This is a genomic window from Pseudomonas sp. B10 (assembly GCF_900156235.1).
Classification (GTDB): Bacteria; Pseudomonadota; Gammaproteobacteria; order Pseudomonadales; family Pseudomonadaceae; genus Aquipseudomonas; species Aquipseudomonas siliginis.
Genome location: NZ_LT707063.1, coordinates 2,259,967 through 2,317,637, shown reverse-complemented (window position 1 = coordinate 2,317,637; position 57,671 = coordinate 2,259,967). Strand labels below are relative to the sequence as shown.

Below are 57,671 nucleotides of genomic sequence, written 5' to 3'. Positions count from 1 at the left end.
CATCGTTCGCGTCTCGGTGCCGGACATGGACGCCGCCGAGGCGTTCGGCAAGATCAAGCAACTGGTCAAAGTGCCGTTGGTGGCTGACATCCACTTCGACTACAAAATCGCCTTGCGCGTGGCCGAACTGGGTGTGGACTGCCTGCGTATCAACCCGGGCAACATCGGTCGCGAAGACCGCGTGCGTGCCGTGGTCGATGCCGCCCGTGATCGCGGCATTCCGATCCGCATCGGCGTCAACGCCGGTTCCCTGGAAAAAGACCTGCAGAAGAAATACGGCGAGCCGACCCCGGCCGCATTGGTCGAATCCGCGCTGCGCCACGTTGAACACCTCGAACGCCTGAATTTCCAGGACTTCAAGGTCAGCGTGAAAGCCTCCGACGTGTTCATGGCCGTCGAAGCCTACCGTTTGCTGGCGAAAGAAATCGTCCAGCCGCTGCACCTCGGCATCACTGAAGCTGGCGGTTTGCGCTCGGGCACGGTGAAATCCGCCGTGGGCCTAGGTATGCTGCTCGCCGAAGGGATTGGCGATACTATCCGCATCTCGCTGGCGGCCGACCCGGTCGAGGAAGTGAAGGTCGGTTACGACATTCTCAAGTCTTTGCATCTGCGTTCCCGTGGCATCAACTTCATCGCCTGCCCGAGCTGCTCGCGGCAGAACTTCGATGTGGTCAAGACCATGAACGAGCTGGAAGGGCGCCTTGAAGACCTGCTGGTGCCGCTGGATGTCGCGGTCATCGGTTGCGTGGTCAACGGCCCCGGCGAAGCCAAGGAAGCCCATATCGGCTTGACCGGCGGCACGCCAAACCTGATTTACATCGACGGCAAGCCGTCGCAGAAGCTGACGAATGACAATCTGGTGGACGAGCTGGAAAAGCTGATCCGCCAGAAAGCGGCCGAAAAGGTCGAAGCTGACGCTGCCGTTATCGCGCGCGGCTGATCGAATGAATTAAGGAAATTTTGTGAGCAAGTCTCTGCAAGCCATTCGTGGCATGAACGACATCCTGCCCGAACAGACCCCGCTGTGGCGTTATTTCGAAGGCACTGTGGCGCGTCTGCTGGATAACTACGGTTACAAGCAGATCCGCATGCCGATCGTCGAGTTCACCGAGCTGTTCAAGCGCTCGATCGGCGAAGTGACCGACATCGTCGAAAAAGAGATGTACACCTTCGAAGACCGCAACGGCGACTCCCTGACCTTGCGTCCGGAAGGTACCGCGGCGTGCGTGCGTGCCGTACTCGAGCACGGCATCACCGGCGGTGGTCAGGTGCAGAAACTCTGGTACATCGGCCCGATGTTCCGCCACGAGCGTCCGCAGAAAGGCCGTTATCGTCAGTTTCACCAGATCGGTCTGGAGGTGTTCAACCTCGACGGTCCGGACATCGACGCCGAGCTGATCATCATGACCTGGCGCCTGTGGGGCGAGCTGGGCATTCGTGATGCGGTCAAGCTCGAACTCAACAGCCTTGGCACCAGCGAATCCCGTGGTCGCTATCGTGAAGCGCTGGTCGAGTACCTCTCGGCGCACCACGACAAGCTCGACGAAGACAGCCAGCGTCGCCTGAAAACCAACCCGCTGCGCGTGCTCGACACGAAAAATGCCGACACCCAGGCCGTGCTGGTCGATGCGCCGAAAATGGCCGACTACCTCGACGACGAGTCCCGCGCTCACTTCGAAGGCCTGAAGGCGCGTCTGGATGCCGTCGGCATTCCTTACGTGCTCAATCCGAAACTGGTGCGTGGCCTCGATTACTACAGCAAAACCGTTTTCGAATGGGTCACCGACAAGCTCGGCGCCCAGGGCACCGTGTGCGCGGGCGGCCGTTACGACGGTCTGGTCGAGCAGATGGGCGGCAAGCCAACCCCGGGCGTCGGTTTCGCCATGGGCATCGAGCGTCTGGTATTGATGCTCGAAACCCTTGAGCAGATTCCGCAGGAAATTGCCCGTCAGGTCGACGTCTACCTCTGCGCCTTCGGTGAAGAGGCCGAGCTGGCCGGTCTGGCCCTGGCCGAACGGGTTCGCGATGAACTTCCAAACCTGCGCCTGCAAGTCAATGCCGGCGCCGGCAGTTTCAAAAGCCAGTTCAAGAAGGCCGACAAGAGCGGTGCGCTGTACGCATTGATCCTCGGTGACGACGAAATGGCCCAGCAAGTGGTAGGTTTCAAACCCCTGCGTGGCCAGGGCGAACAACAAAGCATTGCCTGGGATGCGCTTGCCGCTCACCTGGCCACCTGCGTCGTGCAGGGTTGAAGCTGTCTTAACAGCCGATTTAGCGATTAAGGAGTATTGGGGTGTCGAGTACCGAAGACGAACAGTTGGCGGATTTGAAGGACTGGTGGACACGCAACGGCAAACCTCTGGTCACCGGCGGCCTGTTGGCGCTGGTCATCGTGTTCGGCTGGCAGGCCTGGCACAAATATCAGAGCAACCAGTCGCAAGGCGCCTCGGTGCTCTATCAGCAATTGCTGGAAACCACGCTGACGCCTGACGGCAAGCCTGATGCCGCCCGCGTTGCGGATCTGGCCGGCAAGCTCAACAGCGAATACGGCGGTTCTGCCTATGCGCAATACGGCAGCCTGTTCGTCGCCAAAGTGGCGGTTGACAGCGGCAAGCTGGACGACGCGGCAACCGAACTCAAAGCCATCGTCGACAAACCGGCCAACCCGGCGCTGGGCGAAATCGCCCGTCAGCGTCTGGCGCAGGTGCTGGGCGCGCAGGACAAGGCCGAAGACGCCCTGAAACTGCTCGACGGCGATGCCGACAAAGCGTTCCTGGCCACTCGCGAAGAACTCAAGGGCGACCTGCTGGTGCGCTTGGGCCGTACCGATGACGCGAACAAGGCGTATCAAAAAGCCAAGGCGGCACTGTCGGATGAAGCGGCGGTCGGTGGCCTTCAAATCAAGCTCGACGACCTGGCCAAAGGGGATGCGTGACGTGATCCGTTGGAAGCATGCAGCATTGCTGGCTCTGGCCCTTCTGGCCGCGGGTTGCAGCAGCAACAGCAAGAAAGAATTGCCACCGGCCGAGCTGACCGACTTCAAAGAAGAAGTGGTTCTGCAGAAGCAATGGAGCCGCTCGATCGGTGACGGTCAGGGCGAGACCTACAACATGCTGGTGCCGGCGATCGACGGTGACACCATCTACGCCGCCGATGTTACCGGTGTCGTAATGGCCATGGATCGCAGCAATGGCGACGTGAAGTGGGACCAGGATCTGGAACTGCCTGTCTCCGGCGCCGTTGGCGTGGGTTACGGTCTGGTACTGATCGGTACCCTGCGTGGCGAAGTCGTCGCTCTGGACACCAGCAACGGTGAAGAGAAGTGGCGTGCCCGCGTCAACAGTGAAGTCCTCGCGCCGCCGGCCAACAATGGCGACGTGGTCGTTGTGCAGACCCAGGACGATCGTCTGATCGGTCTGGACGCTGCCACCGGCAACCAGCGCTGGGTGTATGACAGCACCCCGGCGGTCCTGACCCTGCGTGGCACCAGTGCTCCGCTGGTGACCAACCGTCTGGCGGTAGCTGGCCTGTCGACCGGTAAAGTGGTCGCGCTGGACATCTCCAACGGCGTGCCGGTGTGGGAACAACGCATCGCCATTCCACAGGGTCGTTCGGAACTGGAGCGCGTGGTCGACATCGACGGCGGTCTGCTGCTGTCCGGCGGCACGCTGTACGTGGCCAGCTATCAGGGTCGCGTTGCGGCACTGGACCTGGAAAGCGGTCGTCAACTGTGGCAGCGCGATGCGTCGAGCTACGCCGGTATCGCTCAGGGTTTCGGCAGCGTCTACGTGAGCCTGTCCTCGGGCACCGTTGAAGGCGTCGACGAGCGTTCGACCACCGCACTGTGGAGCAACGACTCGCTGGCTCGCCGTCAACTGTCGGCACCGGAAGTGTTCTCCAGCTACGTAGCTGTGGGTGACCTGGAAGGTTATCTGCATCTGCTGAGTCAGGTCGACGGTCGTTTCGTCGGCCGTGAGCGCATCGACAGCGACGGCCTGCGTGCCCGTCCGTTGGTGGTGGGCGACACGATTTATGTGTATGGCAACAGCGGCAAACTGGAAGCCCTGACCATCAAGTAACAACTATGCTTGGGGTTCATCCCCAAGCGGCCCTGCATCAGCAGGGTTTGCAGCGCCCCCGGGTGTTGCCCCGAGCACCAGCCGCTGCCTCGCAGCGGCTTTTGTATTTTCTGAAATAACGAAGTGGAGAGCCGCATGGTTCCCGTAATCGCCCTGGTGGGCCGACCGAACGTCGGCAAGTCCACCTTGTTCAACCGCCTGACCAGGACGCGTGACGCCATCGTCGGCGACCTGTCCGGTCTGACCCGTGATCGCCAGTACGGTGAGGCCAAGTGGCAAGGGCGTTCCTACATTCTGATCGACACCGGCGGTATCTCCGGTGACGAACATGGTATGGACGAAAAAATGGCCGAGCAGTCGCTGCTGGCCATCGAAGAAGCCGATGTGGTGCTGTTTCTGGTAGATGCCAAGGCCGGTTTTACCGCTGCCGACCAGATGATCGCCGAGCATTTGCGCAAACGTAACAAGCGTTCCCACGTGGTGGCCAACAAGGTCGACAACATCGACCCGGAAATGGCCCGCGCCGAATTCGCCCCGCTGGGCATGGGCCACGCGATCCCGATCGCCGGCGCCCACGGCCGTGGCATCACGCAACTGCTGGAAGCCGCCCTGAGCGAATTCCCGCGCGATGATGACGAGCCGGCTGAAGGCGAAGAGGAAGAAGTCGTTGCCGAAGGCGAGGAAGCCAAGCGCATTCCTGGTCCGAGCGAAAAAGACGGGATCAAGATCGCCATCATCGGTCGTCCGAACGTCGGCAAATCGACCCTGGTCAATCGCATGCTTGGTGAAGACCGGGTCATCGTGTACGACCAGCCGGGCACCACCCGCGACAGCATCTACATTCCGTTCGAGCGCAATGAAGAGAAGTACACGCTGATCGACACCGCCGGTGTGCGCAAGCGCGGCAAGATCCACGAAGAAGTCGAAAAGTTCTCCGTGGTCAAAACCCTGCAGGCGATCAAAGACGCCAACGTGGTGATCTTCGTGATGGACGCCCGCGAGGGTGTGGTCGATCACGACCTGAACCTGCTGGGCTTCGCGATCGAATCCGGTCGCGCGCTGGTCATCGCGATCAACAAGTGGGACGGCATGACGCCGAGCGAGCGCGACTTCGTGAAAGTCGAGCTGCAACGTCGTCTGTTCTTCGTCGACTACGCCGACATTCACTTCATCTCGGCGTTGCACGGCACGGGCGTGGGCAACCTCTACGCTTCGGTGCAGAACTCGTTCAAGTCCGCTGTTACCCGCTGGCCGACCAACCGTCTGACCCAGATTCTCGAAGATGCTGTGGGCGAGCACGCGCCGCCGATGGTCAACAACCGCCGGATCAAGCTGCGTTACGCTCACCTCGGTGGTGCGAACCCGCCGATCATCGTGATCCACGGTAACCAGATCGAGAAAGTGCCGAAGTCGTACGTGCGCTATCTGGAGAACACTTACCGTCGTGTACTCAAGCTGGTCGGTACGCCGATCCGCATCGAGTTCAAGGGCGGCGAGAACCCGTACGAAGGCAACAAGAACACGCTGACCGACCGCCAGGTCAACAAGAAGCGTCGCTTGATGTCGCACAACAAGAAAGCCAGCAAGAAGCGCCGCGACAAGAAGTAGAAGCAGCTGCGAGTTTCAAGCTGCAAGCTGCAAGTAAAAGCGGTAAAGCAGAGAGGGCTTCGTATGAAGCCCTTTTTTGTGGGCGCGGGTTTTTGCTTGCAGCTTGCAGCTTGACGCTTGAAACTTGCAGCTCACCTGCAAGGGGCCTCCGATGATCACCAGCAAGCTGCCGAATGTCGGCATCACTATTTTCACGCAGATGTCTCAGCTCGCGGCGCAGACCGGCGCGATCAACCTGTCCCAGGGGTTCCCGGATTTCGACGGCCCGCAGTCGTTGCGTGATGCGGTCGGGCGGCATATCGCCAGTGGCCATAACCAGTATTCGCCGATGACCGGTTTGCCGGCGTTGCGTCAGCAGATCGCGGCCAAGATCGCGCGCAGCTATGGCGTGACTGTCGATGCCGATCATGAAGTGACGGTAACGCCCGGTGCGACTCAGGCAATCTTCTGCGCGATTCAGACAGTGATTCACAGCGGCGATGAAGTCATCGTCTTCGATCCGTGCTACGACAGCTACGCACCGGCAACGGAGCTGGCGGGCGGTCGTTGCGTGCATGTGCAGCTGAATCCGGACGATTTCTCCATCGACTTCGACCAGCTCGCTGCGGCCCTGAGCCCGCGGACGAAAATGATCGTCATCAACACCCCGCACAACCCTAGCGGCGCGTTGATCAGCCGCGACGAGCTCGATCAACTGGCGGCGTTGATCCGCGATCGCGACATCTATCTGATCAGCGACGAAGTCTACGAGCACTTGGTTTTCGACGGCGTGCCGCATGTCAGCGTGCTGGCCCATGAAGAGCTGTATCAGCGCGCGTTCGTGGTCAGCTCGTTCGGCAAGACGTACCACGTCACCGGCTGGAAAACCGGCTACGTCGTCGCCCCGCCAGCGCTGACAGCCGAATTGCGCAAGGTGCATCAGTACGTCAGTTTCTGTGGCGTCACGCCGCTGCAATACGCGCTGGCCGATTACATGGCCGAGCACCCGGAACACGTTGAAGAGCTGCCGGGTTTCTATCAGGCCAAGCGCGATCTGTTCTGCGATCTGCTTGCGCCGTCGCGCTTCAGCTTTACCCGAGTCACCGGCACCTATTTCCAGTTGGTCGATTATTCGCAGATTCGTCCTGATCTGAATGATGTCGACATGGCCATGTGGATGACTCGCGAGCACGGTGTCGCGAGCATTCCGGTGTCGGTGTTCTACCAGAATCCACCGCAAGGCCAGCGCCTGATACGCCTGTGCTTTGCCAAACGCGAGGAGACGCTGCGTGAAGCGGCGGCGAAACTATGCGTGATCTGAGTGCATTGCCAGACCTGACCCTGGCGCTGATCCAGACCAGCCTGGCCTGGCACGATCGCCAGGCCAACCTCGAGCATTTCGAGCTGCTGCTGGAGCAGGCCCGGGGAGCCGATCTGATCATCCTGCCGGAGATGTTCACCACCGGATTCTCGATGGAATCAGAAACCCTCGCCGAAGCCGAAAACGGCCCGAGCAGCAAATGGCTGCGGGCGCAGGCAGCGAAGTTCGATGCGGTCATCACTGGCAGCGTGATCATCCAGGCGGCTGACGGCAGCCATCGCAACCGCTTGCTGTGGGCGCGGCCGGACGGTGAAGTGCTGCATTACGACAAGCGTCACCTGTTTCGTATGGCCGGCGAGCACAACCATTACACGCCCGGCGAGCGTCAGGTGCAGTTCGAGCTCAAGGGCTGGCGGATTCGTCCGCTGATCTGCTACGACCTGCGTTTCCCGGTGTGGAGCCGCGACGCGCAGGACACCGATCTGCTGCTGTACACCGCCAACTGGCCGGGCGCACGGCGTCTGCACTGGAATCGCCTGCTGCCGGCACGAGCGATTGAAAATCTCTGCTACGTGGCAGCGGTAAATCGGGTGGGCAGCGATGGCAAAGGCTTCGCGTATACCGGTGACAGTCAGGTGCTGGATTTTCAGGGCGAGACGTTGCTGGCGGCGGGGGAGGCGGATGGTGTGTTCAAGGTGATTCTGGAAGCGGCGCCGTTGGCGGCGTATCGCGAGCGCTTTCCGGCGAACCTGGATGCCGACACTTTCGAGTTCACCTAACGCAGCCGATCGTTCCCACGCTCTGCGTGGGAATGCAGCCCGTGACGCTCCGCGTCACTGGACGCGGAGCGTCCCTTGAGGCATTCCCACGCGGAGCATGGGAACGATCGCAAAAAGAAAGGCCCCGGAGCTCACACTCCGGGGCCTTTCGCATTTCAGCGGTCGATTACGCCGCTTTCGCCTCTGGCTGGCTCAGCGAGCGGTTCAGTGCGCTGAACAATGCCTTGAAGCTGGCGGTGGTGATGTTTTCATCGATACCCACGCCGTGCACCGCACGTTCACCGTTCACTCGCAGTTCGATATAGGCCGCTGCTTTGGCATTGGTGCCCGCGCCGATCGCGTGTTCGTTGTAGTCCATGATTTCCACCGGAATCGGCAGGCCGGCGACCAGTGCTTCCAGCGCACCGTTGCCCTTGCCGCGCCAGTGCAGGTTGGTTTCGCCCTGACCTTTGCTGGCCACTTCGACTTCGACGGCGCTGTTGCCGTTTTCTTCCTGCAAACGATGGCTGACCAGCGCATACGGAGTGTTGGCCTGCAGGTATTCGCTGATCAACAGCGAGTGAATCTGCTTGGCGGTCATCTCCAGGCCCAAACGGTCGGTCTCACGCTGCACGACCTGGCTGAACTCGATCTGCATGCGACGTGGCAGGCTGATGCCGTATTCCTGCTCCAGCAAGTACGCGATGCCGCCCTTGCCCGACTGGCTGTTGACGCGAATCACCGCCTCGTAGCTGCGGCCAATGTCGGCCGGGTCGATCGGCAGGTACGGCACTTCCCACAGGGTGTCCGGTTTCTGCTGGGCGAAGCCCTTGCGGATTGCGTCCTGGTGCGAGCCGGAGAACGCGGTGTGCACCAGGTCGCCAACGTACGGATGACGCGGGTGCACCTGGATCTGGTTGCACTCTTCGACGACCTTGCGCACGCCGTCGATGTCGGAGAAGTCCAGCTCAGGGTCGACGCCCTGGGTGTACATGTTCAGCGCGACGGTGACGAGGTCGACGTTACCGGTGCGCTCGCCGTTGCCGAACAGGCAGCCTTCGACGCGATCGGCGCCGGCCATCAGGCCCAGCTCGGTGGCGGCCACGCCGGTGCCCCGGTCGTTGTGGGTGTGCAGGCTGATGATCACGCTGTCACGACGGTTGATGTTGCGACCGAACCATTCGATCTGGTCGGCGTAGACGTTCGGCGTCGCGCATTCAACCGTGGCCGGCAGGTTGAGGATCATCTTGTGCTCAGGCGTCGGGTTCCACACCTCGATCACTGCATCGCAGACTTCCTTGGCGAATTCCAGCTCGGTAGCGCTGAAGGTTTCCGGCGAGTATTCGAAGGTCCACTCGGTTTCCGGCTGCATGGCTGCATATTTGACGAACAGCTTGGCAGCGTTGACCGCGATGGCCTTGATACCGTCCTTGTCCTGGTTGAAGACGATGCGACGGAAAGAAGGCGAAGTGGCGTTGTACAGGTGAACGATGGCTTTCTTCGCCCCGCGCAGGGATTCGAAGGTGCGCTCGATCAGGTCTTCACGGCCCTGGGTGAGTACCTGAATGGTGGTGTCGTCCGGGATGTGGCCTTCTTCGATCAGGGTACGCACGAAGTCGAAGTCGGTTTGCGACGCGGCGGGGAACGACGCTTCGATTTCCTTCACACCGACCTGCACCAGGGTTTTCCAGAAGCGCAGCTTCTTCGCCGCGTCCATTGGCTCGATCAGCGACTGGTTGCCGTCACGCAGGTCGGAGCTGCACCAGATCGGCGCGGCATCGATGGTCTTCGACGGCCAAGTGCGATCCGGCAGGTTGATGACGGGAAACGCGCGGTATTTCGAAGACGGGTCTTTGAGCATGCTCATCGGGAAATTCCTTGTTGTCTGGGCCGAAAAGAGGCGGCCTGCCGGTTGAACGAATGTTCTTGGAAAAGCGTGGGACGAGGCGCAGCGATTCAGCCTGGCAGTCGTGCGCTGACGAGGCACAGGCTGCGGTGCTGGCGAAGCTGAATGAGGGTGTGAGAGGTTTTCATGGCTTCAACCCTAACCGCGAGGTGAAAGGATGGCAAGCAGTCGGAAAAAATTGAGAGGAATACCCGGAAAGCGGGATTTTGCAGGAGTTTATTGCGCTTAAGGCGGTGGAAGTTGTTGATGTTTGCGTAAGCCTAGATTGGGGCGCAATTGAGTTTTTGGAGATTCATTGAGTATGGCGGTGTGTTATAGGCCGCCTTCGCGAGCAGGCTCGCTCCCACAGGGGATCTTTGTTGTGAATACCAGTGTGGGAGCGAGCCTGCTCGCGAAGAGGCCGGTCGCCTCAACCCATATTCAAGGTTGAAAGGCACCAATGAAAATCGCCGGATCCACCCGCGCATCATTCAGGCTGACGTTCCAGTGCATATGCGGCCCGGTTGCCCGGCCGGTCGCGCCGACTTTGCCGACCACCGCGCCGCGCGCCAGCTGCTGGCCGTTTTTCACGTCGATCTTCGACATGTGGCAGAACATGCTGATAAAGCCCTGGCCGTGGTCAACAAACACCGTGTTGCCGTTGAAGAAGTAATTGCCGATCAGAATCACCTTGCCCGCGGCCGGGGTCTTGATCGGCGTGCCCGCGGGCACTGCGAAATCGAGACCGGCATGAGGATTACGTTCTTCGCCATTGAAGAAACGACGCACGCCGAACTTGCTCGACAGCGGCCCGTTGACCGGTTTGTCCAGCAGCAGATTGCTCGGCGTGTTCGGGCTGAAACTGCGGTAAGCCGCGATCTGTTCCGCCAGTTCACTTTCAATGCGCTTAAGGTTGTCGGCGTTCGGATTGACCTGCTGTTTGTTCTTCAGGGTGATGTGCTGTTCCGGGTATTTCTTGCTGCCCACGGTAAACGGCAAGTTGCGCCCGCCACTGCTGATCTGCTGCGCGCCAGGCTTGACCGTCAGCGGCACGCCGACGATCGCCAGCCAATTGTTCTGCTCTTTGACCACCAGCACCGGTTTGCCCTGATAAGTGGCTTTCGGCGCCTGCGCGGCAGTGCCCAGATCCACCACGGCGACGCCGCCCGGCACCGGTTTGTTCAGCAGCCGAGTGATGTAGCTGTCGGCGTGGGCGTTGAAGGTCAGGCAGAGCAACAGCAGCGGAGCGAGAAAACGCGGCATGGATCAGTCCAGTAAAGAGAGGGTGACGGGCGTCAAGTGATTGTCCTCGACGCGCACTTGCAGTTCGCCTTCGCCGAGTTTGGCTTTCAGGCGCTGGCCAGTGTGGGTCTGCGCAGCGTTGCGGATCGCGTGGCCACGCTCGTCGAGCAGAATGCTGTAACCCCGGCCGAGAGTCGCCAACGGGCTGACCACGTGCAGCGTCTGCATCTGACTGTGCAATTGCTGCCGACGCTGTTTCAGAGCATCGCGCATGGCCCGGGGCAGACGTTCGGCGAGGCTGTCGAGGCGCTGACGAAGCATCGCCAATTGGCGTCCCGGATGTTGCCCGGCGAGACGGGTTTCCAGACGGATCAGGCGTTCTCGACGCGTATTGAGGCTGCGCTCGAAAGCGCGGCGCATGCGCATGTCCAGATCGTCCAGACGTTGCGCCTGCTGGCGCAGACGTTCGCCGGGATGGCGCAGCCGTCGCGCCATGCCTTCCAGGCGCAGACGATCACGCATCAAGCGGTCACGCATGCGCATCACCAGACGCCGGTGCAGGCTCTCGACCTGACGGATCAGATGGCTGGAATCCGGGGCGAGCAGTTCGGCGGCGGCCGAGGGTGTTGGTGCGCGGACGTCGGCGACAAAATCGCTGATCGAAACATCGGTTTCATGACCGACGGCGCTGACGATCGGCGTGACACAGGCATCGACCGCGCGCGCCACCGCTTCCTCGTTGAAGCACCAGAGGTCTTCCAGCGAGCCGCCGCCACGGGCGAGGATCAGCGCGTCGAAGCCACGGGCATCGGCCATTTTCAGCGCGCGGACAATCTGCGCGGTGGCTTCGCGGCCCTGCACGGCGGTTGGAATCAGGGTCAGTTGCACCTGCGGCGCACGGCGGCGGAATACGCTGATGATGTCGCGAATTACCGCGCCGGTCGGCGAGCTGATGATGCCGATGCGCTGCGGATGCGCGGGCAGCGGCACTTTGCGTTCGGCACTGAACAGGCCTTCGGCGCTGAGCTTTTCCTTCAGCGCATCGAAGGCCAGACGCAGCGCGCCGTCACCGGCCGGCTCCACGGTGTCGAGGATCAGCTGATAGTCGCCACGGCCTTCGAACAGCGAAACCTTGCCGCGCACCTTGACCGCCAGACCGTCCTTCAACGCTTGGCGCACGCGGGCGGCGTTCTGCCGGAACAATGCGCAACGCACCTGCGCGCCGCTGTCCTTGAGGGTGAAATAGACGTGGCCGGACGCCGGGCGCGCGAGGTTGGAGATTTCGCCTTCGACCCAGATGTTGCTGAACACGTCTTCAAGCAACACCCGCGCGCGGCCGTTGAGCTGGCTGACGGTCAGGACTTCACGGTCCAGGCCAAGTCTTGCAAAGGGATCTTTAATCATGGGGCGCAGTTTAAAGGCATTTGCCCGCCAATCACCATGACACCCACACAAAACCCTGTGGGAGCGAGCCTGCTCGCGAAAGCATTGTGTCAGCGGACAACAACGGGGCATGACACTCCGCCTTCGTGAGCAGGCTCGCTCCCACATGGGATCAGTTTGATATCTGGTCGTGCTGCCCGCTACTGGCTACAGTCAGCGCGGTCTTATAAAGGATGCGGACGATGAGCATGATGGAGCTGTTGGGGGCGTGGTCGTGGGGTGCTGGCGGTTGGGCGTTCATCGGGCTGGCCATTGCCCTGGCCTACATCGTCTTCGGCATCGCCGGTTTCGGCACTGCGCTGGTCGCGGGGCCGATGCTGATTCTGTTCATGCCACTGTCGAAAATCGTGCCGTTGCTGGTGCTGCTGGATTTCGTCGCGGCATTCGGCAATCTGCTGCCCTCGCGCCGGGACGTCGCCAAGCCGGAATTGCTCAGGCTGCTGCCGTGCATGGCGATCGGCTGCACGCTGGGGGTGATCTTCCTGCTGAATCTGAAATCCGATCTGTTACTGCTTTTGATGGGGCTGTTTATCAGCGCCTATGCGGTTTACAGCCTGTGGGTCAAAGCGCGGCCCGCGCAGTTGTCAGCGGCGTGGGCGGTGCCGATGGGCACAGTGGGCGGTTTGTTCGGCGCGTTGTTTGGCAGTGGCGGCTTTCTTTACGCGATCTATCTGAACAGCCGCCTGCCCAAGGACGCGGCGCGGGCCACGCAAAGTGCCTTGATCAGTTGCAGCACCGTGGTGCGCTTGAGTCTGTTTGTTATCGCTGGTGTGTATGCCGAGCTACCCTTGTTGATGCTGGCGCTGTGTCTGTTGCCGGCCATGGCGCTGGGCTTGTGGATCGGCAGGCGGCTGACCATGAGGTTGTCGCGCGAGGCGTTTGTGCGGCTGGTGACGTGGCTGGTGCTGGCCAGCGGCATCGCGTTGATCGTGCGCTATTTCAGCACTTGACCGGATTTCTTCAGGGATTAAGCTGCCGGCCGCAGTTCCTTGTGGGAGCGAGCCTGCTCGCGAATGCGGTGGGTCAGCAACAAAAATCAGCCTGACACTGCGCTTTCGCGAGCAGGCTCGCTCCCACATTGGAAATCTTAAATACTGGCAGCAGGCTCCACCATGAACTCGCAAAGCATTATCGTCCCGAAAATCTCCACCCTGCCGGTGCACGAGCCCCGGGCGCGGGCGATCGTGCGCTGGCTGGTGCGCAAGAACATCATCGAAGAACAGCTGACCACCTGCGGCCGCACCGGCAACCGTATGGCCCACGCCATCGCTGATGGTGCTCGCGCCGTGGTGCTGCACCCGCAAGCGCTGCCGTTCGGCGAGCCGGTCAATGGCCTGGAGATCGTCACCAAACGCTGCATCTACACCCCGGCCAAAGGCTTTCTCGAAGAGGCTGGTTGCGCCGAGTGCCGCCGCGAAGTGGGTGAGGCGCTGTTCGAGAGTCTTGAAGACTGGTTTCCAGGGCGCACCGACAATTTCACCTGCCCGGAATGCGGGCACGAGGACGACATCAACGGCTTCCTGTTTTTGCAGGAATGCGCGTTTTCCAACCTCGGCTTCATTTTCAATAATTGGCTGGAGGCGGGGTTCAAGCAGAGCTTTATCGACGAGTTCGCCGATTGGCTCGATCAACCTGTCTCTTGGGTCAAGGTGGAGCTGTAGGGCCGGGCTTTTCCATCTATCAATTAGGCTGAGTTTTACATTGAACAGCAGGGGGTGTCTGACTATAATGGCGCGCTTCCATTTTCCCGCTCGGGAGCCCCCGCGATGCTGCGTATCAGCCAAGAAGCTCTGACATTCGACGACATTCTCCTAGTGCCCGGTTATTCCGAGGTGCTTCCCAACGAAGTCAGTCTCAAGACCCGTCTTACCCGTGGCATCGAACTGAATATTCCTCTGGTTTCTGCCGCCATGGACACCGTTACTGAAGCCCGTCTGGCAATCGCCATGGCTCAGGAAGGTGGCATCGGCATTATCCACAAGAACATGACCATCGAGCAGCAAGCTGCCGAAGTGCGCAAGGTCAAGAAGTTCGAAGCCGGTGTGGTCAAGGATCCCATCACCATCGAGGCCGATGCCACGGTGCGTGATCTGTTCGAACTGACCCGTCTGCACAACATTTCCGGCGTTCCGGTCCTGCACGATGGCGACCTGGTCGGCATCGTCACCTCCCGCGACGTACGTTTCGAAAACCGTCTGGAAGCCACTGTCCGCGAAGTGATGACGCCTAAAGAGCGTCTGGTCACGGTCAAGGAAGGCGCCGACAAGAACGACGTCCGTGAACTGCTGCACAAGCACCGCATCGAGCGCGTGCTGATCGTCGACGACAAATTCGCCCTCAAAGGCATGATGACCGTCAACGACATCGAAAAAGCCAAAGCCTACCCGCTGGCCAGCAAGGACGATCAAGGTCGTCTGCGCGTTGGCGCTGCGGTCGGCACCGGTAAAGACACCGGTGATCGCGTCACTGCACTGGTCAACGCCGGCGTGGACGTAGTGGTGGTCGACACCGCACACGGTCACTCCAAAGGCGTGATCGACCGCGTACGCTGGGTCAAAGAGAACTTCCCTGAAGTGCAGGTGATCGGCGGCAACATCGCCACCGGCGCTGCCGCCAAGGCCCTGGCCGAAGCGGGCGCCGACGCAGTCAAGGTCGGTATCGGCCCTGGCTCGATCTGCACCACCCGTATCGTCGCCGGTGTCGGCGTGCCGCAAATCAGCGCCATCGCCAACGTCGCCGCTGCCCTTGAAGGCACCGGCGTGCCGTTGATCGCCGACGGCGGTATCCGTTTCTCCGGTGACCTGTCCAAGGCCATCGTCGCCGGTGCGTCCTGCGTGATGATGGGCTCGATGTTCGCCGGTACCGAAGAGGCCCCGGGCGAGATCGAACTGTTCCAGGGTCGTTCGTACAAGGCTTATCGCGGCATGGGTTCGCTGGGCGCCATGTCCCAGGCTCAAGGCTCGTCCGACCGTTACTTCCAGGACTCCTCGGCAGGCGCCGAGAAACTGGTTCCGGAAGGCATCGAAGGCCGTGTGCCGTACAAAGGCACCCTGAGCGCGATCATTCACCAGTTGATGGGCGGCCTGCGTTCCTCGATGGGTTACACCGGCAGCGCCAACATCGAAGAAATGCGTACCAAGCCCGAGTTCGTGCGGATCACCGGTGCCGGCATGGCCGAGTCCCACGTTCACGACGTGCAGATCACCAAGGAAGCGCCGAACTACCGGGTCGGCTGACGCCGACAGCTCTAAGCCACAAGTTACAAGCTGCAAGCGGTGCTGCGTCAGAGCAGTGCCGCTCGGCTTCCGATTACTTGCAGCTTGCAGCTTGAAGCTTGCAACTGCTTTTCAGAGTTTCTTTCATGGCCCTCGACATTCACGCTCACCGCATCCTGATCCTCGACTTCGGTTCGCAATACACCCAACTGATTGCCCGCCGCGTGCGCGAGATCGGCGTGTACTGCGAACTGCACCCGTTCGACATGGACGAAGATGCGATCCGCGAATTCGCCCCTAAAGGCGTCATCCTCGCCGGCGGCCCCGAGTCCGTGCACGAAGCCAACAGCCCGCGCTGCCCGCAGGCGGTGTTCGACCTGGGCGTTCCGGTATTCGGCATCTGCTACGGCATGCAGACCATGGCCGAGCAACTGGGCGGCAAGGTTGAAGGTTCCGAACTGCGTGAGTTCGGTTACGCCCGCGTTGACGTGGTCGGCAAGAGCCGCCTGCTCGACGGCATCGAAGACCACATCGACGCCGACGGCCTGTTCGGCCTCGACGTGTGGATGAGCCACGGTGACAAAGTCACGAAGATGCCGGAAGACTTCCACATCCTCGCCAGCACCCCGAGCTGCCCGATCGCCGGTATGTTCAACGACGACCGCGCTTACTACGGCGTGCAGTTCCACCCGGAAGTGACCCACACCAAGCAGGGCGGGCGCATCCTGTCGCGCTTCGTCCTCGACATCTGCGGCTGTGAAGCCTTGTGGACGCCGTCGAAGATCGCTGAAGACGCCATCGCCAGCATCCGCGCCCAGGTCGGCACCGACAACGTGCTGCTGGGCCTGTCCGGTGGCGTTGACTCCTCGGTGGTTGCCGCGCTGCTGCACAAGGCCATCGGCGATCAGCTGACCTGCGTCTTCGTCGACAACGGCTTGTTGCGTCTGCACGAAGGCGAGCAAGTGATGGCCATGTTCGCCGAGAATATGGGCGTCAAGGTAATCCGCGCCAACGCTGAGGAGCAGTTCCTCAACAACCTGGCCGGCGAAGCCGACCCGGAGAAGAAGCGCAAGATCATCGGCCGCACCTTCATCGACGTGTTCGATGCCGAATCGTGCAAGCTGGACAACATCAAGTACTTGGCTCAGGGCACCATTTACCCGGACGTGATCGAGTCGGCTGGCGCGAAAAGCGGCAAGGCCCACGTGATCAAGTCGCACCACAACGTGGGCGGCCTGCCGGAAGAAATGAACCTGAAACTGGTCGAGCCCCTGCGCGAACTGTTCAAGGACGAAGTCCGTCGTCTCGGCCTGGAACTGGGCCTGCCGTACGACATGGTCTACCGTCACCCGTTCCCGGGCCCGGGCCTGGGCGTGCGCATCCTTGGTGAAGTGAAGAAGGAATACGCCGACCTGCTGCGTCGCGCCGACCACATCTTCATCGAAGAACTGCGCAAGGCCGACTGGTACCACAAGGTCAGCCAGGCGTTCGTAGTGTTCCAGCCAGTGAAATCGGTCGGCGTGGTCGGTGACGGCCGTCGTTACGCCTGGGTCGTGGCCCTGCGTGCCGTGGAAACCATCGACTTCATGACCGCGCGTTGGGCACACCTGCCTTACGAACTGCTGGAAACCGTTTCCGGCCGCATCATCAACGAAATCGAAGGCATCTCCCGCGTCACTTACGACGTGTCGAGCAAGCCGCCGGCGACGATTGAGTGGGAATGATCCTGCTGCGGTTCGAATAACGAAAAACCCTTGGCCTCGAGCCAAGGGTTTTTTCGTTTCAGGACCCTGAAAACAGGTCAGGCGGGTAAGCGACTTTGCAGGGTCATGCCGAGCTCGATCAGGCGCTCGGCTACTGCGGCGATGTCGCGGAAGACCATGCCGGTGATGCGACGCATCGACGGGTCCCAGATATAAAACCGGCCATCTGCGGTGCAATGCACCCTTGTTTGCACGATGTTGCTGGCGCTGTTGCGCCGCACGAGTGTGTATGTGCTTGGTTCTGTTTTCCGTATCACGAACATGCCATTGCGAGGCAGAAGCTTTTCCAGCGTTGCATCATTCCATGGCGGCATGGGGGCCTTGACCTGCAATCGCAGGTCAGCGAACAGAGGGTCGAACGCGCTGTTTGTCGTCGCCCCGTTGTAAAACGGGCCGCGAGCGACTTCCACTCCCGGGTCGATCCTGAGGTCGGCCACCTCGTCGGGCCAGACGTCTTCGATGCGTAAACCGATGCCGCCCCGAAGTTCGCTTATGCCTGCCAGATCTCTGAAGGTATTGGTATTCGTGGCATCGACCAGAGCCACCCACTTGCCGGGTCTGTTGAGCAGCTTGTCACGCTCCATGATCTGCGTTGCGAGGCGCGCCTTGATCATCTGCTCTTCGATCGACGTGAGCGGGACTTTCAGCGTGCAGGTTTCTGCTGCATCCAGTCCATGAACCCGGATGCCATTGGCTTGGGCAGCCCGGATCAATTCGAGCATGTTGAACCGGTTCTCAGGGTCGGTACCCAGGCTGGACAAATAGGTACTGAGGTCCTCTGACATGTCTCCCGACAGGTAGAAATGGTTGATGTCATCCTGGGCGAAATCACTCAGCAACCCACGCACGTAGAGGGTTTTGATATGCCGCGCGAACGTTGGCATGTTCTCGATCATGAAGCGCGTGCTGGCGATGCGATCGAGGGTTTCACCGACGGCCAGTCCATCGGTATTGGCAAAGATGAGGTCAATCAACTCATCGATCTCCATCTGCAGACTGACGGGCGGAATGACCGGGCGCTGGGGCAGGTTGATCCATTTCAACTCCCGGTAGAATGCTTCGGCGTCGTTCAGCAGAGCCGTGCGTTGTTCGCCGAAATGGGCCACGTAGCGGTCGGTCGCCAGCAGATAGCGGCGCCCGGCGCTTGTGGTCTCGGCGGAGGCGTTGGGCAAGTTCATTGCCCATCTTCTCATTCCGGGTATTTCCGTCTCTGAGATACCCTTGAGCTTCGTAACCGGGCGTAGCGGACACGGAACGCCTGGAAGCGGTTCGACGCGTGGCAGGTCCACCGACGGTGTTGCCTCGGTTGAGCTCACATCAGTCTCCGGCAAACATGCTTTGCCCACGCATTGACCGCCTCCGCGCAGCCGCAGCGCTGGCATGCGCTCCCACTTGCCGGCGCTTCCCAGGCGGACCGGCAACGAATAAGCGAACTGATTGGGACGCTCGGGATTGATGATTGCCCAGTTGCCACCGTCTTGCGAGTCGGCGAAGTAGCGCACGTAATAGGCGGCGCCATCCATTTCGATGGCATGACCGGGTTCTTTGTCGAGGCGGTAGACGCCTTCGTATTTCCCCGGCGCCGCCTCTACGGAATGTTGCGCCAGTAACTCGTTGCATCGATAGCTGGCAGGTACTTGTGGAAATGTTGAACCTCGCCGTGTAGCAGGCGTATTCAAGGGCTCAGTGGCGTCGCCGAATGTCGCCCCGCTGGGTATCTCGTTTGCCAGCTCGCTGCTTGCTTCTTCAGCCGCTGTGACGGGCGGCGGATTCACAGGTGGCAATAATCGCGTGTCAGCCGAGGCAAGCTCGACCAGACCACGCATCTCTTCAGCCTCGGCATACTCAATCTGTGGCCCAACTTCCAACTGCGCGTCAGTGCCAATCAGGAACGGAACATTGAATACGGTTTCGATAGCGCTGAGCACTGCACCGATAACCCCGGCTCTACGCTCGGTCGCCGTAACGCCGTTGATCGCCTGATCGATGTTCAGCCCAGTGTTGACGACGCCCGCCCCAATCAACGGCAAAGCTGCAGGCCAGCCCACGGCCGCCATCGGGCCGAACACTTTCAGCCCGGCGCTCAGATAGCCGGTCCAGAGTTTCTTGCACAGGTCACTGTTGGACGTGAGCACCAGATGCGCCTCGGCAGCCATGCCCGAGCGAGTCGAATCGCTTAACCACGTGAAGGCGTCGCCGCTGATTGCAACGTTGCTGCGGTTGATCATCCGATGATCGCTGTGACCCCAGGTGCTCACCAAACGGTTCATCAAATCAGTGAGGTTCTCGGTGATGTGATTGCTGTCAGCCAGCGAGAAGTGCTTCAGAAACAAAGGGCGTTTCGGCTCTGAATTCATCTGCTCAAGCAGCCACCAATGCAGATCCGCTGCAGAGTCCATCAGCCGAAAGGCCTGGGCTTGTCCCGGCAGGTAAAGGGTCTGCCGGCCACTGTCTTCGACCAGACGCAGCACGTTGGTGGCGACGTGACCGTCCAGATCCAGCGTGCGCACCTGCGCGCCGACCGGGTACGTCGATCGGAGCATTTGCAGGGTTACCGGCCAGCTCACGGGGCCGATCAGCGAGGTGACGATGCGTTGAAAGTCATTGCCGTCAACGTCCCCCTGTTGCAGCGCCTGCACCGCCTGACTGAGGAAATTGCACTTGGCCAGGGCGCGGAAATCGTCCGACGAGGTTTGCCAGAATTTGGTCAATTGACCGCTGTAGCGTGTGCTGAAATCGATGGCCCAGAATGCCTTCAGCACATCGCTGCCAAGCAGTCGCACTTCGTTGCTCTGATTGAAATTCTCCGCGTCCGGGCCATCCGAGTAGAAGCCGCAGTAAAGGCCCAGCAAATCTGCGTTGTCTTGGTCGGTGGCGCGAAATCGATGGACGACCAGTTGCGTGAGGGTGAGCGTTTCACAAGGCTTTTCCAGCAAGTGCTCCCAACCGGTAAAGGTCAGCGTGCTGCTTTGCGCCGTTTTGAAACGATGGAAATAAACCTGGTCGGGATCAAGGCCGGATAGGCACTTGGCGGTCAGCAGTTCGATCGCGACTAGCCGGGCCTCATCGAGCAGGCTTGGGCAGTTCTGCACAATGGTCGTGGCGATGGCTTTGAGGGCGGTTTTGTCCGCTGCGTTTGGCAGCAGACGACGTTCGGCAGTGGTCATGCGGGTGTTCATCCTTGAGACACAAAGGCCGAAGATGGCCCATGCGCTCAAGGGGAGGGTGTTACTCGGCTATTGCGTGTTGTCCTTTTGAAAGGGAGCCAATGCTTTCGCAGATATCAAAGATATTCAGACCGAATCAGATCCGTATCGAATGGAGTCAGCCCTTGTTCAGGTGCGAACACCCTCTGCGCCTGCTCTGCAGAGGCCACTCGTTCGCCTCGTGCCCGCACATGTAAATCGAAAAGCGTGTGCAGGTCCGGCCTTGGTGTATGCACCAGGGCGCGCAGCATCAACGAAACTCCGCTGAGGTTGTTGTCGACGTTGTTCCAGCGGGGCGATGAAGTCAGCCCCAGATCGGCCCAGATCATGCGACGTTCCTCCAGGTCCATCACGAATGGCAGGCAGATACTGGTGTCGGAGGCGATATCGATGCGGTCGACTACGGTGCGCGGCTCGAACACTTCGCCAGATGCAGTGTCGGCGCGGGCCATCCAGCCTGCGAAGCATTCCGGAAGATCACAATATGGCTGCGAGGTAAATGAGTTGAGGGACGTAACGACATAGCGGACGCCCTTTTTGACGAGAGCATCAAGGTCGAGGTCGATGAACTCGGAAGCGCCATTAGGCGCGTCGACGATGTCGCCGCTGTGGTAACCGCCATAACCTTTGAGGTTGTAATAGGCGACCGCTTCCTTGAAGACGAAGTCGGTGTCGAAGAAGGCGGCCGACAAGTCGATGTCCGTGCGGTCACGACCGTTCTTCCACCACAGAAACAGGCGAATGAATCGCGTATCGGGCATTGGCAAGCGACTGCCGCGTACCAGTGTTCGCAGTGACTTCGCTGCGGCGCGCTGTGCCAATGGCACCCGGTATTCGCGCAATGCCGGATCGACAAAGCAGCGGCCCAGCGGTGGCAGCGACGCGAAACGTGCGATCAGGGCGTTCTCGCAGATTTGTGCTGCACGCGCCAACACCGGCGGGGCGATCGGTTCTCGACGATCTTCAGTGCCGAAGACTTTCGCCATTGCCCCTTTAGGTATGAACGCCCGCAAGGGCAGGGGACGTGGGGCAGTTAACTGGGCCAGCAATTGCAGCAGCACAGGTGAGGACACTTGTGCGGCGACAGCCGCAAAGGCGTCGAGCACCGCGTCCGGTTCTGTGGCACGCCGTAACATCACGTCCAGACGGCGCGCGAATTCTCCGGGACGATCCTGCAGCACCGACGTAAGCGCGGCGATCTGGCGTTGGGCAAGCATGGTTTCGACACGCGACCCGAACGAGGCCGGCGGATCATTGCGTCGCGCTGCGGTGATGGCCGCAAATGCTCGCGGATACTTCTCAGCGTAATCGCCCGGATGCAGGACTTCGGCCAGACGTTTCCAGCGTTCGGCCTGGCGCATCAAATCCTCGGTAGCGTTGGGCATGCGGTCGAGCAGGCGCAACAGCTTGCGACGCATCGAACGTTTCATTTTGCTAAAGCGCGTCAACGCTGTCGCCAGCGACACGTCTCCACCATGCAGTGCGATCGCCACGCGCAGCACGTCCGTCGCCGTTTCGACATTTTGCTCAAGGAAAGCCTCAACCTGTGCATCGTCGCCGATATGCAGGATTAGCGCGCCGCCAACCAGCGCGCGAATCTCGCGAAACGGAACGGTCTCGGGCAGTAGACGGAACACATCGCTTTTGTACGTTCGGATAAACCAGCTGACATCCGCCGCTTCCTCTTCGGACAGCGAGGTGCGCGATGAGACCAGCGGCTCGAGCAATGCCTCGAACTCGCTGACACTTCCCGGTTCGATGACCCAATGGATGAAGTTGCCTTCAAGCATGGCTGGCCGAACCTGTTCGCTGGGTGGCAGGCGCCGAAGTGTGTGGTAGTGAATGACGGCGTTGAGATACAACTGCGCCTCTGTCGCTTCGAGGACTTGATTGGGGAAGTCAGGATAAAACGGTCGGTGATGTACATGAGCACCGCTGCGCCGCCGCAGGACTCGAATGACTTCACGCAGCCAGTTTTTGAGTTCGACCGCAGAGAGCATGCTGATTCGCTCGATCAGCGGCTCGGAGAGAACGCATCGAAACGCTGTAACTTCTTTGACAGCTGATGCGACCTGCGCGCGTGTGGCTCCGCCAGAGCCGGCAGGGACGTGAAGTTTTGTACGGCGCCGCAGGAACAGCTCCTGATTGATCATGATTTCTTCCTTGGTCGCCGTTTCCAGTGAGCTGAAGCTCACCTGTGCAATCGATACGAAAACGCCTGCAATAAGCAGGCGCGGTGTGGAGAGCGGAACCCCTAGTTCATGGAGGATAGAAGGAAGGTGTTCCATAGCCACGGCGGCATACTACCGGAGGTCATCGCGGCTTGTCAGCCAATCACATATTTTGAAATGGGCTCGCCTGTTGGCGAACGTCAGCGCCGCGCCACATCGGAAAAATAGAACTTGTCCAGCGTATGCCGCGATTCGGTGTACTCGAACTGGCGGCCGTCCTGCAGGAAGGTCTGGTTGCTGACCACGATGACGTGGCTCTGGCCGTCGAGGTCCAGATGGTGGTGGTCGTCCTTGCTGCACGGCACGGCTTCGATGGTGCGCTGGGCGTAGGCGATCTGCAGTTGCAGGGTCTGTTCGATGTGGGCGTAGATCGAATGTTCGGCAATGTCTGCTGACAGGTCGGGAATCACCTCGCTGACGAAGTGGTTGATGTCGAGGATGACGCGTTTGCCGTCGATGCGCCGTACCCGCTTGATCCGGGTGATCGGGCTGCCGGGTTCGGCATTGATGTGTTCGAGCAGCGCACCTTCCAGCGGCACCTGACACATCTCGACCACTTCGGTGCTGACGTCGTTGCCCAGTCGCGGGTGGGTCTCCTAGAAGCTGACGATGCCGCCGAGCTGGAATTCGATCGGGTTGGTCGACAGCACGAACGCGCCTTTGCCGTGAATCTTCTGAGCGAAACCGCGTTCCTGCAACTGGTCGATGGCCTTGCGCACCGTGCCACGGCTGGCCTGATAGGTGTCCATCAGTTCGGTTTCGGAAGGCAGCCGGGCGCCGCGCTCCAGGCGCTGCGTGGTGATGCTGGCAAGCAAATCGCTGTAGATCTGGTTGTATTTGCTCATGGCTGGACTCTGTGCCGACGGTGCTCAAAACCCCGAACCTTAAGGGCAGGGTAGGGGTTTGTCCATGCGGACGAAGGAAAACATCTTAGGTCAGAGTAGGAAGAATCCGCGTTTTTCTGACGTTCATCCACGGATGCAAACTCGTACAGACGAGTTGTTGCATTAACTCGTACAGACGAGTATTTTTCCTCTCGGCGTGCTGCCAATAACAACAATCCACGACGGAAGAACAAGCATGAGCCATGACTATCCGAACATCGCCCGGGAGCTGCTGGAAAGCCTCGGTGGCCGTGACAACATCGAGCAGGCGGCGCATTGCGTGACGCGTTTGCGCCTGGCGCTGAAGAACCCCGCGCTGGTGAATGTGGCCGCGCTCAATGGCGTCGATCTGGTCAAGGGTTCGTTCTTCACCGGCGGGTTGTATCAGGTGGTCATTGGGCCGGGCGATGTTGAAAAGGTTTATGCCGAACTGCGCCAGCAGACGGGCCTGGCGGCATCGACCATCGCCGACGTTAAACAGAAAAGCGCAGAGAAGATAAACGCCATGCAGCGGCTGGTGCGGGTGTTTTCCGATGTGTTCATGCCGATCCTGCCGGCGCTGATCATTGCCGGCCTGTTGATGGGCATCAACAACCTGCTCGGCGCCAAGGGCATGTTCATCGAGGGCCAGACCCTGCTGGATGCCTATCCCAACCTGGACGGGTTGTGGAGTCTGATCAACCTGATGGCCAATACCTCGTTCGTGTTCCTGCCGGCGCTGGTGGGCTGGTCGGCGGCCAAGCGTTTCGGCGGCAGCGAAATCCTCGGCATTGTCCTCGGTCTGATGCTGGTACACCCGGACCTGCTCAATGCCTGGAATTACGGCAAGGCCGTGGCCGGGCTGGATGGGCAGCAACTGCCGTACTTCGACATCCTCGGCCTGTTCCAGGTGGAAAAGGTCGGCTACCAGGGGCAGATCCTGCCGATCCTGCTGGCGGCGTACGTGATGAGCGTCATCGAAAAATGGTTGCGGGCGCGAGTGCCCAACGCCGTGCAGTTGCTGGTGGTGCCGATCACCACCATCGTTGTCACTGGCGTGCTGGCGCTGGCAATCATCGGCCCGGTGACCCGGCATATCGGCATCTACATCACCGAAGGGCTGGTGATGCTGTTCGATCTGGCGCCGTTGGTGGGCGGTCTGATTTTCGGTTTGCTGTATGCGCCGCTGGTAATCACCGGCATGCACCACATGTTCCTCGCCGTGGACCTACAATTGATTTCGAGTCAGGGCGGCACCTTCATCTGGCCGATGATCGTCATGTCCAATCTGGCGCAGGGCAGTGCGGCCCTGGCGGTGTTCTGGATGACGCGTAATGCGCGGGACAAGAGCATGGCCTCGACCTCGGCGATTTCTGCGTATTTCGGCATCACCGAGCCGGCGATGTTCGGTGTCAACCTGCGCTACAAGTTCCCGTTTTACGCCGCGCTGGCCGGTTCGGCGCTGGGTTGCATGTTCCTCTCGCTGAACAAGATCCAGGCCTCGGCCATCGGCGTCGGTGGCCTGCCCGGTTTCATCTCGATCATTCCGCAGTTCATCCCGATGTTCGTCATCGGGATGCTGATCGCCATGCTCGTGCCGTTTGCCCTGACCTGCGTGCTGAGCATGAAGATCGTCCGTCCGGGTTACCGGGTTGCCTGAAATTAATAAAGGAGTCCCGCCATGCAAGACTGGCAACGTTCGGTGATCTACCAGATCTACCCGAAGAGCTTTCACAGCCATGCCGGCAACGCCACCGGCGATCTGCTCGGCATCGTCGCCAAGCTCGATTACCTGCAATGGCTGGGGGTCGATTACCTGTGGATCACGCCGTTCCTGCGCTCGCCGCAGCGCGATAACGGCTACGACATCAGCGACTACTACGCGGTCGATCCGAGCTACGGCAGCATGGCCGACTGTGAACTGCTGATCGCCGAAGCGGGCAAACGCGGGATCAAGCTGATGCTCGACATCGTGGTCAACCACACCTCGATTGAGCATGTGTGGTTCCAGCAGGCGCGCAGCAGCCTCGACAACCCTTACCGCGACTTCTATATCTGGCGCGACCAGCCGAACAACTGGGAATCCAAATTCGGCGGCTCGGCCTGGGAGTACGAAGCGCAGACCGGCCAGTATTACCTGCACCTGTTCGACCACACCCAGGCCGACCTCAATTGGGACAACCCCAAGGTCCGCGACGAAGTGTTCAGGATGATGCGTTTCTGGCGCGACAAGGGTGTCGGTGGCTTTCGTCTGGACGTGATCAATCTGATCTCGAAACCGGCGGACTTCCCCGAGGACGACAGCGATGGTCGGCGCTTCTACACCGACGGGCCGAACGTGCATGCGTACTTGCAGGAAATGCACCGTGAGGTCTTCGAAGGGCATGAGCTGATCAACGTCGGCGAAATGTCTTCGACACGTCTGGAACACTGCATTCGTTACTCCAATCCGCAGTCGAAAGAACTGTCGATGACCTTCAACTTTCATCACCTGAAGGTCGATTACCCGAATCTGCAGAAATGGGTGCGCGCCGATTTCGATTTCCTCCAGCTCAAGCAGATTCTGTCCGACTGGCAGACCGGCATGCAGGCGGGTGGCGGCTGGAATGCGCTGTTCTGGTGTAACCACGATCAGCCACGGGTGGTCTCGCGGTTCGGCAATGATGGGGAATACCGCGAGCTGTCGGCGAAGATGCTCGGCACTGCGCTGCACTTTCTGCAGGGCACGCCCTTCGTCTATCAGGGCGAAGAATTGGGCATGACCAATCCGGGGTTCGAGAGCATCGAGCAATACCGTGACGTCGAGACCCTGAATATCTTTCGCCTCAAGCGTGAAGCCGGGGCAAGCGACCTCGACAACATGGCGGCGATCATGCAGAAGTCCCGCGACAACGGGCGCACGCCGATGCACTGGCACGCCGGGCACAACGCCGGCTTCACTCGCAGCGAACCATGGATCGGTGTGCCGGCCAATGCTGCACAGATCAATGTCGCGCATCAACTGCACGACCCGGAATCGGTGCTGCATCACTATCGGCGCCTGATCAACTTGCGCCGCACTGAAGCGTTGATCTCCGATGGCATCTATCGGCAGTTGTTGCCGGAGCATCCACAGGTCTGGGCGTACCTGCGCGAGGGGAAGGGAGAGCGCTTGTTAGTGGTGAACAATTTCTATGGCACCGCATGTGAGGTCGAGCTACCGGCACTGATCGACGAAGCCCAGGAGCAGCGCCTGCTGATCAGCAACTACCCGGACTGCCCGCAACGCACGAGTTTGCTGCAGTTGCGACCTTACGAATCCTTCGTGCTGCACCTGACCGACCCCTGATTTTTAACTGAATAACAACCTTTGAAAAAACACGCAGAACGCTGCGCGGGGGATTTGTGCGCGCTGAATTCCTGCAACCACACAATAAAAACAATGGGTGGCATATATGAGAGCAACCATAAATTACAGTCTGGCAGTCGCGGGGATTTGTCTGGCAATGCCCACGTCATCACAGGCGCTGGAGTTCGGCGGCTATCTGCGCAGCGGTGTCGGTACTTCGGTCAACAGCAGCAGCCAGTCGTGTTTCCAGTTGCCCGGCGCGCAGACCAAATATCGCCTCGGTAACGAGTGCGAGCAGTACGGTGAGCTCGAGCTGCGCCAGGATCTGTACACCCTCGACGACGGCTCGGTGCTGAGCGTCGACGGCATGGCATCGCTGTACAACCGTTACGACCGTAGCCTGACGTTCAAGGAAGAAAACGGCTCGATTCGTTTGCCGCAGGCGTATGCGCAGTGGTCGGCGATGCCCGCGCTCAACGGCGGCTCGCTGTGGGCCGGGCGGCGTTACTACAAACGTAACGACATCCATATTTCCGATTTCTATTACTGGAACCAGAGCGCCACCGGTGCAGGCATTGAAGACGTGTTGCTCGGTGGCCTGAAATACAGCTACGCCTTTTCGCGCAAGGACAACCTTTACCAAAAGGATTACATCAACCGCCACGACTTCAACGTCGGCGGTTTCAACAGTAACCCGGGCGGTGAACTTGAGTTCGGCCTCAGCTACATCGACAAGCCCGACAGCCGCGACGCCCACCGTGGCTGGGCGATTACCACTCAGCACGTGCAGCAGGACTTCCTCGGCGGCAAGAACAAACTGGCGCTGCAATACGGTGAAGGGCCGGGCACCGGATTGGGCTATACCGGTAACGTCAGGCTCGATGACCGCAACAAGAGTTATCGGATCGTCGAGTTCTTCGACTGGCAACTGACGCCACGTTTTGGCGGACAATTCCAGGCGGTGTATCAGAAAGATATTCGTCAGGGCGGCGCCGATCAGAACTGGCTGTCACTCGGTGTGCGCCCGGCCTATGCGCTGAGCGAGCAGTTCAAACTGGTGACCGAACTGGGGCACGATCAGGTCGAGGCGGCGGACGGCACGCGCAAGCTGAGCAAGTTCACCTTTGCACCGACCTGGTCACCGAAAGGCCCGGAATTCTGGGCGCGGCCCGAGGTGCGTCTGTATTACACCTATGCCAGCTGGAACCAGGCAGCCAAGCGTGCCGCCAACCTGTTGGCCAAAGGTTCGGCGCTGTCCGACACCGGCGCGTTCGGCAACGCACGGCACGGGGCCAATGTCGGGCTGCAGGTTGAATACTGGTGGAAATAAGCAAAGCGGCTGCGACCGCTCATTCAATGAATACAAGCTCAGGTGATGTCATGGCCACACCCCAACAATTGCAGCTGCTGGCTCCTTTATCCGGCGTGCTGATGGCGCTGGACCAGGTGCCTGACCCGGTATTTGCCGGGCGGATCATCGGCGACGGTTTGTGCATCGACCCGACTTCGTCAACGCTCTGCGCACCGTTGGCCGGTGTGGTCAGCGATGTGCAGACCAGCGGGCATGCGCTCACCATCACCAGTGATGCGGGTGTGCAGGTGTTGATGCACATCGGCCTGGACACGGTGAATCTCGCCGGCGAAGGATTCACCCGCCGCGTTGAAGCGGGGCAGCGGGTCGAAGCAGGGCAGGCGCTGATCGACTTCGACGCTGACTATATTGCCCTGCACGCGCGCAGTTTGTTGACCTTGATGCTGGTGGTCAGCGGCGAGCCGTTCGATTCACTCGTTGGCTCAACCGGGTTGGTCGAGGTGGGCCAGCCAGTGCTGGACGTCGTGGTCGGCGCAGCCGTCGGCGAACATCCAGCGCCGATGCCGGGCGACGCGGTGTTCTCGCAGCCGATCAACCTGCCCAATCCCAATGGCCTGCACGCGCGGCCGGCGGCAGTATTCGCCCAAGCGGCCAAAGCATTTTCAGCGACCATCCATCTGCACAAGCTGCAAGCGCAAGCCAACGGCAAATCCCTGGTGGCGATCATGGCGTTGCAGACGGCCCATGGCGACAGCGTGCAGGTCAGCGCCGAAGGTGAAGATGCCGAGGCAGCGGTCGCGGCGCTGACACGCTTGCTGAGCGAAGGCTGCGGCGAAGCGGTCACAGCGCCCGCGCCGGTCGAAGTCGATGCAGCAGAAATGCCGAACATCCTGCGCGGTGTCTGCGCCTCGCCCGGTTCGGCGTTGGGACAAGTCATGCAGATCGTCGAAGCGTCGCTCATGGTCAACGAGTTCGGCGCCGAGCCGCCAGTTGAACTGGAGGCGTTGAGCCAAGCCCTGATCGAAGCCGACATGGCCCTGCAACATCTGCGCGACACCGCCAGCGGCCAGGCGCAGGCGGAGATTTTCAAGGCGCATCAGGAACTGCTGGCCGATCCGAGCCTGCTGGATCAGGCCAGGGCACTGATCGACGCGGGCAACAGCGCGGCGTTTGCCTGGAAGACCAGCACCGACGCAACGGCGGCGATGTTTCGCTCGCTGGGCAATGCCTTGCTGGCCGAGCGCGCGGCGGATCTGGATGATGTCGGCCAGCGCGTGCTGAAGCTGATCCTTGGTGTTCACGAACAAGCGCTGGAGTTGCCGGACGACACCATTCTGATCGCCGATCAGTTGACCCCGTCCCAGACCGCCGGGCTCGATACGCGCAAAGTGCTCGGGTTTGCCACCGTCGGCGGTGGCGCCACCAGCCATGTCGCGATCCTCGCGCGAGCCTGCGGTTTACCGGCGATCTGCGGCATGCCGGCGCAAATGCTCGGGCTCGGCAACGGCACGCGGGTGCTGCTCGATGCCGACAAAGGCGAATTGCAGTTGCACCCGGACGCCGAGTCCATTGACCAATTGCGCACGCGTCATGAGCGCCAGCGCCAGCGTCATCAGCAGGAACTGGCGCAGGCCAGCGAGGCGGCCTGCACCCGTGACGGTCAGCACATCGAAGTCACCGCCAACGTTGCCTCGCAGGAAGAAACCGCCCAGGCCATGGAGCTGGGCGCGAATGGCGTGGGGCTGCTGCGTTCGGAGTTTCTCTACCTGGGCCGTCAGCAATCGCCGAGCCATGACGAACAGGTGGCCACTTATAGCGCCATCGCGCGCACCATCGGGCCGGCACACAATTTGGTGGTGCGCACCCTTGATGTCGGTGGCGACAAACCGCTGGCCTACGTGCCGATGGACAGCGAAACCAATCCCTTCCTTGGTTTGCGCGGCATTCGACTGTGCCTTGAGCGACCGCAACTGTTGCGTGAGCAGTTCCGTGCAATCCTCGCCTGCTGTGAACTGACGCGTCTGCACATCATGTTGCCGATGGTCACGAATTTGGCCGAACTGCGTCTGGCGCGGCAGATTCTCGAGCAAGAAGCGCGGGTGCTGGGCCTGGCGCATTTGCCAAAGCTGGGAATCATGATCGAAGTGCCTGCCGCTGCGCTGATGGCCGATGTGCTGGCGCCGCACGTGGATTTCTTTTCAATCGGCACCAACGATCTCACCCAATACACGCTGGCCATGGATCGCGATCATCCGCGTCTGGCCAGTCAGGCGGACAGCTTTCACCCTTCGGTGCTGCGCCTGATCGCGATGACGGTTAAGGCTGCGCATGCCCACGGCAAATGGGTCGGCGTCTGCGGTGCGATGGCGTCTGAACGCCTTGCCGTGCCGCTGCTGCTGGGGCTGGGTGTGGATGAGCTGTCGGTGAGCGTGCCGTTGATTCCGGCGATCAAGTCGGCGGTCCGCGAAGTGGATCTGGCCGACTGTCGAATCATCGCCGAACAGGTTTCGAACCTGGAAAGCGCCGCCGACGTGCGCGCAGCCTTGCAGCAGTTTCATGGGGCGAAAGTCGATGCCTCGCCGGTTATGGAGAATTGAACATGTTCGACAAATTGCAGCAGGCATTCTGGAAAGCACTGACGCCGGATCTGGTCCCGGATGAGGTGAAAGCCGTCGCCGAACCGATTGCCGGCCTGAGCGCCGAGATTGTTGCGGCGCTGGGCGGTGTGGATAACCTCAAGTCGCAGCAACCGGTGGCGCTGACTCGGGTGCGCGTGGCGCTGCACGACGAGGCCCGTGTCGACCGTCAGGCCCTGAGTGTGGCCGGTGTGGCGGGCGTCATGCCGCTTGAGGGCGGCGTGCTGCACCTCATTACCGGGCTGCGCGCATAAGGCCGACAAGACGTGCGGCCGCAGGTCGCCCTTACTGTTTCTCAACTGCGGGTGTATCGTATTCGCCTTTTTGCGGATCCCTCGGGGTCTGTCGCTGATACGTGAGGTAGTTGAGTTCATGTCCTTTACCCGTCGCCAAATCCTCGGTGGCCTGGCCGGTCTTGTTGTCGTTGGCGTGGGCGCGGGAGGCGCGTCGCGTTACTGGCTGGGCAAGATGGCCGACGCCGAGGCCGGCCACGACTATGAACTGATCGCCGCGCCGCTCGATGTCGAACTGGTGCCGGGGCACAAGACCGAAGCCTGGGCGTTCGGCCCGTCGGCGCCGGGCACCGAGTTGCGTGTGCGTCAGGGTGAATGGCTGCGGGTGCGCTTCATCAATCACCTGCCGGTGGCGACTACCATTCACTGGCACGGTATCCGCCTGCCGCTGGAGATGGACGGCGTGCCCTACGTATCGCAGTTGCCGGTGCTGCCGGGCGAATACTTCGACTATAAATTCCGCGTGCCGGACGCTGGCAGCTATTGGTATCACCCGCATGTCAGCAGCAGCGAAGAACTCGGGCGCGGGCTGGTCGGGCCGCTGATCATCGAAGAACGCGAGCCGACCGGCTTCAAGTACGAGAAAACGTTGAGCCTGAAGAACTGGCATGTCGACGAGCAAGGTCAGTTCGTCGAATTCAGCATCCCCCGCGAAGCGGCCCGTGGCGGTACCGCCGGGCGCTTGTCGACGATCAATGGTGTGCCGCTGCCGGTGATTGATCTGCCGGCCGGGCAGGTCACTCGGGTGCGTCTGCTTAACCTCGACAACACCCTGACCTATCGCATCAACATTCCCGGTGTCGAAGCGAAGATCTACGCGCTGGATGGCAACCCGGTCGAGCCCCGCCCGTTGGGCAAGGAATACTGGCTCGGCCCCGGCATGCGCATTTGCCTGGCGATCAAGGCACCGGCAGCCGGTGAAGAGTTGTCGCTGCGCAACGGCCCGGTGCGTCTGGGCACGCTGCGTTCAGTCGCCAACACCGATGCGCCGACCGACTGGCCGAAAGCCCTGCCGGCCAACCCGGTGGCCGAGCCGGACCTGGCCAATGCCGAGAAACTCAACTTCAATTTCGAATGGGTCGGCTCGGTCTCGGTGAACACCGAAAACGGCAAGCCGCCGAGCCTCTGGCAGATCAACGGCAAGGCCTGGGACATCACCGACAAGACCTGTGCTGACCGACCGATTGCCAGCCTGAAACTGGGCCAGAGCTATATTTTCGAATTGAAGAACATGACCCAGTACCAGCACCCGATCCACCTGCACGGCATGAGCTTCAAGGTGATCGCGTCGAACCGGCACAAAGTCATTCCGTATTTCACCGACACCTATCTGCTGGGCAAGAACGAGCGTGCGCAAGTGGCGCTGGTGGCGGATAACCCGGGGGTGTGGATGTTCCACTGCCATGTCATCGACCACATGGAAACCGGCCTGATGGCCGCGATCGAGGTGAAGTGATGCGCCAGATCCGCCCGGCGGCGATCATCGACCGCAGCCGCGACCGCGACTTCATGCGCGAAGCCCTGACCCTCGCCGCACAGGGCGTCGCCCTCGGTGAGGTGCCGGTGGGCGCGGTGCTGGTGCAGGATGGCGCGATCATCGGTCGCGGCTTTAATTGCCCGATCAGCACCAGCGACCCGAGTGCCCACGCCGAAATGGTCGCGATCCGCGCCGCCGCGCAGGCAGTGGATAACTATCGCCTGCCGGGCAGCACGCTGTATGTGACGCTGGAGCCTTGCAGCATGTGCGCCGGGCTGATCGTGCATTCGCGGGTGGCGCGGGTGGTGTACGGCGCGCTGGAACCCAAGGCCGGGATTGTGCAAAGTCAGGGACAGTTTTTTACCCAGGGTTTTTTGAATCACCGGGTGTTGTATGAGGGCGGGGTGCTGGCTGAAGAATGTGGCGCAGTGTTGACCGAGTTTTTCCGCGCCAGACGCACCAAACCTGCTGAATAAACACAGGTTAAATGTGGGAGCGAGCCTGCTCGCGAAAGCGTCGGTACATTCAAAATGAATGGTGACTGACACACCGCTATCGCGAGCAGGCTCGCTCCCACAGGTGGATCTCCGTTGGTGGGGAGATTGGGTTATTTCTTCGCAACAATCACCGCACGCATCGGCGCCGGCAGCCCTTCAATGGTTTTGCTGTGATCCTCAGGATCCAGAAAATCACTCAGCGACTGATACTTCATCCACTCCGTCCCGCGTTGCTCTTCCACCGTCGTGGTACTGACATCCACGCAACGAATATCGCTGAATCCGGCTCTGCGCAGCCACAATTCCAGCGCCGGCACCGACGGCAAAAACCACACGTTGCGCATCTGCGCGTAGCGATCTTCCGGCACCAGCACCTGATGCTTGTCGCCTTCGACCACGAGGGTTTCCAGCACCAGCTCGCCGCCCTTGACCAGGCAATCCTTCAGCGCCAGCAAATGCTCGATCGGCGAGCGACGGTGATAGAACACGCCCATGGAAAATACTGTGTCGAAGCCTTCCAGATTCGGCGGCAGGTCTTCGAACGGGAACGGCAGGTGCCAGGCATTCGGCTCGGACAAGTAACGCTGCACAGCCTGGAACTGGCAGAAGAACAGCCAGTTCGGGTCGACACCGATCACGCTGTCGGCGCCGGCGCCGAGCATGCGCCACATGTAGTAGCCGTTGCCGCAACCGACATCAAGGATGCGTTTGCCCTTCAGGTCGAGGTGCGGGGAGACCCGCGACCACTTCCAGTCCGAGCGCCATTCGGTATCGACATGCACACCGAACAGATCGAACGGCCCTTTGCGCCACGGCGACAGACCCATCAGCGCGGTGCGCATCTGCGCGCGGGTGTCGTCGTCGCAATCGGTGTCGAGTTTCAGGCCGTTGAGCAGGTCGACTTCGCTTGGCTGGATTTTCGGCAAGGCGTCCAGCGCACTTTGCCAGCGCTCCAGATCGCCGTGGCCCTTCTCCATTTTCTTGTCGAGTTGCGCTTGCAGCGTGCTGGCCCATTCGGCCAGCGGTGTACCGGCCAGACGGCGGGCGAGGGGGGACAGATCAATCATGGCAAGGCAATCAACGAGGCAAAGTTAAGACACTGGAACCACGGCACGACTTTCGAGAACCCGGCGGCCAGCAGGCGTTCGCGGTGTTCTTCGAGGCTGTCGGGCTTCATGACGTTTTCGATGGCGCTGCGCTTCTGGGCGATTTCCAGTTCGCTGTAGCCGTTGGCGCGTTTGAACGCTACGTGCAGGTCGGTGAGCAGGGCGTGTTCTTCGGCATCGTTGAAGCGCAGCTTTTCCGAGAGAATCAGCGCGCCGCCGGGCAACAACGATTGGCGAATCCGCGAGAGCAACGCGGTGCGCTGGTCCGGGGCGATGAATTGCAGGGTGAAGTTCAGCGCCACCACCGAGGCTGGTTGAAACTCCAGCGCGAGGATATCGCCTTCGATCACCTCGACCGGCAGCAATTCCTGAAACATCGAATCCTGACCGTTGAGGTACTCGCGGCAACGCTCGACCATCGCCGCCGAGTTATCCACAGCGATGACCCGGCAGCCGTCGGTGCGCACATGGCGGCGCAGGGCTTGAGTCACTGCGCCGAGCGACGAGCCGAGGTCGTAGAGCACGCTGTTCGGCTGGGCGAACTGCGCCGCGAGCACGCCGAGGTTCTCGACGATGGTCGGGTAACCCGGCACCGAGCGCTTGATCATGTCCGGGAACACCCGCACCACGTCTTCATTGAAGGCGAAGTCAGGCACCTGGGCCAAAGGCTGGGCGAATAGGCGATCGGGTTCTTTGCTCACGGCGGCGTCCGGCGGTGTCGGTGGAAAAGGCCGGCATTTTAGCCAAAGTGGCGCGGGGATGCTTGGGTTGTCTGATAAAGCACCGAGAGGGGTGTAATTTCTCGCCGTCAGGGATATGGCTTTCGCGAGCAGGCTCGCTCCCACAGGGGTATCGTGGTGTCCTGTGGGAGCGAGCCTGCTCGCGAAGAAGCCAGCGCCGTTTCCCGCAGTCAGTTCACCGAAATGGCGCAGTCAAAGGTTTCCACGGGCAGCACTTCCGGTGCCCACGGTTGTTGCGAGGTCAGGCGCAAACGCCCGGTGCCCGCCGCGAAAGCCTGGAAGCGCCAGGTCGAAACCCCCGCTGCGCCCACCACGCCGGCATCTTCCGGATTGCTGTAAACCTCAGGGCTGAGCGCACGCAATACGCCGCCAGCTGAATCCTGAATCGCCCAGCGGTAGCCGGTGGTCGGGTTGCTTGGCAGGCTGATGATCAGGTTTTGCCCGACGTTGAGCCGCACGGGGCATTCGCTTTGTTTTTCCACGGTCACGTTGTGTTTCGGTTGCGTGGCGCAGGCCGCCAGCAAGGAAAGGGCGAGGGGGAGAAACAGGCGAATAGGGGACATAAGGTCAGCAGCTCCGGCGGTTACGACGAACGGCGAGCATAACTGAAGATGGGACAAAGTGTGACGGTCAGGGAGTGCCGTGTTGGCAGCACTGAAGCCATCGCTGGCAAGCCAGCTCCCACAGGTTTCTCGGTTGACCACAAGATTTGTGGGCACATTGAACATTGTGGGAGCTGGCTTGCCAGCGATAGCGGTACATCAGGCGCTACATGACTGTCAGAAGAGCACCTTCGCCACGTCCGCAAACCGCTTGGCAAAGTGCACGGTAATCCCTTCCTTCAGGTAGTCCGGCAATTCCTCAAAGTTACCCCGGTTCGGCTCCGGCAGAATCAGTTCGAAAATCTTCTGCCGGCGCGCTGCGATTACCTTCTCGCGCACGCCGCCGATCGGCAGTACATGCCCGGTCAGGGTCAGTTCGCCGGTCATCGCCACGCCTTTTTTCGGTGCCTGATTACGTGCGAGGGAGAGCAGGGCGCTGGCCATGGTCACGCCGGCGCTCGGGCCGTCCTTTGGTGTCGCGCCTTCCGGTACGTGCAGGTGGACGAAGGCTTCGTCGAAGAACTTCGCGTCACCACCAAACTGCTTGAGGTGCGAACTGACGTAGCTGTAGGCGATCTCCGCCGATTCCTTCATTACATCGCCGAGTTGCCCGGTGAGCTTGAAACCCCGGTTAAGCGTATGAATCCGCGTGGCTTCGATCGGCAAGGTTGCGCCGCCCATGCTGGTCCAGGCCAGACCGGTGATTACCCCGGTGCCGGACAGCACTTGCTCATTGCGGAATACCGGATGGCCCAGCGAGGCTTCAAGATCTTTCGGGCCGAGTTTGATCACCGCTTTCGGATCGTCGATCAGCTTCATCACCGCTTTGCGCACCAGTTTGCCCATCTGCTTTTCCAGCTGCCGCACGCCGGCTTCACGGGCATAGCCGTCGATCAGGGCTTTGAGCGCGGTGTCGCTGATGCTCAGGCTGCCTTTTGATACGCCAGCCTTTTCCAGCAGTTTCGGCCACAGGTGACGCTTGGCGATGGCGACTTTTTCTTCGGTGATGTAGCCGGACAGGCGAATCACTTCCATTCGGTCGAGCAACGGGCCGGGAATTGAATCCAAGGTGTTGGCGGTGCAGACGAACAGGACCTTCGACAAGTCCATGCGCAGGTCGAGGTAGTGGTCGAGGAATTCGACGTTCTGTTCCGGGTCGAGGGTTTCCAGCAGCGCCGAGGCCGGGTCGCCCTGATAGCTCTGGCCCATCTTGTCGATCTCGTCGAGCATGATCACCGGGTTCATCACTTCGACGTCTTTCAACGCCTGCACCAGTTTGCCCGGCTGCGCGCCGATGTAGGTGCGGCGGTGGCCCTTGATTTCGGCTTCGTCGCGCATGCCGCCGACGCTGAAGCGGTAGAACGGCCGCCCGAGGGATTCGGCGATGGATTTGCCGACGCTGGTTTTACCCACGCCCGGTGGGCCGACCAGCAGCACGATCGAGCCGCTGATCTCGCCTTTGTACGCACCGACGGCGAGGAATTCGAGGATGCGATCCTTGATGTCGTCCAGACCCGCGTGATGCTTGTCGAGGATTTTGCGCGCGTGCTTGAGGTCGAGTTTGTCCTCGCCGTACACGCCCCACGGCACCGATGTTGCCCAGTCCAGATAATTGCGCGTGACCGCGTACTCCGGCGAGCCGGTTTCGAGGATCGACAGTTTGTGGGTTTCTTCTTCGAGGCGTTTCTGCACCTGCGCCGGCAGGGTTTTGCCTTCGAGGCGTTGCTGGAACTGTTCGAGGTCGGCGCTGCGGTCGTCCTTGGTCAGGCCAAGTTCCTGCTGGATGACCTTGAGCTGTTCCTTGAGAAAGAACTCACGCTGATGCTCGCCGATCTTACGGTTGACTTCGGCGGAAATTTCTTTCTGCAGGCGCGCGACTTCGACTTCCTTGCGCAGCATCGGCAGGACTTTTTCCATGCGCTTGAGCATCGGCACGCAGTCGAGCACTTCTTGCAGTTCGGGGCCGGTGGCGGAGGTCAGGGCGGCGGCGAAGTCGGTCAGCGGCGACGGGTCGTTGGGGCTGAAGCGATTGAGGTAATTTTTCAGCTCTTCGCTGTACAGCGGGTTGAGCGGCAGCAGCTCCTTGATCGCATTGATCAGCGCCATGCCGTAGGCCTTGACCTCGTCGGTCGGCTCGGTGGGCTGGTGCGGGTATTCGACTTCGACCAGGTACGGCGGGCGATGGTGCTTGAGCCAGGTCTTGATGCGCACACGGCTCAGGCCCTGGGCGACAAATTGCAGTTTGCCGTTTTCGCGGCTGGCGTGGTGGACCTTGACCAGCGTGCCGTATTCGGGAAGGGCGCCGGTGTCGAAGTGGCGCGGGTCTTCCTGGGGCGTGTCCATGAAGAACAGGGCCAGGGAGTGGTGTTCGGACTTGCTGACCAGTTCGAGGGTTTCGGCCCACGGCTCTTCATTGACGATGACCGGCAGGACCTGAGCCGGGAAGAACGGACGGTTGTGGATCGGGATGATATAGACCTTGTCCGGCAGGTTTTGCCCGGGCAGCGCCAGGCCGGTGCCGGAGGAGGTGTGTTCGATGTGGTCGGTTTCGTAATCGTCGTGGTTGTCCGGGCGATCTTGCTGGTCGGTCATGGGGCACCTGCGCAATGGGGTATGGGGTCTTAGATGGGGCAGGGGTGGGGTGGTTTCAATGGGGCGGGTGTGTTTCTGCGTGTGTGTTCAGGTTTGCAAAGTTTTTGGCCTTGTTAACCTTGGCGGCCTTTGGGCCGGTGGCAAGATCCTTCAGGTCGGCACGGATGCCTAGTGGAATCTAACAATGTCTGTGCATAACTAGCGAAAAACGCGAGTGTTGGTTAGCTTTAACTATTAAATGGAGTTTTGATGGGTTCCGTTCGGCTTATTTCGAACTGGCCTTGAGCCCCTGTAATTTCTGACAGTAGACAACTGACTTAATCGTCCGAAGATTGCAGTTCAATCTCGAACGCCAGAGAGGTGTTCGAGAATTTACCAACGTCACGGAATCGAACCATGAGTCATACCGATACGAAATACAGGGATTTCATCATTCGCGAATATTCTTCCGACACGCCGGGTTTGCGTTTCCAGGTGATCTACAGCGAAACGGAAAAGAGTTTGTTGCTGGAGACCCGCAAGCACGCCGAGCAACTGATCATTGATCGATTGCAAGGGATGGCAAATGGAGGAAAAGCCTTTTGATGCTGTCGGGTCAACGCTGACGACGAGCGTTCGAAGGTTGCGATCTTTTGATTTTTTCTTGAAAGCACCGAATTGCCCAAGGCGAAGTGGACAGACTTCATTGACGCCATACACCTGGGTGCGAATGGAGCATGTTGGGCAGTCCTCCATGTAAAAAGGCGCCCCCCTCACAGGGTGGCGCCTTCTTTTTTACCGCCAGCTAACGCTTATTCCGGCAGTTTGTACGCGATGATGTAGTCACCCATCTTGGTGCCCAGCGAGCCGTGACCGCCAACAACGAGCAGCACGTATTGCTTGCCGTCCTTGCCGGTGTAGGTCATCGGAGTCGCTTGACCGCCGGCTGGCAGGCGCGATTTCCACAGCTCTTTACCGGTGTTCACGTCATAAGCACGCAGGTACTGGTCAAGGGTGCCGCTGAGGAAGCCGACGCCGCCGGCTGTAACCATCGAACCGCCCATGCTCGGTACGCCGAGGGTGAAGCCGATCGGGATTGGCGAGCTGTCGCGGCTGGTGCCGTTCTTGCGTTTCCACACGACTTTGCCGGTGGTCAGGTCGATACCGGCGACGTAGCCCCAGGCCGGGGCCTGGCACGGTACGCCCAGTGGCGACATGAACGGGTGCATGATCACCGCGTATGGCGCGCCAGTGTTTGGCTGCACGCCCGAGGTTTCGCTCTCGCGCTTGCTGCCGGCTTCGACTTGCTCGCGTGGGACCATTTTCGAGACGAAGGCCATGTAGTTCGGGCTGGTGAACAGCAGTTGGCGAACCGGGTCGACCGAGACGCCGCCCCAGTTGAACACGCCGACGTTACCCGGATAGATCAGGCTGCCCTGTTCCGATGGCGGGGTGTACTGGCCTTCGTAACGCAGTTCCTTGAACTGGATGCGGCACAGCATCTGATCGAACGGGCTCGCGCCCCACATGGCTTTTTCGGTCAGTTCCGGGGCCAGCAGGTTGAGGTCCGAACGGGCCTGGGTCGGTGCGGTGTGGTCGCCTTTCACGGCGCCCTGCGGAACCGGGATTTCCTTGATCGGAATGATCGGCGTGCCGTTACGACGGTCGAGGACGTACAGGCTGCCCTGTTTGGTCGGAGCGATCAGCGCAGGTTTCACGCCGTCGGCGGTTTTCATGTCGAGCAGGGTAGGCTGGCTGCCCACGTCCATGTCCCACAGGTCATGGTGGGTGAACTGGTAGTTCCAGCGCACTTTACCGGTGGCCAGGTCCAGCGCGACGAGGCCGGCGCTGAATTTCTCGGCGCCCGGGGTGCGGTTGCCGCCCCATTGGTCCGGGGTCTGGTTGCCCAGTGGCAGGTAGACCATGCCGAGTTTTTCATCGACGCTGGCCAGCGACCACATGTTCGCCGAGTTGCGGCTGTAGGTTTCGCCAGGGGCCAATGGCTCGGTGGCGTCCGGCTTGTCGCTGTCCCAGTTCCACACCAGGTGACCGTCGCGCACGTCGAAGGCGCGGATCACGCCCGATGGCTCGTTGGTCGACTCGTTGTCGGTGACGTGACCGCCCATGATCACCAGATCACGGGTAATCGCCGCTGGCGAGGTGGAGTAGTAGCCACCGGCGGTGAACGGGCCGATGCCTTGGGTCAGGTCGACCACGCCGTTGGTGCCGAAGCCTTCGCAGATTTTGCCGGTGTCGGCGTTCAGTGCGATCAGGCGGGCATCTGCGGTTGGCAGGTACAGACGACGCGGGCAGGCCTGAGCAACGGCCTGGCCGGCTTCGGAGATGACGGCCGAGCCAGCGTTTTCAGACTTGGCATAGGCGGCTTCGTCATAATACGACACGCCACGGCAGGTCATGTGGGCGAAGCCCTTGAAGCCGACCGGGCTCTTGATCTGTGGATCGAAGCGCCAGATTTCCTTGCCGGTGTCCGGGTCCAGTGCCAGCACTTTGCTGTGCGCGGTGCAGGCGTAGACCATGCCGTTGGCTTTGAGCGGGGTGTTTTCGTTGGTCAGCTCGACCGGGTCATCCGCAGTTGGCAGGTCGCCGGTCTGGATGCGCCAGGCTTCTTGCAGCTTGCCGACATTTTCCGGGGTGATCTGCTTGAGCGGCGAGTAGCGGTCACCGAACTCGGTGCGACCGTACGCCTGCCAGTCGCCATCCGGCATGGCCGGTGCGGTGCTGGTCATGTCCGCGCTGTCGCGGCCCAGTTCACCGAAGGTTTCGCCCGGGTGGGTGAACAGGCTGGCCAGAGCGGTAACGCCGGCCAGGACAACCGCCACGGTCAGACCGCCAGTGCCGATTTTCGCCGGGCCGTTGAGCAGCAGCGGACGACGGAACCATGGCAGCAGCATCACGAAGCCGAGGACAAACCACAGCGCCAGACGTGGCACCAGTTGCCACCAGTCCAGACCGACTTCCCACAATGCCCAGACAGTGCTGGCAAACAGCACGATGGCGTACAGGCTCAGCGCCGCGCGGCGGCGCATCAGCAGCAGAATGCCGCTCAGCGCGATGCCGATACCGGCCAGCAGATAGTAAAGCGAGCCGCCGAGCATGCTCAGCTTGACTCCCCCGGCCAGCATGGCCAGGCCCATCAGTAGAAGCAGGATGCCGAGCAGGCCCGGTAGCAGACGGCCCCGACTCGAAGCACTTTCGGTGCTCATAGTGTGATTCTCCGTGACGTTTATGTAGTCCCGCGCTGTAGTCACTTTAGATGACGATCTGGCGCAGGCATGGTTCAGATAAAAACTTGTTCGGCTAACGAATTTCATGGATCCCTGTGGGAGCTGGCTTGCCAGCGATGGCGATTGCACATCCACCACTGAAATCGCCAGACAGATTGCTATCGCTGGCAAGCCAGCTCCCACAGGGCCTTGTGGGGTTTTTTAGAACGACGATTGGATCTTGATCCCGCCGATCAGGGCGTCGTCGACGTCGTTCACGCCACCGGGGTGGCGGATGTATTGCAGGTTCGGGCGTACGGTCAGCCAGTTGGTCACGTGCACGCCGTAATACAGCTCGGCGCTGTATTCGGTGTCCTGCGGTGGCAGGAACGCCGGATTGTCGTAGTCGTAGACGGCGTTGGCGCGGTTAGTCATTTCGGCGTTCTTGCGATAGGCCGGGTTGACGTGCACACGAGCGAGGGCGAAACCGATGTCGTCCTTGGCGCGGGCGTCGAACGGACCTTTGTAGGTCAGGCCGGCCTGCACGTAGTTGTCGATGGCGTTGGTTTTCTTGTCATGCATCGTCGCGTTGGCGAACAGGCTCAAGCCGCGCGAGTGGTCGCTGGCGATACTGGTCACCTGTTGCTGCACGCCCAGCCATACGCCGTGCTTGCTCGACGCGCTGCGGTAGGCTTCGCCGCTCAGCGCTGCCGGTTGGCCGTTGCGGTCTTTATAGACGTCGGAGGCCTTGGCATTGCTGTAGTAATAACCGGCGCGGTATTCGCCCGGCAGGCCGTTGAGCTTCGGCGTCCACACCAGTTCGACCGGCAGGATCGCGCCTTGCGTGCCGCTGCCGCTGAGTTTGAAACCGTTGCCGCGATCAAGGTTCGACGGGTTCTGCTCGTAGGCGCCGACCTGCGCATACAGCTCCGGCGTCAGGTGATATTTGACCCGCAGCGCCCATTGGCTGACCGGCCAGTTGTACCAGATGCCGCCGACCCAGTTGCCGACCTGCGAGCCGCAGAACGCGAGGTTCTGGAAGTCGCAGGGGAAGCTGTTGAAGTCTTCGCCTTCGCCGAAGCGACCGACCTTGATGTCGAGCTTCTGATCGAAGAATTTCTGCTGATACCACATCTGCGTCAGGCGCGTGGTCTGGCCACGGCCCCAGACTTCCTGGGCGGAAGTGAAGCCGCCAACGCGTGGATCGTTGATGCGGTCGTTGCTGATGTTGTTGCCGCTGCGTTTGGTGATGGTCAGTTGAAACTCGGCGTCGTTCCAACCGAGGATCTTCTGCAGGTCCAGATGGGTGCCGAGGCCGAACTGGTCGCTGTAGCGGGCAGTGCGGTCGTGGTCATAGCCGCCGTGCAGATTGCTGCCCATTTCGCCGGTGTAATCGAGTTTGAAGTCGTAGCCTTTTTCCGCAAGTTCTGTGCGCGTGCCGTTCCAGTCACCGAGCATGTACGGTGATTCACTGTCGAAGGCCGGCGCCGCGTGGGCGCAAGTGGCAAGGCCGAGGGCGGTGCAGCCGCCAAGGGTGCGCAGGGCAGAGATAGCGCTGTCTCGGGAGAAGGAAAAGTCAGGCATGAAGAAGTCTTTTTTTGATGTTTTCAGGTGCAGGCCGAGCGCTTCAGATTGTCGCAGGCAGTGAAGCGTTTCAGCGGAAGGGCGGCAGGATAATGATCTGTAACAAATTGAGAAAGCGCTTTTGCAGACATGCAGCGTTTCGGATTCGGTAACAGTGCGGCAAACGGGCGCATTGTGAGTCGGGCCACAGCCTGCGATCTTCCCGGGTTGGCCTACATTTGCAGGAAGGCCTTCCACCCGCTCAGCCCCTCGGCTAAGGTGCGCGGCTTCTGCATATCACTTCGCCCAAAGGCCCGGCATGAACGAACAAACCCCCGATCCGCTGCACGGCGTGACCCTTGAACAGATCCTCAATGCACTGGTGACTCACTACGAGTGGTCGGGGCTGGCCGAGCGTATCGACATCCGTTGCTTCAAGAGCGATCCGAGCATCAAGTCGAGCCTGACCTTCCTGCGGAAAACCCCGTGGGCGCGGGAGAAGGTCGAACGCCTGTACGTGAAGCTGATGCGCACCAAGCGACCGCTCTGAGATGGACAGCGCGAGGCGCCGACGCCTGATCACCGGCCTGGCCGTGTTGGGCTGGGCCGGATTGACGATTCAGCTGTACCTGATCTTCTTCACACGATTGAGCATCGGCGCCAGCCTGCTGGGCGGGCTGGTGAGTTTCTTCAGCTACTTCACCATATTGACCAACACCTTGGTGGCGACGGTGTTGACCTGCGCGGTCACCGAGCGCGAATCCGCCGCACGGCGCTGGTTTCTGCAGCCGTGGGTCAGCAGTGGAATCGCGGTGAGTATCGCCGTGGTCGGTCTGGCCTACAGCATTCTGTTACGGCATTTGTGGCACCCCGAAGGCTGGCAGTTTGTTGCCGATGAGTTGCTCCACGACGTCATGCCATTGCTGTTTCTCGGCTATTGGTGGTGTTGCGTCCCAAAAGGCACGTTGCGCCTGTGGCATCTGCCGCTGTGGCTGATCTATCCGCTGGTGTATTTCATCTATGCCTTGCTGCGCGGGCATCTGCTCGGCGCCTATGCGTATCCGTTTATTGATGTGGCGGTGTTGGGTTATCCACAGGTGCTGATCAATGCCGGGGGATATTGGTGGGGTTTGTGTTGGTGGGGTTGCTGATTATCGGCCTCGACCGCAAATTGTCCGCACGAAGGTGAGATCCAGTGTGGGAGCGAGCCTGCTCGCGAAGGCGGTGCGGCAGTCAGCAAATCTTTCGACTGTGCCGATGCCTTCGCGAGCAGGCTCGCTCCCACAAGGGTGATATGGGTCAGGAAGAGATCACTCTTCCTCAGAGCCTTCCGCGCGCCAGTAGCCAACCGCCTTGATGAACTGCTCATCGAGCCCGTGCTCATCGATCAGTACCCGGCGGATCTGCCGTGAGACCTTGGTTTCGGTCGCCACCCACGCGTACAGATTGCCCTTGGGCACCTGCAATTGCTTGACGGTAGCCAGCAGGTTGTCCTTGCCGCCTTCGCGCAGCACCCAGATCACATTGAACTGCGCCGCACTTTCCAGCACTTGCTGCTCGGCGCCGTTTTCCACTTCGATCACCACCAATGCCCGGCGATTTGCCGCCAGACCTTCGAGGCGGCGGGCGATGGCGGGGAGGGCGGTTTCGTCGCCGATCAGCAGATAGCTGTCGAAGATGTCCGGCACGATCATCGACCCGCGTGGCCCGCCGATGTGCAGGAACTGCCCCGGCTGTGCCTGCTCGGCCCAGGTCGAGGCAGGGCCGTCGCCGTGCAGGACGAAATCGATGTCCAGCTCCATTTTTTCCAGGTCGTAACGACGCGGCGTGTAGTCGCGCATCTCGGGCATCGGCCCGTTGTCCTTGCCGGCGCCCAGTTGCATCGTCTCTAGCGCCGCCGCTTGTTCGGCGTTCTGCGGGAACAGCAGTTTGACGTGATCGTCCGTGCCCAGGCTGATGAACCCGGCCAGTTCCGGCCCGCCGAGGGTGATGCGGCGCATGCGTGGGGTCAGGTCGGTGACGCGCAGCACTTCAAGCTTGCGCCGTTTGATTTCGTGCATCACGCGGTGAATGGTTTGAGTATCGACTGCAGTCATTCGGCTTTCTCCGTGGCAGGTTGAACGGCAGGGCCGTCGACGATGGCTTTGGCGGTGTCGTTGAGCAGGTCACGCACGCGCAGGATTTCTTCGGCACTCCAGCGCCCGTGGTGCAGCTGCAAGGCATGGCGCAGGTTATGCACCGCTTCGTGGATTTCCGGCGGACGATCATGGCCGCGCAGCGAGCGCTTGCTGACATCGATGCGCATGCGTACGCCGTCGAGCGCCACCGCTTGTTCACTTAAAGACAAACGACCGGCGTCGGTGACGCTGTAACGCTTTTTGCCGGCCTCGGCATCACCGGCAATCAAATCGCTCTCTTCCAGAAAGGTCAGGGTCGGGTAGATCACCCCGGGGCTCGGGCTGTAAGCGCCATCGAACATGCCTTCGATCTGGCGGATCAGGTCGTAACCGTGGCAGGGCTGCTCGGCGATCAGCGCCAGCAACAGCAATTTCAAGTCGCCGGGGGCAAAGACTCGCGGGCCGCGGCCGCCGCGTTCGCGACCGGGGCGTTTCTCGAAGCCGTCGCGGCCATCGCCGTGCTCGCGATGGGGGGAATGATGGTCTCTCATTTCACTTCTCTCTCGTCGTATTTAGATACAACTTAAGATATATCTTAAGGGTTGCGCAAGACGTTTTTGGCCTTGTCCTGAGCTTGACGGACGAGTGGTCAAAGCGAAAAAGAGCCGGAAAAAGTTTTTTGATCAATAAAACGCAGCGGTGACCTTGAAGTTAAAGTTATCGCTCTAGTTGTACTTGAGTATATGTTCTAATTCCTCGCAAGTTACCGCGTTAAAGCGGTTAAGTTACTGTATGGTTTTTTGTCTGTAATTGTGTGTAGGGCGAAACTTACAGTGAATGTTGCAAGTATCTGTTTTTTGTTCTTTTTTCTGGCGGGGTGTGAGGTTGTTTAACTACGAGTTTGTCGGAAGTTGCCTGCTTACATTCCAGAGGCAACAGCCGATGATGCCCGCCATTGAAGGTTCAAGTTGCTCCGGCGGTCGATGAGCAAATGGTTTGTGAACTTTCAATGACCCCCCTATATAAAGCAAACAGGTACTGAACGATGTTCAAGAAAATCGCAATCGCTGCTCCACTGGCTCTTCTGGCAATGTCCTCCACTGCCTTCGCTGCGGGCGAAGCGTCGCACTCCATCAGCCTGATCGCTCATGTGCCAACCAATGGTTTCTATGTGGTGCCGACCGATCCGGATCTGGTCAACAAGGACCAGGACATGAGCTATCAGCCGACCACCGGCAAGATGGCCGACGTCAACGGTTTCTTCGATGTGCGCAATAACAACGGTTCGGTCCACGCCAGCCTGGAAAGCCTGCCGAAACTGGTTGCCGGCAATACCTCGATCGACCTGCAGGTCATGCTCAACAACAAGGAACTGACCCTGACCCCGCAAATGGTCGTCGGTGAATCCGAGTCGGATGTGAACTACCGCGCCCCGCTGAAAATCTCCGCCAAAGGCAGCAACTTCCAGCCGGGTGACTACACCGGTTCCGTGGCGATGATCTTCGACGCTGTGCCACCGGTTGCCAGCAACTGATCGACTGATCAGGTTCAAAAACGCTCGCTTTTCAGCAGTGGCGTCAACCGACGGGGCAGGCAGTGATGTTTGCCCCGACGGACTTTCATTGTCAGTCAACCAGAGTACGAGTTCATGTTCCCGATGACACCCATCGCGGCTGCGCTTGCGCTGTTGTTTTGTGCCAGCGCAGCCGTCGCATCCAACACCGCCGGTACGACGCCACGCAGTTTGCTGGCGCAGGCCAAAGGCTTGCCAGCGGATTTCGAGGAGCATTTCTTTGATGTGCCTCTGGCGGTGCGGGTCGAAGTCGACCAACAGCCGTTGGGTGAGGCCATGGTGGTGTTGTCCCGCGATGATCGCATCACCCTTCTCGAATTCACCGACACCAGCGAAAACCGCTTCGGCCCCGCTGAACGGGAAAAATGGGCAAGCTACCTCAAACCCGGCGTGCCATTAGGTGCGTGCAGCGGTTCCTGCCCGGACCAGTTTCTCGCGGTGCACTACAACCTGGAAAGTTCGCTGCTATCGATCGTCACCGAAAACGCCGAACGCGACCTTCAAGCCAAGCGTTATTACGAGCAACCGAGCGGTGGTAGCAGCGGCCTGATGGTGCGCAACCAGCTCAACCTCAACGGTGGCCAGGATCAGGACCTCGGCGGACGCTTCGGCCTGGAAGCCAGTTCAAGCCTGGGCAACTGGAGCCAGACGCTGAATCTGCAATTGGCCCGGCTTGGTGGCCCCGACGACAAGCTCTACCACGCCGTGCACGAGCTGCACACCCAGCGCGAACTGCAAGGCAGCTTCTTGCGCCTGGGCTATTTCACCCCCAATTCCGAGGGACTGACGCGCCAGCCGCGCACGTTTGGCACCAGCCCCGATACGGCCGTCGGCATCATGTACGGCAGCTCCGACAGCCTCGCGATCAACAGCCCGATGCCCAGCGTTTACCCGATCTACGTGACAGCCAACCGGCAGGGTGCGGTGGAGATCTGGCGCGACGGTCTGTTGATCAATACCCAATCGGTGCCGGCCGGTTTGCAGACCCTCGACACCCGGCCGCTGCCCGGCGGTATTTATGAAGTGGAAGTGCGCCTGATCGAAGACGGCCAGATCACCTCCACCACCCAGGAGTTGGTATACAAGCCCAGCAACTGGCGCAACCTCGACGAACGCTGGCGCTACAACGTGTTTGCCGGTGAAGAAAGCAAACTGCTGAGCAACTGGGACACGCAATCGAGCGGCAGTCCCACCGCCGGTGCTGCGGTCAATTACCTGCTGCACCCGCGAGTGATTGTCGGCGCTTCGGCGCGGCAGATCCGCGAAAAACTGCAGTACGGCACTTCCATCGACTGGACCCTGGCCAACCACGTCAGCCTGTACGCCAATGTCTACAAGACCGAGGATTACGGCACCGGTCTGGACCTGCAAAGCCTTTACAACTATGGCGCGGGCAGTCTGGTGATCAGCCACAACCGCAGCTGGCTCGACACCACCAACACCTACGACACGCTGCCGGACGGCACGCGCGTTCGTCCACGTAACGTGTTTGTCGGCCAGACCAGCAATTCGTCGCTGGCGCTCAACCATCGGCTGAGCAGCAAGAGTTCGGTCAATGCCCGGGTCTCGCACAGCGAAGGCAATGTCGAAGGCGTGGGCGTGGATCTGGGCTGGACCCAGCGCGCCGTATTGCTGGGCAGTGATGCCAGTTGGCGCCTGTCGGTCTTTGATCGCCCGGGCAGTTTCAGCAGTGGCGATGCGCGCAATCGCGGCGTCGATCTGAGCATCAACCTGGCGTTGGGCGCTCCCGGTCAGCAGCTCACCGGCAGCATCGGTTCACGCACGGCCCGCGACGGCAAACGCGACAACAATGCTTCGCTCGGCTGGCGCAGGGATTTCAAGGATCACGTGCTGCAAAGTGTCTCGGTCACGGCGCTTACCGACACTTACGGCCTGGGCATGTCGAGCCTGACCAATTTCCGCACCGACGCGGTAAACGGCGACGCCTTCGTCCAGCGTTCTTCCTACAACGGCAACTTCACTGGCGGGCTCAACCTCGACAGCACACTGGTGGTCGGCGGCGAAAAGATGCTCCTGACCAGCCAGAGCGACGTGCGCGGTGCCGGAATGATCGTCGATGTCGAGTCGGATATCGACGACATCGTCCTGCGGGCTGACGACTACAGCGGCGGCGGTGCCGCGCTGAAGCCGGGGCGCAATTTCATTCCGATCACCGCTTATCAGAACAGCTCGGTGAGCTTCGACTTCGAAGGCAACACCGTACCGGCCGCCACCATCGAACCGGCGCGAACCCGCTATCACCTGAACAAGGGCGGCATCGAGTATCGCAAGGTTCGCGTGATGAAAACCCTAACCGTGCTGGGTCGACTGGTCGATGCAAGCGGGCGGCCGCTCAAGGGGCACCACGTGATCAACCACGCCAGCCGTGGTGTGACCGAAGTCGACGGTTTCTTCTCGATGGAAATGAACGCCGGCTCACCCACCCTGGAAGTACGTCAGGGCAATCAGTTGCTGTGTCAGTTCCGCTTGAACGAGGCCGACCACCGCAGCGAAAACGACGTGTTGATGATCGGTGATCTGCGTTGCACGCCGGACACACTGGCGGATGTAACGACCACTGAACAGAACGCGGGTTGACTCCATGAAGAAAATCATCACGAGCTGCGCACTGCCGCTGGCCCTGAGTGCGTTTTCGGCACACGCAGTGAATCAGGAAATCCGCGCCTTGTTTCAACCTGATCCAGCGCAGCCGAGCAAGAACACGTTCGTTAACAAGACACCCAACAGCGGCTTCTGCGTGGTCTATCCGGCGCAGTGCGCGGATAGCAATATGTTCAGCATTGAGGTGCCGGTTCGTTACACCTCACATCGCAACCTGATCCCCGGTGATGGCGTCACGGTGCAAGTTCCCGCCAACTGGCGACGGTTGACGGTGACCAATCAGGATACCGGGCAGTCGGAGGTCGTTGAGGTACGGATCACGGGCGTTGGTTCCACCTTTCACCTGAGCGAGAGGGTGCAGGATCTCACAGGAATCGACGACACATTTCAGGCACACGATCGACTCTGGACTTCCGACGGTTGGCTATATCCCCCGGCGCCTTGTCGCAACAGCCCAGTGAGCGGGGTAGGTGAGAAGACCTACCGGTTTTTCTGGCATACGCCGCTGGAGGCCATGTGTCTGAAGCGGGTGGCTCTGCCGATTCCAGCGATGTGGTTTGAGAAGCTGGACTTTTCTTATGAACTGAAAACACCGAATCCGATGGGCATGTCGAGTGGTCTGTATAGCGGGTCGATCAGCTATTCCATGGGTCCCGGGGGCGATTTCCATTTGGGCTACATGATGTACCCCGATGACAGCAACCTGACTCTCGACTTTGTTCTCGATGTACAGCACACGCTCAAGGTCGACCTGCCGCCCGGTGGCAACAATGTGACCCTTGAACCCGAGGGCGGCTGGAGGCCGTGGATAGAAAGCGGGCGCAAGCCTACAAAGATTTTCCGTGATCAGCCGTTCTTCATTTCGGCCTCTTCACGCTTCAAGGTCATGCTGCTGTGCAGCTCGCCGGGCGGCAATTTTTGCAAGCTAGGCAGCCCCCAAGGCAATTGGAGCGATTTTCAGGTGAGCATGACCTTGCCGCCAGGCATCACCCAGTCCGACGGCAGCAATGTCACCCGTGTACCGCTGCGATTCAACAACTGGATCGGTCCCTTCGAGCCCGGTCTGTACGTGGACCGCAAGCCCGGCGTGATCCATTTCGACATGACGTCGTATGCCATCAATTTCCTCCTTAAACCCGGCCTCAACGACCGCCTGCGCGGCAATGTCACCATTATCTGGGACTCGGAAGCATGAGCCGTCCAGTCCATGCCTTAACAAACATTCAGGAGTCATTAACGATGAATCGTGGTTTTCTGCTGGGCGTGCTCAGCCTGTTTTGCCTGAGTGCCGAGGCCGGGCCGCAAATCAATGTCGGCACCGTCTACGACTATCTTGACGCCGACAAAAGCACCTACCTCAAGCGGGTGTTCAACAGCGGTGACGCCACCGCGTTCGTCAAGATCAATGTGCTGGAAATCGTCTACGGCGCCGATGGCAAGCCCGAAGAAATACCGGTGGTGAACACCTCCGACGGTGCCTCCCGTAATGGTCTCATGGCCAGCCCGGCGCGGCTGATCGTGCCGGCGCAGGGTATGCAGGGCACACGGTTGCTGTACATGGGCGCGCGCGATCGCGAGCGCTATTTCCGCGTGCGGTTCGTCCCGGTGGTCCCGGAAAAGGAGGACGATTTCGTCGTCAGCGGCGAAGAACGCGATGACTACAAGAAATCCCTTTCGGCAGGGGTCAACGTGATGACCGGGTTTGGCACGATCTTTTTCGTGCGGCCCACGGATGCGCGTTTCGATACCGTCATCAATGACACCGACCAGCGCTATGAACTGCGCAACAACGGCAACACGGTGATCATCGTCGATGAGTTCAAGAGTTGTTCGCTGAGCAAAGAAAGTGACTGCGGCGCGACCACCAAACACCATGTGCTGGCCGGCAAAACGTTTACTTTCGACAAGGAAAAAGACCGCGAATACCGCTTTTTCCTGATCGAAGGGGCTAACAAGAAAACCATGAAAATCTCCAGCCGCTAACACGGTGTTCAATACGCAGCGGGTAACCACCATGATCAAGCAATGTATCGCCTTTGTTCTACTGGCCAGCTCCGGCCTGTTCGACGCCGTGGCTTGGGGCGCCCGGGAGGAGCATACCTTCGAAGTGTCACTGACCATTCCCAGCCGGCCCTTCTACGTGATTCCGGCAGAGCCGGACTGGATTCACCGTCCCCAGCACCTGTTCTGGAATCGTTCGAAGGAAAGGCTCGAAGGGCTGCACAAAAATTTCGACGTGCGGCATGACAGCAGTGGCATCGAAGCCCGTCTGTTGGTCGACCCGTTTCTGCAAAATGGTCGGCCGGGGGAAATCGTCGAATTGCGCGTGACGTTCAATGACGTGGAACTTAGTGCTCACGTCATCCCGCGAGAAGTGCTCACCAAGGAAGAGGCCGCCGCTGGCAAACGCGTGGCATTGAAGATCGAACCGATCGAACCTCAGGGCGGCTACCGTCCTGGGGATTACTACGGCAACGTGCTGTTAATGTTCAGTGCCAGCACCCCGAGTGCAGGATGATGGGTATGAATGTGAGATGGCCGGACCGTCAGACCGTGAAAAAAATCAGTGGTGTACTGGGTGTACTGGGTGTACTGGGTGTGCTGGTGGGCTTGGGCGTCGGTGAGGCGCACGCGGTGAATCAGGAAATTCGCGCCCTGTTTCAGCCTGATCCGGCGCAGCCAGGCAAAAATCTGTTCGTCAATCAAACCCCCAACGGCGGCTATTGCGCGACTTTCCCGGAGAGGTGCGCAGCCACCAATATGTTCAGCATCGAGCTGCCCGTGCGTCACGACTCTATCCGCCCGATTCTGCCTGGAGATGATCTGTCGGTGAAAGTCCCGGCGGACTGGCGGCGTTTGACAGTGACCAATACGGAGACCCAGCAATCGGAGATCGTCGAAGTACGCATTACCGGTCTCGGCTCAGAGTTTTATCTGAGTAACACCGTCGAGGAGCTTACCGGCGTCGCACAACCCACAGGTCATGACATTCTCTGGACGTCTCAGACCGGTTGGCTGTATGCCCCGGCGCCGTGCGGCGGCAGCGGACTGGCGAACTACACCAGCAGATCCTATCGGTTTTTCTGGCATACACCGGTGCAAGCGTCCTGCACCAAGACCGCTGCATTCCGCATCCCGTCGATGTACTTCAACAAACTCGATTTCGCTTATGAGCTGCGTACCCCAAATCCGTTGGGCATGTCTAGCGGCCTGTACACCGGTTCTATCACCTATTCCATTGGACCCACCGGTGATTTTCAACTGGGTGCGATGATGGAGCCGGACGACGGCAACCTGACCCTCGATTTTGTCCTGGACGTACAGCACACCCTCAAAGTCGACATTCCTCCCGGTGGCAACCATGTCGTGCTCGAACCTTCGGGCGGCTGGCAGCACTGGCTGGACAGTGGGCGCAAACCGGAGCGGCTTTATCGGGACCAGACGTTTCTGCTGTCTTCTTCGTCTAAATTCAGCATGAAACTGGAGTGTGGAATTGTCGTCGAAGGTGGCTGTGCAATTGCCTCTTCGGAATCTGGAAGCCGCTACGGAGGCAGGGTGGATGTCAGTGTCAGTCTGCCCAACGGGCTGACCGACAGCGTCGGGCAACCCGTCAAACGGTTCAAGCTCGGGCGCGAGCCCAGTGCGCCTTTTCATCCGGGCATCTACGTCGATCGCAAACCGGGGACCCTGCATTTCGAAGTCGGCCCGCAGGCCACCAACTGGTTCCTCATCAACGCACAGCACAGCCCTTTTGCCGGCAATATCACGATGATCTGGGACTCCGAGGTCGATTGATGGCCAGGCCATCCGGCCAGCTTTCACGGCGCTGGCCGGGTTAACCATGGACATTCTCAGAACCCGGCCCGCTCAAGCGCTTCGCGACTCAGGGCGCGGGATAGCTCGTTGCGCTCGTAGCTGATTTTGTCGGCTAGCTTCCTGTACTCCCGGTTGCTGCTGAACACTTGGCTGTCGAGCTGACGGGATTGTTCTTCGAACAGGCGCAGATTCTCCTGATAACGGTCAGGATAGGTATTGCGCAGGTAATCCTCCCAGAAAGGATCGGTATAGAGATCGATCATGCCGTTGACCAGGCCGTCCCCCTGTTCGCGCTGGATGATTCTCTGGTAGGCAGCGTTGAGCTTTTCCTCGGTGACCCCGGCCCGAGGCTGCACAGGCATGCCCTCCGCTTGCCAGGGCAATTCCAGACGCTCGCCCAGGCCCGCTTCGAACGCCCGATGAATCTGAATTTCGTCCGGGGCCGGCAGGCGCGGATCAATCAGGTGTTGCTGCTGCTGGCGACTGACCTCCATGGCGGCCTCATCGCTGACCCGATCAAGGCGCGCCGCGCTGCGCGCCAGACGCACGAGTCTGTCTTCCAGCTGCGAGGCCGATGCCGTTTCGTTGTAGGCCTTGGATACCAGGACTTTGAGCCCCAGTGAATTGAACAGCTGCTGGCCCAGATCAGCGCAGTCCTGTGCAGACACGTTCTGCTCGAAGAGCTTTTTGCGCAGATGTTCGTCGAGCGCCGCCGCGTCGACCATGTCCCAGACCCGTGCGGTCAAATTCCGCCGCCCCGCGTCAGTCCCATAATCGGCGGATTCGCGTTGCTTGCGGATCACGCTGAAAAAGCCGGCGGAATCAGGCTCGGCCATCAGGTCATGCCAGGACTGCTCGCGGTATCGGCTGAAGGCTGCCGAGGGGTGGGACGGATCAGCATTGGCGGGCATCAACTTCCAGTAATCAAGCTCATCGGCGGCGGCGGATGAATAACCGGGCACGACGCTCAACCCTACCGACTGGCGATACTCGCCAAGACGCCGCAACTGGTCACTGTCGAATTCGGCAACACTGATCCGTGCGCGAGCCAGCAGGCGCGCCTGATCGCTACCGGGTTCGACCCGGGGCAGGGTGTCCAGCGGATTGTCTCGCATGTCCAGGTAGAAGCCTTTCGGGCGCTGCCGTATCTGTCCATCGACTTCAAGCCATCCCGCCGGCCAATCGCGAATGCGCGTATTGACCAGGTTCAGTTCCACCAGTTGCTCCATGCGCCCGATATCCGGCGGCACACGCAGGTTGTTGCCATTGAGATTCAGGCTGTGCAGGCGGGTGAGATTGCTCAGGCGCGTGCTTGAGTCATAGGTCAGTTCAATGCTGTTGTGCGAGAGATCCAGCGTCTGCAACTGATGCATTTTCCCGAGGGCAGCCGGCACCTCCTTGAAACCGCAGCGTTGGGCGCTCAACTGCCGCAGATTCGGGAAACTCGCCAGCAGGCTGTCCGGTGTAGTTGAAAGCGCAACGTTGGTGATGTTCAGTCCGGTAATCCGGTCGAAGTATTGCTGCATCCCGGGACGCTGTCGCAAATCGCGCCACCATGACTCAAGGTTCGGTAGCGGCAGTTCGGCTGAAAGGTCCAGCGTATAGCCGTGTTCCGGATGGGGATTGCGTGCGCCGGGCCGTTCGCTCTCGCGTTTGAAGCACTTCCTCAATTGCTGCTCGATGTACAAGCCGCCCTCGCGCACGAATTCCGTCGGCAGCGCGATCAGTTCCCCGTTGTCTTCAATGACGGGGGTGTAACTGCTGCGCCAGCTGTCGAGAGCGTTGTCGAGCACTTCGCGTTCGCGCTCAAGGTCGGCGATGGCGCGTTCGCTGTTGCCCTTTTTTTCCAGCGTCATCAGGAAACCCGCGACCTCTCTGTCGTTGAGTTTCGGGTACAACTGTCTGAGCCGCTGTTCCGGGGTTTTTGCCGCCCAGGGCCAGCCGCGTAGAAGAATCTCCGTCTCGCGGGGGGCGACCGTTCGGATCGGCGGTTGCGCCAGAGCAATACGGCGTTCGGCTGGCGGGGCGCTTTGTTCCATGATCCACAGTTTCAAGGCGCGGCCCTGACCGCGCTGATAACCGGTACTCGCCAGCGTTTCGAGCGGTACGGCGCGCAGGATGGCTTCGTGGAAATCGCTACTGTCATGCAGCACCTGACCCTTGGCGTCGCGCACTTCATAACGGCCCTCGCCACGCCTGAGCAGTTGCCTTACCGTGCTGGCGTCTTGCGGCCCGACACTGCAGCGCAACGGACCGTGCGGACTGCCATCGAACACCTCGATGCGCAGGTCGGCAAAGGTGTCGGTGTGGATTTTCAGCGTATTGAGCGCCAGGCGTTCGGTCTGTTCGGTCATCAGATCGTCCCGATAAAAACCGTCGTACGCGCGACTGGCCGACGCCTCGAAATCCAGCTCCCGGGCCTGATTCTTCAGGCGTAGCGGCAAGTGCTGTTCTTCGCTGATGCGTCGCCGTTCGGCAGCACGAGCCTGGCTCAGAACCGTCTCGGCCAAGGGCAACGGCAGATCCGGAAACGACTGTCTGATCACGGCTATGTCGGCGTCGCCGCTGCGCTGCCCGGCCTGGTACAGATGGCGGGCGACGGCGCTGCGCTGCTCATTGAGCGCGTCGGCCAGTTGACCGCGCAGGACCTCGACCCGTTGCTCGGCAGTGACCTTCGGGCCGAGCAGATGATTGAACTCGTCGTCGCGCAGGAACCTGGCGACCCGCTCGGGCAAATGTCCGGCGTTGAGATCAGCCTGGCTGATGCGCAACGTGTCGGCTTCGGACGCCAGCGGGTTGCCGTATTTATGCGAGTAGCCGGTCAGGTCCTGACGCGCGAAAACCTCCAGCGCGCGTCGCGGCGGCCAGCCCGGCAGGCTGGTCAGCATCGGCTCCAGCCATACCGCATCGGCATCGATCGGTTTGCCGTTACGCAGGTTCTGCGCAGCCTCGATGACATCCTCGTATGCATTGACGCGCCTGACCGTGTCGGCCAGCAGCGGCGGTGGCGGGCTATTGTCGCTGTGCATGCGACGCAGTTCATCGTGGCTGGTGCCGCTGCTGCGCCGGATGTCCTCCAGTTGCACAGGCGTAAAGCGCTCGACGCTGTGACCCAGGCGAGGCATCAGCCGGGCGTCGGGCCAGTCGCCTGGCGATTCTGCTTCATGCAGCCAGGCGCCGTGACCGTTGTGTTCGATCCGTGGCTGGTAGGCATTTTCTCGATTCGGATGTTTGATCCGGTGAGTTTTGCTGGTGGCATCGGCGGAGGCTTTTTCCACCACGTAGAGCTTGCCTTCCAGCGGCAGGACGCTGGCGCTGGCATGTTGATGCAGGCCGTGACGATCGGGCTTCGATTGCGCTGCCAGGCTCAGTTCGTCACGTGCATAAGGGCTGAGGTCGCGATGCCACAGGCTTGGTTTGCCGTCGGGCAATTTGACCTGTTGCATGGCATCGACCTGCGGTGAGAGTTTTATCCGCAACGTTTCGCCAATCTGCGCGCCGGCGCCGAACGCCGCCAGTTGAATGACATCGGTCACCACACTGATGACATGTCCGGCAGCTTCCTCCCAGACGCCTTCGGCCAGATCGACGATGCCTTCAATCACATCGCTGGTCAGTTGATAGGCGGTATAGGCCATCATCACCTCGCCCAGACCAGGCACAAAAGGCGTGGCAATCAGCAGGGCGACGTTGAAAATGTCCGAGACGATCCGCTTGAAGTTGTCCCACCATGCCCAGCGTGCGTTGCTGTCGGCATCGGCGGTCGAGACGGCGATTTGCCGCGCATCATTGATGATCTTGTTGAGTTTCTGCTGATAGACGTGCCGCCAGTAATCGCCCTGCAACGGCAAGCGGGTGAACTGCAACCTGGGCTTTTCCACCGGGTCCTTGCGCCACACCGGGCGTTGGTCGGTGCTCTGCTCGCGTTCGTGATGGCGGACGACGAACAAGCGCTGTTCGAGTTCGGCGAAAAAATGTCCACGTTGCTGCTGATCAACGAATTGGCTGAAGAATTGCCGGTACGTATGCCCGGTCGAGGCGCTCAGGCGGTCCTCGCGCAACTGGCGGGTCAGTTCGTCACGAAACGCAGCCAGCGACTCGTACTCCTTGAGTGGATGATCAGGATCGTGCGGCACGTAGACGATCAGGCGTCGGACCCCACGACTGTCGGGGTGGCCGTGCATCAGCAACAGAATGCCGGTCAGGCGGGTGCCGAGCATGGACAGGTCATTGCAGCGAATCGAACGATTGTTCAGACGCAGGCGCGGTTTTTCGTCAGTGCTGAAGCTGAGCACCATCCTGAAGGTGTCGTACTGGATCTCTGCCTTGAGCAAGGCGATGTGCGCCGCGACGGCAAGGGCGTCTTTGAGGCTGGTGCCGATCTTGTATTGCAAAAGGCTCTCGGCCAGAGCTTCGCCGGGCAGCAAGTAGCCATGCAAGTGCCTGGCGTATTGGCCGCCCAGGTCGAGGTCGCGACACAGTGTCTGGAACTGGCTGATAGGCATTTGGTTTTTGAGCGGCAAGACGTCGAAGTGGCCGCGCGCATCAGGCTGGCTGATGTAGTCCGAGCCTGCACCGACCGTCTCGTTGGCGGCAAAGTT

Annotated in this window: 40 protein-coding genes and 2 pseudogenes (2 of these 42 only partly in view); 27 read left to right on the top strand and 15 right to left on the bottom strand. The window is 60.4% G+C overall.

The window, feature by feature from the left end; genetic code table 11:
• The 7 genes from ispG to BXA01_RS10240 all read left to right on the top strand — a co-directional run.
• A protein-coding gene (gene ispG / locus BXA01_RS10270) for a flavodoxin-dependent (E)-4-hydroxy-3-methylbut-2-enyl-diphosphate synthase (protein ID WP_016773332.1) crosses the window boundary here: on the top strand, positions 1-940 show its 3' portion. The gene continues 170 nt to the left of window position 1, outside the view; 940 of the gene's 1,110 nt are visible here — the last part of the coding sequence; its start codon lies beyond the left edge, outside the window; it ends in the stop codon at positions 938-940.
• A 22-nt stretch (positions 941-962) separates the two neighbouring features.
• The gene (gene hisS, locus BXA01_RS10265; protein ID WP_016773333.1) at positions 963-2,252 is read left to right on the top strand and encodes a histidine--tRNA ligase; all 1,290 of its coding nucleotides are present in this window, start codon (positions 963-965) and stop codon (positions 2,250-2,252) included.
• A 41-nt stretch (positions 2,253-2,293) separates the two neighbouring features.
• Positions 2,294-2,935, top strand: coding sequence for a tetratricopeptide repeat protein (locus BXA01_RS10260; protein ID WP_056790153.1), 642 nt, complete (start codon positions 2,294-2,296; stop codon positions 2,933-2,935).
• Positions 2,928-4,079, top strand: a complete 1,152-nt coding sequence (gene bamB / locus BXA01_RS10255) for an outer membrane protein assembly factor BamB (protein ID WP_051600540.1) — start codon at positions 2,928-2,930, stop codon at positions 4,077-4,079. Before BXA01_RS10260 ends, bamB begins: the two co-directional genes overlap by 8 nt.
• 135 nt (positions 4,080-4,214) lie before the next feature.
• Complete coding sequence (der, locus tag BXA01_RS10250) at positions 4,215-5,687, top strand: ribosome biogenesis GTPase Der (protein WP_024014210.1); 1,473 nt, start codon at positions 4,215-4,217, stop codon at positions 5,685-5,687.
• 151 nt (positions 5,688-5,838) lie between these two features.
• On the top strand, positions 5,839-6,987 hold the full coding sequence (locus BXA01_RS10245; RefSeq protein WP_076564046.1) for a pyridoxal phosphate-dependent aminotransferase: 1,149 nt from the start codon (positions 5,839-5,841) through the stop codon (positions 6,985-6,987).
• On the top strand, positions 6,975-7,766 hold the full coding sequence (locus tag BXA01_RS10240; RefSeq protein WP_076564045.1) for an amidohydrolase: 792 nt from the start codon (positions 6,975-6,977) through the stop codon (positions 7,764-7,766). The genes BXA01_RS10245 and BXA01_RS10240 overlap by 13 nt, the downstream gene beginning before the upstream one ends.
• Positions 7,767-7,932: 166 nt before the next feature.
• Here the strand turns inward: BXA01_RS10240 and leuA are convergent, their stop codons facing one another.
• The 3 genes from leuA to xseA form a co-directional block, all read right to left on the bottom strand.
• Entirely contained in the window at positions 7,933-9,612 is a 1,680-nt protein-coding gene (gene leuA / locus BXA01_RS10235) for a 2-isopropylmalate synthase (protein ID WP_016773339.1), read from the bottom strand.
• A 459-nt stretch (positions 9,613-10,071) separates the two neighbouring features.
• Positions 10,072-10,893 (bottom strand): peptidoglycan DD-metalloendopeptidase family protein, encoded by an 822-nt coding sequence (locus BXA01_RS10230; RefSeq protein WP_076564044.1) that lies wholly within the window; start codon positions 10,891-10,893, stop codon positions 10,072-10,074.
• A 3-nt stretch (positions 10,894-10,896) separates the two neighbouring features.
• A complete protein-coding gene (xseA, locus tag BXA01_RS10225; RefSeq protein ID WP_024014206.1) occupies positions 10,897-12,276 on the bottom strand; it encodes an exodeoxyribonuclease VII large subunit in 1,380 nt (459 codons plus the stop codon).
• A 221-nt stretch (positions 12,277-12,497) separates the two neighbouring features.
• Between xseA and BXA01_RS10220 the strand changes: the two genes are divergently transcribed.
• The 4 genes from BXA01_RS10220 to guaA all read left to right on the top strand — a co-directional run bounded on the left by BXA01_RS10220 (position 12,498) and on the right by guaA (position 17,254).
• Positions 12,498-13,265, top strand: coding sequence for a sulfite exporter TauE/SafE family protein (locus BXA01_RS10220; RefSeq protein WP_076564043.1), 768 nt, complete (start codon positions 12,498-12,500; stop codon positions 13,263-13,265).
• A gap of 162 nt (positions 13,266-13,427) precedes the next feature.
• Entirely contained in the window at positions 13,428-13,976 is a 549-nt protein-coding gene (locus BXA01_RS10215) for a sugar ABC transporter ATPase (RefSeq protein ID WP_041479923.1), read from the top strand.
• A gap of 105 nt (positions 13,977-14,081) precedes the next feature.
• Complete coding sequence (gene guaB / locus BXA01_RS10210; RefSeq protein ID WP_016773343.1) at positions 14,082-15,551, top strand: IMP dehydrogenase; 1,470 nt, start codon at positions 14,082-14,084, stop codon at positions 15,549-15,551.
• A gap of 125 nt (positions 15,552-15,676) precedes the next feature.
• Positions 15,677-17,254: a glutamine-hydrolyzing GMP synthase gene (guaA, locus tag BXA01_RS10205; RefSeq protein ID WP_076564042.1), complete on the top strand. Its 1,578-nt coding sequence runs from the start codon at positions 15,677-15,679 to the stop codon at positions 17,252-17,254.
• 77 nt (positions 17,255-17,331) lie between these two features.
• On the opposite strand, the gene BXA01_RS10200 is transcribed toward guaA, so the two are convergent.
• From BXA01_RS10200 to treR, 3 genes and pseudogenes are all read right to left on the bottom strand, one after another.
• Positions 17,332-20,460, bottom strand: a complete 3,129-nt coding sequence (locus tag BXA01_RS10200; RefSeq protein ID WP_076564041.1) for a membrane-targeted effector domain-containing toxin — start codon at positions 20,458-20,460, stop codon at positions 17,332-17,334.
• A gap of 116 nt (positions 20,461-20,576) precedes the next feature.
• On the bottom strand, positions 20,577-22,787 hold the full coding sequence (locus BXA01_RS10195; RefSeq protein WP_231991043.1) for a TerD family protein: 2,211 nt from the start codon (positions 22,785-22,787) through the stop codon (positions 20,577-20,579).
• 83 nt (positions 22,788-22,870) lie between these two features.
• Positions 22,871-23,575, bottom strand: a pseudogene (gene treR / locus BXA01_RS10190) (trehalose operon repressor).
• A 235-nt stretch (positions 23,576-23,810) separates the two neighbouring features.
• Here treR and treP point away from each other — a divergent pair.
• The 7 genes from treP (at position 23,811) to tadA (ending at position 33,115) form a co-directional block, all read left to right on the top strand.
• Positions 23,811-25,253, top strand: coding sequence for a PTS system trehalose-specific EIIBC component (gene treP / locus BXA01_RS10185; protein WP_076564040.1), 1,443 nt, complete (start codon positions 23,811-23,813; stop codon positions 25,251-25,253).
• A gap of 21 nt (positions 25,254-25,274) precedes the next feature.
• Entirely contained in the window at positions 25,275-26,921 is a 1,647-nt protein-coding gene (treC, locus tag BXA01_RS10180) for an alpha,alpha-phosphotrehalase (protein WP_076564039.1), read from the top strand.
• A gap of 106 nt (positions 26,922-27,027) precedes the next feature.
• Positions 27,028-28,251 (top strand): maltoporin, encoded by a 1,224-nt coding sequence (locus BXA01_RS10175; protein ID WP_076564038.1) that lies wholly within the window; start codon positions 27,028-27,030, stop codon positions 28,249-28,251.
• 50 nt (positions 28,252-28,301) lie between these two features.
• A complete protein-coding gene (gene ptsP / locus BXA01_RS10170) occupies positions 28,302-30,830 on the top strand; it encodes a phosphoenolpyruvate--protein phosphotransferase (protein ID WP_076564037.1) in 2,529 nt (842 codons plus the stop codon).
• 2 nt (positions 30,831-30,832) lie between these two features.
• Entirely contained in the window at positions 30,833-31,123 is a 291-nt protein-coding gene (locus BXA01_RS10165; protein WP_076564036.1) for a PTS transporter subunit EIIB, read from the top strand.
• A 118-nt stretch (positions 31,124-31,241) separates the two neighbouring features.
• Entirely contained in the window at positions 31,242-32,618 is a 1,377-nt protein-coding gene (locus BXA01_RS10160) for a multicopper oxidase family protein (protein ID WP_076564035.1), read from the top strand.
• Positions 32,618-33,115, top strand: a complete 498-nt coding sequence (tadA, locus tag BXA01_RS10155) for a tRNA adenosine(34) deaminase TadA (protein WP_076564034.1) — start codon at positions 32,618-32,620, stop codon at positions 33,113-33,115. Before BXA01_RS10160 ends, tadA begins: the two co-directional genes overlap by 1 nt.
• A 131-nt stretch (positions 33,116-33,246) precedes the next feature.
• Here tadA and cmoB read toward each other — a convergent pair whose 3' ends face one another.
• The 4 genes from cmoB to lon form a co-directional block, all read right to left on the bottom strand.
• Positions 33,247-34,203: a tRNA 5-methoxyuridine(34)/uridine 5-oxyacetic acid(34) synthase CmoB gene (gene cmoB / locus BXA01_RS10150; protein ID WP_076564033.1), complete on the bottom strand. Its 957-nt coding sequence runs from the start codon at positions 34,201-34,203 to the stop codon at positions 33,247-33,249.
• A complete protein-coding gene (gene cmoA, locus BXA01_RS10145) occupies positions 34,200-34,943 on the bottom strand; it encodes a carboxy-S-adenosyl-L-methionine synthase CmoA (protein ID WP_016773355.1) in 744 nt (247 codons plus the stop codon). The genes cmoB and cmoA overlap by 4 nt, the downstream gene beginning before the upstream one ends.
• Before the next feature lie 209 nt (positions 34,944-35,152).
• Positions 35,153-35,545 carry a protease inhibitor I42 family protein gene (locus BXA01_RS10140; RefSeq protein WP_056790115.1) on the bottom strand — a complete coding sequence of 131 codons (393 nt, stop codon included), beginning with the start codon at positions 35,543-35,545 and terminating at the stop codon, positions 35,153-35,155.
• Between the two features lie 216 nt (positions 35,546-35,761).
• A complete protein-coding gene (lon, locus tag BXA01_RS10135; RefSeq protein ID WP_076564032.1) occupies positions 35,762-38,176 on the bottom strand; it encodes an endopeptidase La in 2,415 nt (804 codons plus the stop codon).
• Positions 38,177-38,572: 396 nt separating this feature from the next.
• On the opposite strand from lon, the gene BXA01_RS10130 reads away from it, so the two are divergent.
• Positions 38,573-38,761 carry a hypothetical protein gene (locus BXA01_RS10130; RefSeq protein WP_076564031.1) on the top strand — a complete coding sequence of 63 codons (189 nt, stop codon included), beginning with the start codon at positions 38,573-38,575 and terminating at the stop codon, positions 38,759-38,761.
• A gap of 206 nt (positions 38,762-38,967) precedes the next feature.
• Here BXA01_RS10130 and BXA01_RS10125 read toward each other — a convergent pair whose 3' ends face one another.
• Together BXA01_RS10125 and BXA01_RS10120 are read right to left on the bottom strand one after the other, a co-directional pair.
• Positions 38,968-41,379, bottom strand: a complete 2,412-nt coding sequence (locus BXA01_RS10125) for a glucose/quinate/shikimate family membrane-bound PQQ-dependent dehydrogenase (RefSeq protein WP_076564030.1) — start codon at positions 41,377-41,379, stop codon at positions 38,968-38,970.
• Positions 41,380-41,601: 222 nt separating this feature from the next.
• Entirely contained in the window at positions 41,602-42,963 is a 1,362-nt protein-coding gene (locus BXA01_RS10120; protein WP_076564029.1) for a carbohydrate porin, read from the bottom strand.
• 298 nt (positions 42,964-43,261) lie between these two features.
• Here BXA01_RS10120 and BXA01_RS10115 point away from each other — a divergent pair, with 298 nt between their 5' ends.
• The gene (locus BXA01_RS10115; RefSeq protein WP_016987543.1) at positions 43,262-43,492 is read left to right on the top strand and encodes a VF530 family DNA-binding protein; all 231 of its coding nucleotides are present in this window, start codon (positions 43,262-43,264) and stop codon (positions 43,490-43,492) included.
• A gap of 1 nt (position 43,493) precedes the next feature.
• Positions 43,494-44,131: pseudogene (locus BXA01_RS10110) on the top strand (Pr6Pr family membrane protein).
• Positions 44,132-44,252: 121 nt separating this feature from the next.
• Here BXA01_RS10110 and BXA01_RS10105 read toward each other — a convergent pair.
• Together BXA01_RS10105 and BXA01_RS10100 are read right to left on the bottom strand one after the other, a co-directional pair.
• On the bottom strand, positions 44,253-45,038 hold the full coding sequence (locus BXA01_RS10105) for a siderophore-interacting protein (protein ID WP_076564028.1): 786 nt from the start codon (positions 45,036-45,038) through the stop codon (positions 44,253-44,255).
• A complete protein-coding gene (locus BXA01_RS10100; RefSeq protein ID WP_016773362.1) occupies positions 45,035-45,610 on the bottom strand; it encodes a PadR family transcriptional regulator in 576 nt (191 codons plus the stop codon). Before BXA01_RS10100 ends, BXA01_RS10105 begins: the two co-directional genes overlap by 4 nt.
• A 494-nt stretch (positions 45,611-46,104) precedes the next feature.
• Here BXA01_RS10100 and BXA01_RS10095 point away from each other — a divergent pair, with 494 nt between their 5' ends.
• From BXA01_RS10095 to BXA01_RS10070, 6 genes are all read left to right on the top strand, one after another.
• The gene (locus BXA01_RS10095) at positions 46,105-46,593 is read left to right on the top strand and encodes a CS1 type fimbrial major subunit (protein ID WP_076564027.1); all 489 of its coding nucleotides are present in this window, start codon (positions 46,105-46,107) and stop codon (positions 46,591-46,593) included.
• A 114-nt stretch (positions 46,594-46,707) separates the two neighbouring features.
• The gene (locus BXA01_RS10090; protein WP_076564026.1) at positions 46,708-49,230 is read left to right on the top strand and encodes a TcfC E-set like domain-containing protein; all 2,523 of its coding nucleotides are present in this window, start codon (positions 46,708-46,710) and stop codon (positions 49,228-49,230) included.
• 4 nt (positions 49,231-49,234) lie between these two features.
• Entirely contained in the window at positions 49,235-50,449 is a 1,215-nt protein-coding gene (locus tag BXA01_RS10085) for a hypothetical protein (protein WP_076564025.1), read from the top strand.
• A gap of 44 nt (positions 50,450-50,493) precedes the next feature.
• Positions 50,494-51,237, top strand: coding sequence for a pilus assembly protein (locus tag BXA01_RS10080; protein ID WP_076564024.1), 744 nt, complete (start codon positions 50,494-50,496; stop codon positions 51,235-51,237).
• A gap of 31 nt (positions 51,238-51,268) precedes the next feature.
• Positions 51,269-51,772 (top strand): CS1 type fimbrial major subunit, encoded by a 504-nt coding sequence (locus BXA01_RS10075; protein ID WP_076564023.1) that lies wholly within the window; start codon positions 51,269-51,271, stop codon positions 51,770-51,772.
• Positions 51,773-51,777: 5 nt separating this feature from the next.
• The gene (locus tag BXA01_RS10070) at positions 51,778-53,049 is read left to right on the top strand and encodes a hypothetical protein (RefSeq protein WP_231991023.1); all 1,272 of its coding nucleotides are present in this window, start codon (positions 51,778-51,780) and stop codon (positions 53,047-53,049) included.
• Positions 53,050-53,105: 56 nt separating this feature from the next.
• Here the strand turns inward: BXA01_RS10070 and BXA01_RS10065 are convergent, their stop codons facing one another.
• Positions 53,106-57,671 carry the 3' portion of a dermonecrotic toxin domain-containing protein gene (locus tag BXA01_RS10065; RefSeq protein WP_076564022.1) on the bottom strand. The gene runs 426 nt beyond the window's last position, so only the last 4,566 of its 4,992 coding nucleotides appear in the window; its start codon lies off the right edge, out of view — the gene reads right to left on this strand; its stop codon occupies positions 53,106-53,108.

Bases quoted from the DNA above. Each gene is read 5' to 3' on its own strand.
- bamB (WP_051600540.1), top strand. From the start codon at position 2,928: ATGCGTGACGTGATCCGTTGGAAGCATGCAGCATTGCTGGCTCTGGCC.
- der (WP_024014210.1), top strand. From the start codon at position 4,215: ATGGTTCCCGTAATCGCCCTGGTGGGCCGACCGAACGTCGGCAAGTCC.
- BXA01_RS10245 (WP_076564046.1), top strand. From the start codon at position 5,839: ATGATCACCAGCAAGCTGCCGAATGTCGGCATCACTATTTTCACGCAG.
- BXA01_RS10240 (WP_076564045.1), top strand. From the start codon at position 6,975: ATGCGTGATCTGAGTGCATTGCCAGACCTGACCCTGGCGCTGATCCAG.
- leuA (WP_016773339.1), bottom strand. From the start codon at position 9,612: ATGAGCATGCTCAAAGACCCGTCTTCGAAATACCGCGCGTTTCCCGTC.
- BXA01_RS10230 (WP_076564044.1), bottom strand. From the start codon at position 10,893: ATGCCGCGTTTTCTCGCTCCGCTGCTGTTGCTCTGCCTGACCTTCAAC.
- xseA (WP_024014206.1), bottom strand. From the start codon at position 12,276: ATGATTAAAGATCCCTTTGCAAGACTTGGCCTGGACCGTGAAGTCCTG.
- BXA01_RS10220 (WP_076564043.1), top strand. From the start codon at position 12,498: ATGAGCATGATGGAGCTGTTGGGGGCGTGGTCGTGGGGTGCTGGCGGT.
- BXA01_RS10215 (WP_041479923.1), top strand. From the start codon at position 13,428: ATGAACTCGCAAAGCATTATCGTCCCGAAAATCTCCACCCTGCCGGTG.
- guaB (WP_016773343.1), top strand. From the start codon at position 14,082: ATGCTGCGTATCAGCCAAGAAGCTCTGACATTCGACGACATTCTCCTA.
- guaA (WP_076564042.1), top strand. From the start codon at position 15,677: ATGGCCCTCGACATTCACGCTCACCGCATCCTGATCCTCGACTTCGGT.
- BXA01_RS10200 (WP_076564041.1), bottom strand. From the start codon at position 20,460: ATGACCACTGCCGAACGTCGTCTGCTGCCAAACGCAGCGGACAAAACC.
- BXA01_RS10195 (WP_231991043.1), bottom strand. From the start codon at position 22,787: ATGGAACACCTTCCTTCTATCCTCCATGAACTAGGGGTTCCGCTCTCC.
- treP (WP_076564040.1), top strand. From the start codon at position 23,811: ATGAGCCATGACTATCCGAACATCGCCCGGGAGCTGCTGGAAAGCCTC.
- treC (WP_076564039.1), top strand. From the start codon at position 25,275: ATGCAAGACTGGCAACGTTCGGTGATCTACCAGATCTACCCGAAGAGC.
- BXA01_RS10175 (WP_076564038.1), top strand. From the start codon at position 27,028: ATGAGAGCAACCATAAATTACAGTCTGGCAGTCGCGGGGATTTGTCTG.
- ptsP (WP_076564037.1), top strand. From the start codon at position 28,302: ATGGCCACACCCCAACAATTGCAGCTGCTGGCTCCTTTATCCGGCGTG.
- BXA01_RS10165 (WP_076564036.1), top strand. From the start codon at position 30,833: ATGTTCGACAAATTGCAGCAGGCATTCTGGAAAGCACTGACGCCGGAT.
- BXA01_RS10160 (WP_076564035.1), top strand. From the start codon at position 31,242: ATGTCCTTTACCCGTCGCCAAATCCTCGGTGGCCTGGCCGGTCTTGTT.
- tadA (WP_076564034.1), top strand. From the start codon at position 32,618: ATGCGCCAGATCCGCCCGGCGGCGATCATCGACCGCAGCCGCGACCGC.
- cmoB (WP_076564033.1), bottom strand. From the start codon at position 34,203: ATGATTGATCTGTCCCCCCTCGCCCGCCGTCTGGCCGGTACACCGCTG.
- BXA01_RS10140 (WP_056790115.1), bottom strand. From the start codon at position 35,545: ATGTCCCCTATTCGCCTGTTTCTCCCCCTCGCCCTTTCCTTGCTGGCG.
- lon (WP_076564032.1), bottom strand. From the start codon at position 38,176: ATGACCGACCAGCAAGATCGCCCGGACAACCACGACGATTACGAAACC.
- BXA01_RS10130 (WP_076564031.1), top strand. From the start codon at position 38,573: ATGAGTCATACCGATACGAAATACAGGGATTTCATCATTCGCGAATAT.
- BXA01_RS10125 (WP_076564030.1), bottom strand. From the start codon at position 41,379: ATGAGCACCGAAAGTGCTTCGAGTCGGGGCCGTCTGCTACCGGGCCTG.
- BXA01_RS10120 (WP_076564029.1), bottom strand. From the start codon at position 42,963: ATGCCTGACTTTTCCTTCTCCCGAGACAGCGCTATCTCTGCCCTGCGC.
- BXA01_RS10115 (WP_016987543.1), top strand. From the start codon at position 43,262: ATGAACGAACAAACCCCCGATCCGCTGCACGGCGTGACCCTTGAACAG.
- BXA01_RS10105 (WP_076564028.1), bottom strand. From the start codon at position 45,038: ATGACTGCAGTCGATACTCAAACCATTCACCGCGTGATGCACGAAATC.
- BXA01_RS10100 (WP_016773362.1), bottom strand. From the start codon at position 45,610: ATGAGAGACCATCATTCCCCCCATCGCGAGCACGGCGATGGCCGCGAC.
- BXA01_RS10095 (WP_076564027.1), top strand. From the start codon at position 46,105: ATGTTCAAGAAAATCGCAATCGCTGCTCCACTGGCTCTTCTGGCAATG.
- BXA01_RS10090 (WP_076564026.1), top strand. From the start codon at position 46,708: ATGTTCCCGATGACACCCATCGCGGCTGCGCTTGCGCTGTTGTTTTGT.
- BXA01_RS10085 (WP_076564025.1), top strand. From the start codon at position 49,235: ATGAAGAAAATCATCACGAGCTGCGCACTGCCGCTGGCCCTGAGTGCG.
- BXA01_RS10080 (WP_076564024.1), top strand. From the start codon at position 50,494: ATGAATCGTGGTTTTCTGCTGGGCGTGCTCAGCCTGTTTTGCCTGAGT.
- BXA01_RS10075 (WP_076564023.1), top strand. From the start codon at position 51,269: ATGATCAAGCAATGTATCGCCTTTGTTCTACTGGCCAGCTCCGGCCTG.
- BXA01_RS10070 (WP_231991023.1), top strand. From the start codon at position 51,778: ATGAATGTGAGATGGCCGGACCGTCAGACCGTGAAAAAAATCAGTGGT.